This window comes from Paraburkholderia sp. RL17-368-BIF-A, assembly GCF_046054045.1.
GTDB classification, from domain to species: domain Bacteria; phylum Pseudomonadota; class Gammaproteobacteria; order Burkholderiales; family Burkholderiaceae; genus Paraburkholderia; species Paraburkholderia graminis.
On record NZ_JARESN010000003.1, the window covers coordinates 346,027 to 403,697 of the forward strand.

51 protein-coding genes and 1 tRNA gene (2 of these 52 only partly in view) are annotated in these 57,671 nt (G+C 62.1%); 17 read left to right on the top strand and 35 right to left on the bottom strand.

Annotation, left to right across the window (positions count from 1 at the left end; genetic code table 11):
- The 3 genes from P0D87_RS07510 to P0D87_RS07520 all read right to left on the bottom strand — a co-directional run.
- On the bottom strand, positions 1 to 362 hold the 5' portion of the coding sequence (locus tag P0D87_RS07510; protein WP_053858340.1) for an efflux transporter outer membrane subunit. The gene continues 1,141 nt to the left of window position 1, outside the view; only the first 362 of its 1,503 coding nucleotides appear in the window; the start codon lies at positions 360 to 362; its stop codon lies beyond the left edge, outside the window.
- Positions 363 to 529: 167 nt separating this feature from the next.
- On the bottom strand, positions 530 to 3,667 hold the full coding sequence (locus tag P0D87_RS07515) for an efflux RND transporter permease subunit (RefSeq protein ID WP_053858341.1): 3,138 nt from the start codon (positions 3,665 to 3,667) through the stop codon (positions 530 to 532).
- A gap of 14 nt (positions 3,668 to 3,681) precedes the next feature.
- Positions 3,682 to 4,815, bottom strand: coding sequence for an efflux RND transporter periplasmic adaptor subunit (locus P0D87_RS07520; RefSeq protein ID WP_321175730.1), 1,134 nt, complete (start codon positions 4,813 to 4,815; stop codon positions 3,682 to 3,684).
- A 571-nt stretch (positions 4,816 to 5,386) separates the two neighbouring features.
- Between P0D87_RS07520 and P0D87_RS07525 the strand changes: the two genes are divergently transcribed.
- Positions 5,387 to 6,370, top strand: a complete 984-nt coding sequence (locus tag P0D87_RS07525; protein ID WP_006051404.1) for an AraC family transcriptional regulator — start codon at positions 5,387 to 5,389, stop codon at positions 6,368 to 6,370.
- Positions 6,371 to 6,373: 3 nt separating this feature from the next.
- Here the strand turns inward: P0D87_RS07525 and P0D87_RS07530 are convergent, their stop codons facing one another.
- The 4 genes from P0D87_RS07530 to P0D87_RS07545 form a co-directional block, all read right to left on the bottom strand.
- Complete coding sequence (locus tag P0D87_RS07530) at positions 6,374 to 6,994, bottom strand: glutathione S-transferase family protein (RefSeq protein ID WP_053858343.1); 621 nt, start codon at positions 6,992 to 6,994, stop codon at positions 6,374 to 6,376.
- 2 nt (positions 6,995 to 6,996) lie between these two features.
- Complete coding sequence (locus P0D87_RS07535) at positions 6,997 to 8,043, bottom strand: aldo/keto reductase (protein ID WP_053858344.1); 1,047 nt, start codon at positions 8,041 to 8,043, stop codon at positions 6,997 to 6,999.
- Between the two features lie 2 nt (positions 8,044 to 8,045).
- Positions 8,046 to 8,594, bottom strand: coding sequence for a nuclear transport factor 2 family protein (locus tag P0D87_RS07540; RefSeq protein WP_006051401.1), 549 nt, complete (start codon positions 8,592 to 8,594; stop codon positions 8,046 to 8,048).
- A 76-nt stretch (positions 8,595 to 8,670) separates the two neighbouring features.
- Complete coding sequence (locus P0D87_RS07545; protein WP_006051400.1) at positions 8,671 to 9,096, bottom strand: MarR family winged helix-turn-helix transcriptional regulator; 426 nt, start codon at positions 9,094 to 9,096, stop codon at positions 8,671 to 8,673.
- Positions 9,097 to 9,446: 350 nt separating this feature from the next.
- Between P0D87_RS07545 and P0D87_RS07550 the strand changes: the two genes are divergently transcribed.
- Positions 9,447 to 10,238 (top strand): alpha/beta fold hydrolase, encoded by a 792-nt coding sequence (locus P0D87_RS07550; protein ID WP_006051399.1) that lies wholly within the window; start codon positions 9,447 to 9,449, stop codon positions 10,236 to 10,238.
- Positions 10,239 to 10,791: 553 nt separating this feature from the next.
- Here the strand turns inward: P0D87_RS07550 and P0D87_RS07555 are convergent.
- From P0D87_RS07555 to P0D87_RS07565, 3 genes are all read right to left on the bottom strand, one after another.
- Entirely contained in the window at positions 10,792 to 11,523 is a 732-nt protein-coding gene (locus P0D87_RS07555) for a dienelactone hydrolase family protein (RefSeq protein ID WP_321175731.1), read from the bottom strand.
- Between the two features lie 228 nt (positions 11,524 to 11,751).
- Complete coding sequence (locus P0D87_RS07560) at positions 11,752 to 12,717, bottom strand: alpha/beta fold hydrolase (RefSeq protein WP_082366999.1); 966 nt, start codon at positions 12,715 to 12,717, stop codon at positions 11,752 to 11,754.
- An 82-nt stretch (positions 12,718 to 12,799) separates the two neighbouring features.
- A complete protein-coding gene (locus P0D87_RS07565; RefSeq protein WP_053858345.1) occupies positions 12,800 to 13,444 on the bottom strand; it encodes a glutathione S-transferase in 645 nt (214 codons plus the stop codon).
- Positions 13,445 to 13,559: 115 nt separating this feature from the next.
- Here P0D87_RS07565 and P0D87_RS07570 point away from each other — a divergent pair, with 115 nt between their 5' ends.
- Positions 13,560 to 14,123, top strand: coding sequence for a TetR/AcrR family transcriptional regulator (locus P0D87_RS07570; protein WP_006051394.1), 564 nt, complete (start codon positions 13,560 to 13,562; stop codon positions 14,121 to 14,123).
- A 621-nt stretch (positions 14,124 to 14,744) separates the two neighbouring features.
- Here P0D87_RS07570 and P0D87_RS07575 read toward each other — a convergent pair.
- From P0D87_RS07575 to cysS, 8 genes are all read right to left on the bottom strand, one after another.
- On the bottom strand, positions 14,745 to 15,572 hold the full coding sequence (locus P0D87_RS07575; RefSeq protein WP_321175732.1) for an AlpA family phage regulatory protein: 828 nt from the start codon (positions 15,570 to 15,572) through the stop codon (positions 14,745 to 14,747).
- Complete coding sequence (locus P0D87_RS07580) at positions 15,566 to 15,739, bottom strand: integrase arm-type DNA-binding domain-containing protein (RefSeq protein WP_321175733.1); 174 nt, start codon at positions 15,737 to 15,739, stop codon at positions 15,566 to 15,568. Before P0D87_RS07580 ends, P0D87_RS07575 begins: the two co-directional genes overlap by 7 nt.
- Before the next feature lie 313 nt (positions 15,740 to 16,052).
- A tRNA-Ser gene (locus P0D87_RS07585) sits at positions 16,053 to 16,146 on the bottom strand.
- 199 nt (positions 16,147 to 16,345) lie between these two features.
- Complete coding sequence (locus P0D87_RS07590) at positions 16,346 to 17,596, bottom strand: aspartate kinase (RefSeq protein ID WP_006051483.1); 1,251 nt, start codon at positions 17,594 to 17,596, stop codon at positions 16,346 to 16,348.
- Between the two features lie 400 nt (positions 17,597 to 17,996).
- Positions 17,997 to 19,463: a tRNA lysidine(34) synthetase TilS gene (gene tilS, locus P0D87_RS07595; protein ID WP_053858413.1), complete on the bottom strand. Its 1,467-nt coding sequence runs from the start codon at positions 19,461 to 19,463 to the stop codon at positions 17,997 to 17,999.
- A 61-nt stretch (positions 19,464 to 19,524) separates the two neighbouring features.
- The gene (locus tag P0D87_RS07600) at positions 19,525 to 20,496 is read right to left on the bottom strand and encodes an acetyl-CoA carboxylase carboxyltransferase subunit alpha (protein WP_006051481.1); all 972 of its coding nucleotides are present in this window, start codon (positions 20,494 to 20,496) and stop codon (positions 19,525 to 19,527) included.
- A gap of 126 nt (positions 20,497 to 20,622) precedes the next feature.
- Positions 20,623 to 21,735 carry a DNA-3-methyladenine glycosylase family protein gene (locus P0D87_RS07605; protein WP_053858414.1) on the bottom strand — a complete coding sequence of 371 codons (1,113 nt, stop codon included), beginning with the start codon at positions 21,733 to 21,735 and terminating at the stop codon, positions 20,623 to 20,625.
- Between the two features lie 47 nt (positions 21,736 to 21,782).
- A complete protein-coding gene (cysS, locus tag P0D87_RS07610; protein WP_029970742.1) occupies positions 21,783 to 23,180 on the bottom strand; it encodes a cysteine--tRNA ligase in 1,398 nt (465 codons plus the stop codon).
- A 345-nt stretch (positions 23,181 to 23,525) separates the two neighbouring features.
- On the opposite strand from cysS, the gene P0D87_RS07615 reads away from it, so the two are divergent.
- The 4 genes from P0D87_RS07615 (at position 23,526) to P0D87_RS07630 (ending at position 26,526) form a co-directional block, all read left to right on the top strand.
- Positions 23,526 to 24,386: a tetratricopeptide repeat protein gene (locus P0D87_RS07615; protein ID WP_053858415.1), complete on the top strand. Its 861-nt coding sequence runs from the start codon at positions 23,526 to 23,528 to the stop codon at positions 24,384 to 24,386.
- 45 nt (positions 24,387 to 24,431) lie between these two features.
- A complete protein-coding gene (locus P0D87_RS07620) occupies positions 24,432 to 25,016 on the top strand; it encodes a peptidylprolyl isomerase (protein WP_029970740.1) in 585 nt (194 codons plus the stop codon).
- A gap of 171 nt (positions 25,017 to 25,187) precedes the next feature.
- The gene (locus P0D87_RS07625) at positions 25,188 to 25,682 is read left to right on the top strand and encodes a peptidylprolyl isomerase (RefSeq protein WP_006051475.1); all 495 of its coding nucleotides are present in this window, start codon (positions 25,188 to 25,190) and stop codon (positions 25,680 to 25,682) included.
- 46 nt (positions 25,683 to 25,728) lie between these two features.
- Positions 25,729 to 26,526: a UDP-2,3-diacylglucosamine diphosphatase gene (locus P0D87_RS07630; protein ID WP_006051474.1), complete on the top strand. Its 798-nt coding sequence runs from the start codon at positions 25,729 to 25,731 to the stop codon at positions 26,524 to 26,526.
- Positions 26,527 to 26,750: 224 nt separating this feature from the next.
- Here the strand turns inward: P0D87_RS07630 and cysE are convergent, their stop codons facing one another.
- Together cysE and P0D87_RS07640 are read right to left on the bottom strand one after the other, a co-directional pair.
- Positions 26,751 to 27,662 carry a serine O-acetyltransferase gene (cysE, locus tag P0D87_RS07635; protein WP_029970738.1) on the bottom strand — a complete coding sequence of 304 codons (912 nt, stop codon included), beginning with the start codon at positions 27,660 to 27,662 and terminating at the stop codon, positions 26,751 to 26,753.
- Positions 27,663 to 27,913: 251 nt separating this feature from the next.
- Complete coding sequence (locus P0D87_RS07640) at positions 27,914 to 28,789, bottom strand: RNA methyltransferase (protein ID WP_053859063.1); 876 nt, start codon at positions 28,787 to 28,789, stop codon at positions 27,914 to 27,916.
- Positions 28,790 to 29,581: 792 nt separating this feature from the next.
- On the opposite strand from P0D87_RS07640, the gene P0D87_RS07645 reads away from it, so the two are divergent.
- The 6 genes from P0D87_RS07645 to P0D87_RS07670 all read left to right on the top strand — a co-directional run bounded on the left by P0D87_RS07645 (position 29,582) and on the right by P0D87_RS07670 (position 37,989).
- The gene (locus tag P0D87_RS07645; protein ID WP_029970735.1) at positions 29,582 to 30,385 is read left to right on the top strand and encodes an inositol monophosphatase family protein; all 804 of its coding nucleotides are present in this window, start codon (positions 29,582 to 29,584) and stop codon (positions 30,383 to 30,385) included.
- Between the two features lie 327 nt (positions 30,386 to 30,712).
- The gene (gene lplT / locus P0D87_RS07650; protein ID WP_029970734.1) at positions 30,713 to 32,011 is read left to right on the top strand and encodes a lysophospholipid transporter LplT; all 1,299 of its coding nucleotides are present in this window, start codon (positions 30,713 to 30,715) and stop codon (positions 32,009 to 32,011) included.
- Positions 32,012 to 32,115: 104 nt separating this feature from the next.
- Positions 32,116 to 33,123, top strand: coding sequence for a DUF2515 family protein (locus tag P0D87_RS07655; protein ID WP_053858416.1), 1,008 nt, complete (start codon positions 32,116 to 32,118; stop codon positions 33,121 to 33,123).
- Positions 33,124 to 33,125: 2 nt separating this feature from the next.
- Positions 33,126 to 33,749, top strand: a complete 624-nt coding sequence (locus P0D87_RS07660) for a hypothetical protein (protein WP_053858417.1) — start codon at positions 33,126 to 33,128, stop codon at positions 33,747 to 33,749.
- A 138-nt stretch (positions 33,750 to 33,887) separates the two neighbouring features.
- Complete coding sequence (gene mutS / locus P0D87_RS07665; RefSeq protein ID WP_053858418.1) at positions 33,888 to 36,569, top strand: DNA mismatch repair protein MutS; 2,682 nt, start codon at positions 33,888 to 33,890, stop codon at positions 36,567 to 36,569.
- On the top strand, positions 36,556 to 37,989 hold the full coding sequence (locus P0D87_RS07670) for a hypothetical protein (RefSeq protein WP_082367065.1): 1,434 nt from the start codon (positions 36,556 to 36,558) through the stop codon (positions 37,987 to 37,989). Before mutS ends, P0D87_RS07670 begins: the two co-directional genes overlap by 14 nt.
- On the opposite strand, the gene P0D87_RS07675 is transcribed toward P0D87_RS07670, so the two are convergent.
- Positions 37,969 to 38,514 (bottom strand): FKBP-type peptidyl-prolyl cis-trans isomerase, encoded by a 546-nt coding sequence (locus tag P0D87_RS07675; RefSeq protein ID WP_006051465.1) that lies wholly within the window; start codon positions 38,512 to 38,514, stop codon positions 37,969 to 37,971. The two genes, P0D87_RS07670 and P0D87_RS07675, sit on opposite strands and share 21 nt — an antisense overlap.
- 203 nt (positions 38,515 to 38,717) lie before the next feature.
- The gene (locus P0D87_RS31550; protein WP_507028588.1) at positions 38,718 to 38,927 is read right to left on the bottom strand and encodes a hypothetical protein; all 210 of its coding nucleotides are present in this window, start codon (positions 38,925 to 38,927) and stop codon (positions 38,718 to 38,720) included.
- Here P0D87_RS31550 and P0D87_RS07680 point away from each other — a divergent pair.
- Both P0D87_RS07680 and P0D87_RS07685 read left to right on the top strand, forming a co-directional pair.
- Positions 38,907 to 39,797 carry a JmjC domain-containing protein gene (locus tag P0D87_RS07680; protein ID WP_507028589.1) on the top strand — a complete coding sequence of 297 codons (891 nt, stop codon included), beginning with the start codon at positions 38,907 to 38,909 and terminating at the stop codon, positions 39,795 to 39,797. The two genes, P0D87_RS31550 and P0D87_RS07680, sit on opposite strands and share 21 nt — an antisense overlap.
- Before the next feature lie 233 nt (positions 39,798 to 40,030).
- Positions 40,031 to 40,291 carry a hypothetical protein gene (locus P0D87_RS07685; protein ID WP_081652994.1) on the top strand — a complete coding sequence of 87 codons (261 nt, stop codon included), beginning with the start codon at positions 40,031 to 40,033 and terminating at the stop codon, positions 40,289 to 40,291.
- A 170-nt stretch (positions 40,292 to 40,461) separates the two neighbouring features.
- Here P0D87_RS07685 and yoaA read toward each other — a convergent pair whose 3' ends face one another.
- The 3 genes from yoaA to P0D87_RS07700 form a co-directional block, all read right to left on the bottom strand.
- Positions 40,462 to 42,750 carry a DNA repair helicase YoaA gene (gene yoaA, locus P0D87_RS07690; RefSeq protein ID WP_053858421.1) on the bottom strand — a complete coding sequence of 763 codons (2,289 nt, stop codon included), beginning with the start codon at positions 42,748 to 42,750 and terminating at the stop codon, positions 40,462 to 40,464.
- A 64-nt stretch (positions 42,751 to 42,814) separates the two neighbouring features.
- Positions 42,815 to 43,033: a DUF465 domain-containing protein gene (locus P0D87_RS07695; protein WP_006051328.1), complete on the bottom strand. Its 219-nt coding sequence runs from the start codon at positions 43,031 to 43,033 to the stop codon at positions 42,815 to 42,817.
- 247 nt (positions 43,034 to 43,280) lie between these two features.
- A complete protein-coding gene (locus P0D87_RS07700; protein WP_053858422.1) occupies positions 43,281 to 44,141 on the bottom strand; it encodes a hypothetical protein in 861 nt (286 codons plus the stop codon).
- On the opposite strand from P0D87_RS07700, the gene P0D87_RS07705 reads away from it, so the two are divergent.
- Positions 44,119 to 44,388, top strand: coding sequence for a hypothetical protein (locus tag P0D87_RS07705; RefSeq protein ID WP_165919780.1), 270 nt, complete (start codon positions 44,119 to 44,121; stop codon positions 44,386 to 44,388). The genes P0D87_RS07700 and P0D87_RS07705 overlap by 23 nt on opposite strands.
- Positions 44,389 to 44,530: 142 nt before the next feature.
- The gene (locus P0D87_RS07710) at positions 44,531 to 46,882 is read left to right on the top strand and encodes a Tex family protein (protein WP_006051326.1); all 2,352 of its coding nucleotides are present in this window, start codon (positions 44,531 to 44,533) and stop codon (positions 46,880 to 46,882) included.
- A gap of 149 nt (positions 46,883 to 47,031) precedes the next feature.
- Here P0D87_RS07710 and P0D87_RS07715 read toward each other — a convergent pair whose 3' ends face one another.
- The 10 genes from P0D87_RS07715 to der all read right to left on the bottom strand — a co-directional run.
- Positions 47,032 to 48,918 carry a potassium transporter Kup gene (locus tag P0D87_RS07715; protein WP_029967434.1) on the bottom strand — a complete coding sequence of 629 codons (1,887 nt, stop codon included), beginning with the start codon at positions 48,916 to 48,918 and terminating at the stop codon, positions 47,032 to 47,034.
- A gap of 254 nt (positions 48,919 to 49,172) precedes the next feature.
- Positions 49,173 to 49,763 (bottom strand): phosphoribosyltransferase, encoded by a 591-nt coding sequence (locus P0D87_RS07720; RefSeq protein ID WP_006051322.1) that lies wholly within the window; start codon positions 49,761 to 49,763, stop codon positions 49,173 to 49,175.
- Between the two features lie 3 nt (positions 49,764 to 49,766).
- Positions 49,767 to 51,113, bottom strand: coding sequence for an adenylosuccinate synthase (locus tag P0D87_RS07725; RefSeq protein WP_006051321.1), 1,347 nt, complete (start codon positions 51,111 to 51,113; stop codon positions 49,767 to 49,769).
- Between the two features lie 244 nt (positions 51,114 to 51,357).
- Complete coding sequence (locus tag P0D87_RS07730) at positions 51,358 to 52,509, bottom strand: ATP phosphoribosyltransferase regulatory subunit (protein WP_053858424.1); 1,152 nt, start codon at positions 52,507 to 52,509, stop codon at positions 51,358 to 51,360.
- Between the two features lie 230 nt (positions 52,510 to 52,739).
- Positions 52,740 to 52,931, bottom strand: a complete 192-nt coding sequence (locus P0D87_RS07735; protein ID WP_006051319.1) for a DUF2065 domain-containing protein — start codon at positions 52,929 to 52,931, stop codon at positions 52,740 to 52,742.
- A 45-nt stretch (positions 52,932 to 52,976) separates the two neighbouring features.
- On the bottom strand, positions 52,977 to 53,879 hold the full coding sequence (gene hflC, locus P0D87_RS07740) for a protease modulator HflC (RefSeq protein ID WP_006051318.1): 903 nt from the start codon (positions 53,877 to 53,879) through the stop codon (positions 52,977 to 52,979).
- Between the two features lie 12 nt (positions 53,880 to 53,891).
- Positions 53,892 to 55,304: an FtsH protease activity modulator HflK gene (hflK, locus tag P0D87_RS07745; RefSeq protein WP_053858425.1), complete on the bottom strand. Its 1,413-nt coding sequence runs from the start codon at positions 55,302 to 55,304 to the stop codon at positions 53,892 to 53,894.
- Positions 55,305 to 55,353: 49 nt separating this feature from the next.
- Positions 55,354 to 56,526, bottom strand: a complete 1,173-nt coding sequence (hflX, locus tag P0D87_RS07750) for a GTPase HflX (RefSeq protein ID WP_035569768.1) — start codon at positions 56,524 to 56,526, stop codon at positions 55,354 to 55,356.
- 72 nt (positions 56,527 to 56,598) lie between these two features.
- Positions 56,599 to 56,835 (bottom strand): RNA chaperone Hfq, encoded by a 237-nt coding sequence (gene hfq, locus P0D87_RS07755; protein ID WP_006051315.1) that lies wholly within the window; start codon positions 56,833 to 56,835, stop codon positions 56,599 to 56,601.
- 142 nt (positions 56,836 to 56,977) lie between these two features.
- On the bottom strand, positions 56,978 to 57,671 hold the 3' portion of the coding sequence (gene der, locus P0D87_RS07760) for a ribosome biogenesis GTPase Der (RefSeq protein WP_029967444.1). 644 nt of this gene lie beyond the right edge of the window; 694 of the gene's 1,338 nt are visible here — the last part of the coding sequence; its start codon lies beyond the right edge, outside the window; its stop codon occupies positions 56,978 to 56,980.

Sequence of the window (57,671 nt, forward strand, 5' to 3'; positions counted from 1 at the left end):
TGATGCTCGGCGGTTCCCGTCGCGTCGAAATCGAGCGTTGGCAGAAGCTGCGCGCCCGCCCCCGCTGCGACCGCCCGCGCCTGCTGAACGCGGGCAAACGCCGCCGCAAGGTCCAGGTTCTGCGCAAGAGCACGCTGAACGACGGTTACGAGCATTGGATCATCAAATCCGGTCCACCAGGTGTCGAGGTGCGGAGACGGTCTGGCCGCTTGCTGGGTGCTTGTCTCAACCCGGTTATGGAACGGCACAAGCTGCGTAGTGGGCGCCGCATAATCTGGCCCCACCGCACAAGCCCCCAGGCCCGTCGCGATTGCTACGCCCACGCATATAACACGGAGCAGGCTCGTTGAAGGCCGGCGCATGACCGTGTGACGTCCGTCTTCAGCCGCCTGCCGCCGGCACGCCGGTTTCGCTCCGCTGATCTCGGGCAGATATGGGGCGCCGTCATGCGGTTCGTGTCGAAGATTGCCAGCTTCACTATGCGAACCTGAAACACACATTAGTCCGCGAGCAACGGCAGTAGTGAAGATCATGTGCGCTCCTTACGGCCAAATTTGCGGATGAAAACATAAAAGGCAGGAGTGAACAGAAGTCCGAAGCACGTCACACCCAGCATGCCGAACAGCACCGCCGTTCCCAGCGACTGGCGCATTTCAGCGCCTGCTCCTGTGGCGACCGCGAGCGGCGCCACTCCGAGGATGAAGGCAAAAGACGTCATCAGGATAGGACGCAGGCGTGTGCGTGCAGCGTGCACCGCGGCGTCAACCGGTGCGGTCCCCTCGTCCTCCTTCTGACGCGCAAATTCGACTATCAGGATGGCATTCTTCGCAGCCAGTCCGACGAGAACGACGAAGCCGATCTGCGCCAGGATATCGATGGGCATGCCGCGAGCGATCAGGCCAGTGACCGACGCGAGAATACACATCGGTACGATCAGGACGATCGCAAGCGGTAGCTTCCAGCTCTCATACTGCGCGACGAGAACGAGAAAGACGAAGAGCGCAGCTGCTCCGAATACCAGGAGCGTCGGCGTGCCGTGTTGCTGCTGCTGGTAAGCCAGGTCCGTCCATTCGAAGCTGATACCCTGCGGCAGCACCTGATGGGCAAGCTCTTCCATGCGATGGAGTGCTGTACCGGTGGCGATGCCGGGCGCTGCGACGCCCTGAACTTCCGCGGCAGGATACAAGTTGTAGCGAGGCACACGATAGGGAATTGTACGGTTCTCCATTTGCGCCACTGTGCCGATCGGCACCATCTCACCGAACTGGTTTCGCGCTTTTAGACGGGTAATGTCCTGAGGCGTATGCCGGAATTGCCCGTCAGCCTGAACAATGACCTGATAAGTTCTGCCGAGATAGTTGAAGTCGTTCACGTACTGTGAACCCAGATAGACCTGCAGTGCGGAAAACACATCCGTGGGTGTGAGCCCAACCTTTTCGGCCTTTACACGATCAATATTCGCGAAAACCGATGGCGACCCCGCATTGAACAGGGTAAAAACTCCGGTAAAACTGGGATCCCTGTTGGCCGCAGCAACAAGGGCATTCGCCGCATGCACAAGCGCCTCTGACCCAAGTCCCGCGCGGTCCTCCAGCATCATCTTGAACCCGCCCGAATTGCCAAGACCCTGCACAGGAGGCGGCGGAATGGTCAGCACATAAGCGTCCTTGATGACGGAAAGGCGTTTGCGCAGGTCGGCCAGTACCGTGTTCGCGGTCACTCCCGGAATCTCGTGGTTGTACAGCGACGGCAACCCCGAAAAAATCGTTCCCGAGTTCGACGCCACGGTCAACGTTGTTGCGTCAAGCCCAACGAACGGGGCAACGTGTTCAATTCCGCGCGTCGTCAGGATAATGTCAATGGCATTTCGGACCACTTTCTCCGTACGGTCGAGCGCCGCGCCCGGCGGAAGTTGAACCACAGTAATCAGATAACCCTGATCCTGCTCCGGAATAAAGCCGGTTGGCGTACGCGAGAACTCAAGACCCGTAATGCCAATCAGCACGACGTATATTGCGAGAACGACGGTGAGTCCACGAACGATACGACGGGTGACGTTTCCGTACCCGAACGACAGTCTGTCAAAGCCCCTGTTAAAGCGATCAAAGCCCGCATGTAGCAGACGCTGCGCGAGGCCCCCATGCGACGCGATATGCGGCTCATGCGACTTGAAGAGCACCGCGCAGAGGGCGGGACTCAGAGTAAGCGACACAAAGCAGGATATGACAGTCGATGCTGCGATCGTCACCGCAAACTGGCGAAAGAACAGCCCCGAAATCCCGCTAAGGAAGGCGGACGGGATGAAGACCGCACATAGCGTTAACGCAATCGACAGCAGTGCCCCGCCCACCTCGTCCATCGTCCGGTGGGCCGCCTCGACCGGCGACATGCCAGAGCGCATGTTGCGCTCGACGTTCTCGACTACGACGATCGCATCATCAACGACAATGCCGACCGCCAGCACGAGGCCAAACAAAGACAGGTTGTTTAGCGATATTCCGAACGTGGCGAGTACGATGAACGACCCAAGCAGGGAGACCGGAATTGCAACGACGGGGATAATCGTGGCCCTCCAGTTCTGCAGGAAAAGAAAGACGACGCCAACAACCAGCAGGATTGCGACGAATATGGTGACAATCACCTCGTCGACCGATTTGCCGATAAAGATGGTCGGGTCGTAGATGATCTTGTAGTCCATTCCTGCGGGGAACTCATTCTTTAGCCCGCGCATCGCGGACAAAACCTGCTGCTCGACTGCAAGTGAGTTCGCACCGGGCTCCGCGTAGATGAGCAACGTCGAAGCGTTGTCACGGTCCATGAAAGCGGTTGAGCCGTAGTCTGCGGCGCCGACTTCGACCCGGCCAATATCGCGTATCCGCGTCACGCGACCCTGTGCGTCGGACTTGACGACGACGTCGGAAAATTGCTGTGGCGTGGACAGCCGGCCGAGCGCCTCTACGTTTATCTGGTACGCGTCGCTGCCCGCCGTGGGCGGCTGGTTCAGGACACCAGCCGATACCTGCAGGTTCTGTGCGCGTAGTGCTGTGAGCACTTCACTCGCGTTCAGATTGTTGGCTGCGACCTTGTCGGGGTCGATCCAGACACGCATTGCGTACTCACGGGCACCCTGGAACTGCACGTCGCCGACGCCTTGCAGACGCGCTAGCGTGTCCTTCACGTGCAACGTCGCGTAGTTCGAGAGATAAAGTGTGTCGCGCGTTCTGTCAGGTGAGTACAGGTGAACAGCCAGCAATATGCTAGGTGTGGACTTCCTCACCTGAACGCCAAGGCGCCGGACGTCTTCGGGCAGGCGCGGTAGTGCATCCTGAACCCGATTCTGTGTGAGCATCTGCGCGACGTTCAGGTCGGTGCCGATACGAAACGTAACCGTGACCGTCAACCGGCCGTCTCCCGTGGACTGGCTGCTCATGTAGAGCATGTTCTCGACGCCGTTGATCTGCTGCTCAAGCGGCGTGGCCACTGTTCGCGCAATCGTTTCGGCCGACGCACCCGGATACGATGTCGTCACCTGCACAGTCGGTGGAACGATTTCCGGGTACTGGGCGACGGGAAGCACGAACATCGCGCCCAGGCCAATTAGCGTCAGAAAGGCACTGACCACCGTCGCGAAGCGCGGCCTGTCGATAAAGAAATGGGCAATACGCATGGCTTCACTGTCCGCTAGTTCTGTTTAGGCTCATAGCGGATCGCACCATCGCGCGTCGCCACTTTCGTTCCGGGCGCCGCAAAGGGCAAACCGTCGACGATCACGCGATCGTCCCGAGACAGGCCCGAGCGGATCACACGCAATCCCCCGCGTATCTCGCCGACCTCGACATGCTTTGCCACAACCGTTCCGTCGGTGCTAACCGTCATCACGAGGTACTCGGACTGGTCGGGTAAAACGGATGCGTCCGGCACGAGCAGCGTCGGTGCGGGATGCGCCACCGCGAGACGCACGCGCGAGAACTCGCCAGGTATAAAGCGCAGGTCGGCATTGGGCACCGTCGCTCGGGCGTGGATTGTGCCGCTGGAACGGTCCAGCACGTTGTCGATGAAATCAAGCGTGCCTTGCCGTGTGTAGGTCGTCGAATTGCCCGCCGCCAGTTCGACGCGATTTGCAATCGGCCCTTTGGCGTCGCCGCGATACTGCGAAAACGACTGGAAGTCCGCCTCGCTCATATCGAAGTCGAGGTAGACCGGATCGAGCGAGACGAGCGTCGCGAGCAATGTCGTCGGACTCGTTGCACCACGGCTGCCTGCAATAAGGTTACCGGTGGAAACAAGATGCCTGCCAATGCGGCCGGTAAACGGCGCCGTGATGCGGCAGCGATCCAGATCGAAGCGGGCGTCGCGGATCTGCGCCGCAGCATCGTCGAGTGCGGCTTGCGCAGCATTCAGTTCGGACGTGCGCTGCTCGACGTTCTGCGTCGTGCCAGCATCATTGCGCTCAAGCTCCCGTGCGCGCGCCAACTCCTGCTTTGCCAGAACGAGGCGCGCCTCAGCGGTGCGCCGCAAGGCAGTCGCCTGCGCGAGCCGAATCTCATACGGCACGGGATCGATGGTGAACAGCAGATCGCCCTTGTGAACGATGTCGCCGTCCCTGAAGTGAACACCTGTGAGCGTACCGCCTACCTGTGCGCGCAGTTCCACCTGATCGACGGCCGAGAACTGCCCAAGAAATCCAAGTCGGGTGTCGAGGTCGCGTACCAGCGGCCGGCTGATCGTTACCTCATGGGGCGGCACGGGTCGAGCATTGGCGACGCTATCACCGCCATCATGCGAGTAGAGAAACCACGCGCCCCCGCTTGCCATGATCACAGCGGCTGCGGCAGCCCAGGTTCTGGCGCGTCGGCCCACCGTGCCATATCGCGCACGACGAACTGTTCTGCCGTCTTCCAGCCTTGTTTTCGTATCCAACTTCGATCACCTCGAAAAGTGTTGTCGTTCGCCTCGTCGCGAAACGGCGTCTCGACCAATCGGCGCACCAACTGATTGCGCGGACCGGACAACGCGGCTATTTAGATTTTGAACAACTTCTAACTGGCGTTAGATTACATGTGAAATCTAAAACGTCAAGACTTTTCAAGGCGCTAACCAGTAGCTCTACCGGCCCTCAACCGATGCATCTCAGAACCAGCAACGCTTCGCCCGATTGTTCGCGCCTGGCAGCATGTGTATTCATCATCGACGGATTTATGCGAACAACTGGATCCGCTATGCTGTGCACGCTTTTAACTACTGTGCGCGTGGAATCGCTTTCGCGTGCCATGGCAGGTGATTGCGTTTGTTCTTTTTGCGGCATGAAGGAGCGCTCCTCCATACCGGTCCTTCTTTTGTCGCGGCGCACGTTCCCTGAAGTGCGCTTTTTTTTGAGGCGCAAGACATGATCGGCGACGACGCGATGAGGCGATCCATTCATGAGCGCGAATCGCGTGCACACAGGCTGTCCCGGCAAGATGTGCTTTCCGACGTTCTCGATCTGATACGGCTACGAGGCGAATCAATCGAGATATACGAGACGGTCGAGGCGCAACGCAAGCCCTTTGATGCTGGACGCGCCCGCTTTCACTTTATTCAGGACGGCGCCTTCCGGCTCGACGCGATCGCTATCGATACGACCACGTTAGTCGCCGGTGATCTTGTTTTGCTACCTAAGGGATGTGCGCATGTTCTCTCCGCAATCCATGCGCGTGACTCTCTGCCCGGATCACCCTCGCGACCCGATGAATGTCGCAGCTTCGCCGAAAAGCCCTTTCGCGTCCTGACGGGCTCGTTCGTATTCGAATCCGCGTCCGCCGGCTCATTGATCGCGGGTCTCCCGGATGTCATTCATCTCCGGGCCGACGCATCGGGTACACCGGAATGGCAACACGCGATCCTGCGGTTCGTGCGGCTGGAAGCGAGCGAGCCGTCGCCAGGCGCTGCGCTCATGATCTCGCGCCTGATCGATCTGCTGGTGATACGGAGCTTGCGCGAGTGGGTGGCGAAGAGTCCCGCTCATAGCGGATGGCTCCGGGGCCTCGGCGACGCACGACTTGGGCGTGCACTGGCGGCCATGCATGAGGATCCCGCGCATGAATGGAAACTGGGTGCGCTTGCGAAGATTGCGACCATGTCCCGGTCGCACTTTGCGGACCGATTCACGGAGATTGTCGGCGAGCCGCCGCTCAGGTATCTCGCACGGTGGCGCCTGAGCCTTGCCGCCGACCTGCTGCGCAACGGTCGTGTGCGAATCAGCGAGGCAGCGTCTGTCGCCGGTTACCAGTCGGACTCCTCGTTCTCGCGGGCCTTCAAGGCACATTTCGGATATTCGCCCGGTGCCATACGTCATGGTGCAGATCCGGATCAGGGCATGCCGTCACGCTGAGCTTCAGTCGAAAGCGATCATGCCACGCTCTATGCTGGGCCTCGCCATCACGGCAGCGAACCATCGCTGAAGTTGCGGATACCGCGCCCAGTCGATCGACGGCGACTGCGCGGCCACTATGCTGACAGCAGCGATGTCTGCGAGCGTGAATGACTGCCCTGCCATGAACGGTGCGTTTTGCAGAAACCTCTCGCTTGCAAGGAGCATCTCAAGGCTGCGCCGTTCCATCAATCTTTGTCCCTCCTCGCACCCTTTGTTCTTCAGAAAGAAGGCCGCGTGGCTGGGCGCGATCACGTCAGTCACGAAAAAGAAGAATCGCTCGAGTGCAAAGGGCGCCGATGCATCCGTTTCGGGCGGTAACAACCTGCCGCCCGCTCGTCGCGCGAGGTAAAGAAGGATCGCATTGGACTGCGCGAGGACGAGCGGAGGCGCCGCCGACGAGCGAACTCGCAGCACCGGCACTTTTCCACTCGGGTTCAGTGAAAGAAAATCTGGTGTGCGCTGCTCGCCCGCCCGAAGGTCGAGCTTCACGACCTGGTGGGCGATCGCGAGTTCCTGCAGCGCAATCGCCACACGAAGACAGTTACCCGTCTTCGCGCCATACAGGGTAACGTCGGCGGACATTGTCAGGGAGCCGGCGTTTCGGGCATGACGATGCGCTCGTACTGGCCGCCGGCCGCAGCTTGCCGGTACGCAGGCGCGTCAATCATTGACTGCGGAAAGATCGGAGCCAATGCACTGGCATCATCCAGCCGCTCGACGTGATGCTGTGCAAGCGTGAGCTTTGCAGCGCCAAGGTATGCCGATAGCTGTTCGCTCGTCCGAGGTCCAATGATCGGCAGCGAACCCTTTAGCAAGACCCACGCTACTGCCACCTCGGATGGCGTGACCCCAAGCTCGGTCGCAACCGCGAGGGTGGCATCGACGATCGCCGTACGCTGGCCGGAATTTTCCTGCTGGAATACGGCACCGCCCAGTGCTTCAAGGCGCCCTTTCTCGCCCCGACGGTACTTGCCCGAAAGCAGTCCACCACCGAGCGGCGACCACGCCACCATCCCCAGTCCAAGTGCCTGGCCTGCCGGTATCAGTTCGTGCTCGGCTGTGCGCTCGACCAGGCTGTGCTCGAACTGCAAGCCGGCGACTCGCGCCCAGCCACGCAACTCGGCGATCGTTGCCGCCCGCGCAACGCGCCACGCAGGGAAGTCGGACAGTCCGATATAGAGCACCTTGCCGCTGCACACCAGGTCGTCCAGGCCTCGCATGATCTCGTCCGTTGGTGTGATGCCATCGGAAAAGTGCACCCAGTAGAGGTCAATGCGATCGGTCTTGAGACGCTTGAGGCTCGCCTCAACAGACAGGCGCATCGCGAGCCGGCTATTGCCCGTCGCCAAAGCGCCCGCGTTGGGCGCCGCTGCCTGAGTGTACTTGGTCGCAACCACGAAGTTATCGCGACGGCCCGAGAGGAGCTTACCGAGAAACTCCTCGGATTCTCCGAACTGATACACGTCGGCACAATCCAGAAAGTTACCACCCGCGTCCGCATATCGGTCGACGATCTCGCGTGCGGCATCAAGATCTGATCCGTACCCCCACCGGCCGCCGAAATTGGCTGTACCAAGAACCAGCTCAGACACGCGCAGGCCCGTATGTTTACCGAAGACACGATATCGCACGATTACACCCCTTGAAGCTTCGGGAGATACGGCGCCACGGCAGCTGCTGATGTGTCGGCAGGCGTGAGGACACGACTGGTGGTCGAGCCACCGATATAACGCTCATAGATCCTCCACCCCGCCGCCGTCTTGCGCAGCCGGTCACGCATCGGCGAATACAGCCAGATCGCGGGCAGCCCGGCATCGCTGTGCATCACCTGGCCCGCACCGAGTTTCGACGCATCCTCGGGCGAGGCATAGCGGATCAGCAGGTTTTGATATCGCACGACCACGCCGTCTTCGTCCTCATCGACGATATGGTTTGTGGCATGACGCCCCACGCCAGGTATCAGATACGGATAGTCATGCTCGAAGAAGCGCCGGATTTCGGTGTGTCCATTAATCGTTCCGTGAAAGTGGTACGCCACGGCGTCGGGCAGGAATGCCTCGATCATGGCTTCGACGTCCCATGTCTCGAAGAACCAGTTGACGCGATTGACGAAGTCGACGGCGCTCGCCCGGTCTTCGGCGCTGACTGTGCTCACATGCGGGACGGAAGGAAAGGCTGTCATGCAAAGTCCTTGAAAGAAGACGTTGATCGGAATGAGACAGATAATATGTGCAATTACACATATGAACGAAAAATTTTCAGCCTGCAAAGACGACGGTCAACAGACCTGCCCGCAGTGCAGCCGCCTGTTTGCGACTGACGCCGGCTTCGAACTCCGCCTGCGCTGCTCGCCAGCAGGGCTCAGCCTCCGACAGCTTCGCCTTGCCCGCAGCGGACAGCGTGAACGTCAGTGCCGCTTTCGGACCTTCCGCATCGCTCGTCAACCACTTTGCGTCCCTCAGGGGTCTGAGTGCACGTACCAACGTGGTCCGCTCCATCACCATCAGGTCCGCCAGATCGGCAACCGCAATTCCTGGATGCTCTTCAACGAGCGCAAGTATCGAAAATTGCGAGATCGAAATACCTACGCCTGACAAGTGGCTATCGTAAATACGCGACACGTACCTGGCAGCGCGACGTGCAGCCAGACAGTGACAAAGATCGGGACCAGTGAGCGGTTTCATGTCTCTCATTCTCATGTGCTATTACACATTTGTCAATGCTTCGGGATAGCGGCTCACGATTCAGCCAAAGAGGTGCTTTTGTGAGGGGCCGCCTCAGAGATCGGCCGACTTTTCCGTCGCCCACGCTTCGCCGGCGGACACTGCAACAGGCTGGCGCATACAGTCTTATGGGCCACGGAAATCTTCTCTCTTATCTTTCGGACGCAATGTCATTGAAACCGGACGACGTGCAATAGGCGGCGCCCCTGAGCCCGGTTACCGTTCGTGTTGGCGTCGCGCTCGTCCTGATACTTCCTGTCGCTAGACGGGCGCGATATTGGAATCTCATTTGGCGTCTTAACCTTCCTATCATGAAGTCTTACATTCTGCGGCTCTTTGCTGCTCTTGTCGTATCGCTCGGTCTCGTCACTCTCGCATCCGTTGCGGCATGCGGCAGCTCTTCCGCAAGCACCACGGGCACGGTCGTACTCGTACACGGGGCGTGGGCCGACGGGTCTAGCTGGTCATCAGTCACGCGCGTACTGCAGGCGCGTGGCCTGAAAGTAGTGACTGTTCAGCTTCCCCGCACGTCGCTAGCCGACGATGCCGCAACCGTCACCCGTGCCATCGATGCCCAGCAGGGCCCAGTCCTTCTGGTCGGACATTCCTACGGAGGCGCCGTCATTACGCAAGCCGGCAGCATTAACAAGGTTGCAGGTCTCGTTTATGTGTCAGCATTCGCGCCCGCAGACAATCAGTCGATCTCTGATCTGACGAGTCCCTTTCCGAAGCCGGCCTGGCAGGCGGGTCTGGTATCCGACGAAGCTGGATTCCTTACGCTCAACACTGACACTTACCTGAGCAGTTTCGCACCGGACCTTCCGAAAGACACATCCAGTGTGCTCGCCACGGCTCAGGGGCCGCTCAATGCTCGCTGTCTTACCGATAAGGTGTCTGTGGCCGCCTGGAAGTCCAAACCGTCGTGGTGGGTCTATGGCGACCAGGACCAGATCATTCCCGCGGCGCTCCAGCAGGCCGAGGCTAAACAGATCGGCGCGAAGATTACGTCGATTGCTGGCGCGAGCCATGTAGCACTGATGTCTCAACCTGCCGCAGTGGCCGCGGTAGTTCTCGACGCGGCACGAGCCACCGGCGTGCTCTGACCGGTCTCGAAAGCATCAGCGCGGCGGGGACTAACGCCCGCCGCGCCCGCCCTCTTGCGCAATAGCTCACGCAGTGACAGAGATATCATTTTTCTGACAACCTTAAAATGATCACACGCAAAATATTCGTGGTAGCTGCGATGCTTCTGTCGCCATTGCTATTTTCCGCTTGCATGGCAACCACATCCGGCCAATCAGCTGCGCAACGGATCTCACCCGTCAGCGCTTCGCCTAATGAAACTGGCGTGAGCAGGAGCGACGTAGATGGCCAGCAGGATCAACATGCCGGCGACGCGGAAAAGCATAACCTCGAGATTCTTCGCTTTGTCCGCGGTTTCTAGCCGACAAGGAATGACGGTCACAGCGAGCGTAATGCGTTGCGATCTGGTGACGGGGTGATGTACCCCCAAGCAGAGATTTTAGGAAGGGGCAGCGACGTCTTCGTCCTGCCAATCTCCACGGCGTGCAGCATAGCGAGACCGTATTCAGCGATGGACCGCGTGTTGCGCCTTTCGCCGCTGCGTCGCATCGCGCCATGAAATACCGCAGTGGGTTATGACGTACGTCTCACTACGACTGGCTCCTTCCAAAGGGTGCGGCCAAAAAACGTCAGTGTGCGGTCCCACGCGAGTTGCGCCCAGACCGGATCGTATTGCGTGCCTGGTATGCGCCCATCGCCCACGGCAGTTTCATTGGCGAACGCATGATGTGCAAGATAGCGATGGAATTCCGCCGAGACCTCACTGCGGGCGAACTTCTCCTCAAGCACATCCACACTCGCGGCAGGAAAGAATGCGTCCTGTGTGGCGCAGTGCGCCTGGATGGGCGCTTTGATGCCAGAAGCGTCCAGGCGATCCAGCGGCGGGAATCCGTACCATATAACGCCAGCCGCAAATTCAGGGACAGCGCTGAGGGCAAGAAGCGTCAATGCGCCGCCCATGCAAAACCCGGTCACACCGATATTTCTCGTGTACGTACTCAGGTATTGAACCGCGCCGCGAACGTCCTGAGAGATCGCGTCAGCAAAGTCCAGACTATCCATGTAGTGGTGAGCCTCTTCTTCCTCGACGGTAGACTTTCCTCTGTAGAGGTCGGGCACCAGCGCGATGTAGCCCGCGTGAGACAGACGGTCCGCCACACCCCGGATCTGAGCGTTAAGCCCCCACCACTCCTGGATCACAACGATTGCCGGCGCGCCTTCCAGCTTCGCCGGATTCGCAAGATAGCCCTGAATGGCTTGACCGTCCGGACGGCAAAAGCTGACCATGGTTCCCACGTTGCGCATCGGGTTTCCTCCAATAATTAATCGACAGTTCAAGTTAAGCGCGGCTGCCTGCTTGTTGCGTACTCAACCGGCTTTCAGAGTCGCAAAGGGCATACATGTAGCGCCTATGACCACGGAGCCCCGCGCCTGAGAGATGAAAAACTCGTCTCTTGTCGCTGCGAGGTTTCTCCGTGGCTAGCAGCTATGAGACGATGAACATAAGCGAGCACCGGCTGCTGCATGAAGGTTCTAGTCTTCGCGATCGAGAAAGGCCGTGACATCGGCCACGAAGCGCTTGGGATACTGGTACTGCGCCCCATGACTCGAGTCAGGGTACAGAATCAGCTGAGCGTTCGGCAGCTTCTCCTCCAGGGTGAACGAATTCACCGGATAATGAACGATGTCGTGATTGCCGCCCACGATGAGCACAGGCTGCTTGATGTTTTTCAGGTATGCATCCGCATCAGCGTGAGGCGCGCCCCATGCCGCGAACGCCGCTACCTGCGCCGGTGCGACCTTATCATTCACGTCCGGGTCACGATCGCGCGAACGAGCATGAAGGCGATTGAGGAATTCACGTCCCGCAGCGCGACTCGCGTCTGATTGCGTGAAGAACACATCGAGCAGCAGTTGATCGTTGTTTCCGCCGTCCTTCTTGATCATTTCCTGAAACTCTGGCGTAAGCGTGGCCATTCCAGCCCCGCCGCGAGGTCCGCTCCCAACCAACACCAGATGTCGAACAACTTCAGGGCGCTCAACGGCAACTTCCTGTGCTACGAGACTTCCCAGAGAAAATCCGAGAAGATCAGCCCTTTTGACGTTGAGTGCGTGAAGCAAGTCAATAGCATGCCGCGCCATCCCCTCGACGGTGCTGGGAACTTCTCCTTCTGAACTGGCGATGCCGGCGTTGTCGAACAGAATTACCTCTCGATTTTTAGCAAAACCGTCAATGACCGCAGGGTCCCAGTTGTCCATGTTGCCCACAAAGTGCTGGAAAAAGACCAGCGGCACATTGCCGGGTTTTCCGAAACGGCGATAGGCGAGCTTCGTACCGTTTACATCGATAAACCTCGTCGGCGCTGTCTGATGCGTGTAGACGGCGCGCAGATTCTGCCCTTCCCCTGCCGCATTGGATGGCGTAGTTGCGAAAGCGGCAGCTGTAGCAAGTACTAGCACCCCCGCCTTGACCGTCGCGATTTTTATCGGTTTTCTCACTTCAGTATTCCTGAATTCAACACATTAAAAAATATTCTTACTGCGCTCCGAGAACTGGCGTGGTGTTGGGGACGAACGCTGCTTACGCCGGATTCTTGACGGAAGAGCGCTCGTCAACCGTCTGCCGCCAATTGAGCAGCGCGGTGCATTCCTCGGGGACCCGAATGTTTGCAAAACCAGCGAACACGAGTCCCGCCCAAACTGTGATATCCGCCATTGAGAAGGATTCGCCCGCAACGTACGGTTGCGCCGTGAGCACCTTGTCAAAGTAGCGCATCCCGGCAACAGCCTTGTCGCGTGAGCGTTCACCCCATTCTCGGCGGCCCTCCCAATCGGGGCTCTTGTACGCCTGAAGCGCCGGTCCAAGACCCGGCGTCGCATGGTGAAAGTAGATCCCTACCGCATCGATCAGTTCTGACTCAGCCCGCTTCTGCATCATATGAACCAGCGCTTTCTCTTTTGGCGACTTGCCCGTCAGCACCGGATTGCCGTCAAGATTGTCAAGATACTCAGTGATGGCCGTGCACTCCGAGATGTACGTTCCGTCATCCAACTGCAGAACGGGCACAGTCCCGGTGGGGTTGATGGCGAGGAAGGCGGCTTGCTTGTGTTCCGCAGCGGGAAGATCAACTTTGATGAACTCAACCTTGGAAGCAAGATTTTTCTCCGCCAGCACGATCCGGATGCGAAGCGGGTTGGGAAAACCTGGAATGTCGAAAATTTTCATGGTCGGTCTCAAAAGGGTCGTTACCTATCGATAGGTAAGTGAAGCGCACTTTAGCGAGGCGTCCTCCCCGTGTCAACACTTACTTATCGATAGGTATCGTGTTAGAGTCTCCCACATGACAACTGACACCAAACAGCGCATTCTCGGCTCTGCCCGACGCATGGTTCAGGCGCGTGGATACAACGCGCTGAGTTTCCGCGAAATCGCCAAAGAGGTCGGCATCAAGAGCGCAGGCGTGCACCACCACTTTCCGACAAAGGGTGATCTAGGCGCGGCGTTGGCGCGCCAGTACACGGAGGAAGCGGTCACTTTGCTGCATGACCTTCTCGAACGGTTCGATAACGAGCAGCTGACGCTGGAGCGCTATGCGAGCATCTTTCGTTCGGCACTCGTGCAAGACAATCGAATGTGTCTTTGCGGCATCATGGCGGCAGAGCATCATGACCTTCCCGCCGAAGTCCGGGTAGAAGTCGATCACTTCACCGAGGTAAACGTCGACTGGCTTTTTAAGGTTCTGTCTCTCAGGGAGGACGGAAGAGATGCCGAGTCTATTAAGCGCCACGCGCTAGCAATTTTCGCGGCTATTGAAGGCGCGCAACTGGTCGCTCGTGGACGCGGCGACGTGTCGGTCTTCGACGCTACGGTCCAGGCATATCGAAGTACCGGCCTTTTTGCGTAAACAGCGCACGCGCTGTGACTTCGCGATGCCGATCGGGTGCGGGAAAGTGAACATACGCTGTTCGTAGATTGCCCTCATCATGGCGGACGGCGCCAGCGGGCTTTTGGCTACGTATCCGAGGTTCTGACCGTATTGTCGGTGGCGTTCGTTCCGGGTGAGGACCGCTGCGAATCGTGAGTTTCCGCCGGCCAAACGAGATGAACAGTGCGCCTATCGCGAGTGGCTCGAAAATCACTTCGATGACTAGCGCGGAAATGCACGATGTTCGCTCGCGGCGAAAGCTGCACTGACTGGGAACGTGTGCGCCGAAAAGCGGATCAGGATACGGAAGCGGCCATGGAAAACCACGCCATCGGCGAAGCCATTGGGCGCAAGCGTGACTGGCCGGTGGGTCGGTGAGCCGAAGGCCCCCATATCAGGCAATCTCCCGGGCTCCGTGTCGGGACAATATGACTGCTACGGGAAGCACTTCTGCCGAGGGCGGAGGGCGAATTAAAAAGGAAAACGAAGCATTCACTCCCGCAGTACGACCGAGCAACTCAAGGTCCCGCAAGTCCGTGTTCTGTCGCGCTCCGATGGCTTCTGATGTCACGCAAACCGCCGCGACAGAATGGAACCAAGCTAGGTTGCTCCGCACCCACTGGCCTCAACGCGGTCGACAATCCATGCATCAACATCGGTCTCTAGCCATGCAACCCTACCACCACCGATTTCCACTGGCCGTGGAAACTTACCTTCGGCCAGATACCGATAGACAGTACTTGTGCCCTGGCCAACACGCAGACGCACTTCGCGAAGGCGAATCAAACGTTGCTTTGCCGGATTCTCCTTCGGGGGCGTAATTGACACGACGCTCGCAGACATCCCCGCGCAGTACTGCGACCAGTGGTCCATCATCTTTCGGCGCCTCTCGAGCATGTCACCTCGCTGATACGCACGGCGGGCCTTGTTGCTCGTCTTGTGGGCAATCGCCTTGTCGGCTAGCACTTCGGGATACTCACCATACTCCTCCGCCCAGTCCTGAAATGTCGAACGGAACCCGTGCACCGTGATGTCTGTATATCCCATGCCATCGAGCAGTTCTAACATTGCCATATTCGAAAGCGGAGCGCCCTTTTTGTCGCCCGGAAAGAGGTAGCCATACCTGGCCGTCCGCATAGCTCTCTTCACGAGATCGCAGGCCGTATCACACAAGGGCACGCGGTGAGGAAGGCCCATCTTCATCCGCTCGCTGGGGATCGTCCAAATCTTGTGGCGTAAGTCGAACTCTTCGGGCCGCGCTCGCCGGATCTCATTCGTTCTACAGACGGTCAGGATCACCAGCTGCAACATCACGGCTGAGCGAGAACCTTCATTTGCCTTCACCTTAAGCTTTGGTATGAATTCAGGGATGTCGGCCCACGGCAACGCCGGAAAATGCTTCAGGGCGCGCCTGCGCTTTGCTAGCACCTTATCCAGGTGACCACGCCAGCGTGCAGGGTTGTCGCCGTCACGATGCGCCGCGCCTCTTTACGCGCCTCGATCGGGTCAATCTTGTCCTTCACGAGTGCCCTGCATCGGGCCGCCTCGGTACGCGCTTCTGCCAACGAAACAGTCGTCATCGGCCCAAGCCCCATCTCGCGCGAACGCCCGAATAGTTGAACTGATAGATCCAGGAGCGCGAACCCGAGCCAGAAATCTGGAAATAAAGGCCGCCACCATCGGCGTAGTAACCGCGATCAACGAGCTTCGCTATGCGAAGCTGGCGAGAGCCAATGAGGTTGCCTGGATTGAGATTCCGCCATTTCCCACCCCTACTTTCACCCCAACTTGATGGGTCGATTCTGTCGGTACGAGCCGGAAGCAGCAAAGAAAAAACCCCGGAAGGCGCTTGTGGCGGCCTTCCGGGGTCTGGTCCGGGACATGGTGAAATGTCCCGGAAGGTGCTCCTGGCGGAGACGGAGGGATTCGAACCCTCGATCCAGGTTTTGGCCCAGATGCTCCCTTAGCAGGGGAGTGCCTTCGACCTCTCGGCCACGTCTCCCAAACTTTCGCTCGCGCAGGGAGTCAGCGCGACGAAGCCAAGATAATAGCGGGCCGGACCGCCAAGGTCAATGTCCGACGAACACTTTTTGTGCCAATGTCGTCATTGACGAAGGATTTTTTTCGCCAGGCCACGCATATGTACAACAACGAACGAGGCGCTCCTGCACGCCCCGCTGCTTCTACCAAATCACACCCAGTTACGCCTGATCCAGTTCGAACGCCTTATGCAGCGCGCGCACTGCGAGCTCCATATACTTCTCGTCGATCAGCACCGAAATCTTGATTTCGGACGTCGAGATCATCTGGATGTTGATGCCCTCTTCCGACAGCGTGCGGAACATCGTGCTCGCGATGCCCACATGCGAACGCATGCCCACGCCGACCACCGAAACCTTCGACACCTTCGGATCGCCCAGCACCTGCTCGGCCTGCACGTGCCCCTTCACCTGGTTCGTGAGGATGTCCATCGCGCGCTGATAATCGCCGCGGCCCACCGTGAACGTGAACGCCGTTTTTCCTTCGACGCTCTGGTTCTGGATGATCATGTCGACGTCGATATTCGCGTCCGCCACCGGGCCGAGAATCTGATACGCGATGCCCGGCTTGTCGGGCACACCCATCACCGCGATGCGAGCTTCGTCGCGCTGGAACGCGATGCCCGAGATGACTGCTTTTTCCATGGTCTCGTCTTCTTCAAAAGTAATCAGGGTGCCCGACTTCATTTCAGCGTCGAGCGGGATGAGCGGATCGGTCAGGCTCGACAGCACGCGCGTCTTCACCTGATATTTGCCGGCGAATTCCACCGAGCGGATCTGCAACACCTTCGAACCCAGGCTTGCCATTTCCAGCATTTCTTCGAACGTCACGCGATCGAGCCGGCGAGCCTCTTCGACCACGCGCGGGTCGGTCGTGTAAACACCGTCGACGTCCGTGTAAATCAGGCACTCGTCGGCCTTCAACGCAGCCGCGACCGCGACCGCCGACGTGTCCGAGCCGCCGCGGCCAAGCGTCGTGATGTTGCCGTCCGGGTCGATACCCTGGAAGCCCGTGATCACGACCACCTTGCCCGCGTCGAGATCGCGCAGCACGCGCTCGCCGTCGATGTCGCTAATGCGCGCTTTCGTGAACGCGCTATCCGTTTTGACCGGCACTTGCCAGCCCGCGTAGCTCACCGCGTCGACGCCGGCTTCCTGCAGCGCGATGGCGAGCAGTCCCGAGCTGACCTGCTCGCCGGTCGCGGCGATCATGTCGAGTTCGCGCGGGCTCGGCTGGCTCGTGATCTCTTTCGCGAGGCCGAGCAAGCGGTTGGTTTCGCCGGACATTGCCGACGGCACGACGACCATCTTGTGGCCGGCCTTTTGCCATTTCGCGACGCGCTTGGCGACGTTCTTGATGCGCTCGACCGAGCCCATCGAAGTGCCGCCGTATTTATGTACGATGAGTGCCATTGTCGTTCTGAACTGAAGGAGAAACCGCGCTGGCGCGCTCGCGACGACCGCACAAAAGCACAGGGGCGCAACGTCTTGTGAACGGCGGCGAAGTGTATGGCGGCGTAGATGCAGCGCGCGTGCAGCACGCGCGGATTTGCCCGTGATTGATCGCTAATGGCTTACCGGAAAACTCGGATCACGATCGGAAAACCGACAAAAGCGAGGGCAAAAGCGGGTCGGGCAAACAAGTTAACGTACCCGATCAGAGGCAAAAAGACAAGCCGCGAAGGCCGTGGCGACGCGTGCCGCGGCGCTTGCGCGGCGTTCCGTAATGCATATTCGCGCTTTAGCTCGCGCTCAGAATCGCGCCCTATTTGGACGACAACCCGTTCGATGAAGCCAGTGCCCGACCGGCCGGTCAGGCGATCAGCAAGTCCTCGCGCCAGACGATTCGCACGCGCGCTACGTCGGGCGCTACGTCAGCGTGCAACGCCGCGTGGTTCACGCCGAGCAAAGGGACGAACAGCAGTTCATCGCCGAGAAACAGCAGCGGCACGTCGCGCTTCCACGCGGGAATGCCGCGCTCCTGGAACAGGTTCTTCAGCGTTCGACTACGCGCGCCCGGCGCGTCGCTCGCGCGCATGCGTTCGCCGCCGCTGCGCGAACGCGCGCGCAGTGGTGCGTGTTGCAGCAGGCTGATCGGAATGGTGTCGTTGAGCGCGGTGTTAATGGCATTGGTGGCATCCGCCGCGTTCACCGCTAAAGCATCAACCGCTTCAAACACAAAAGTCCCGCGCCATTGCGGCAAGCGCCACGTCGCTTGTCCCTGCCACACCAACTCGCTGACCTCGCGCGCCGCAAGCGAAGTTTCGTCGGCGGGATCGCTGCTGTCGCCCGCTTCCCAATACACCAGCCCGCGATAGCTGCGCAGCGCATGACCCGCATGATCGACGCGCAGACGATGCCCGTCGCCGCCCTCGCCCACTTCGCGCAGTTGCCGCAGCGCATCGCCAAGACGCGCGCTCGACGCCGCGATGAAGCCCTGTGAGCGCATCCAGTAACGCATGAGATTGAGCGCGCGGTCGTCATCGAGTGCGATGAGCGCGTCGTGCGAGAGCGCGTGCCCATCGTCGCGCGAGACGGCGTCGAGGTCGATGCGCGCAAGCTCATCGAGCAAGCGCTGCGCCGACGCTGCATGCGACGCCGTGCGCGCGAGCGCGTCGCGGAAACCGGGGAAGTGAACGGCCAACGCGGGCGTGACCTGGTGGCGCAGCGCGTTGCGCGCATAGCGCGTGTCCGCATTCGATTCGTCGTCGATCCAGCGCAGTTCGCGCCCGCTCGCATAGCGTTCGATCTGTGCGCGCAGCAGATGAAGCAACGGCCGCACGCGCGCCGCCGCTGCGCCCGCTGGCGAGAACTCCGGCGCCATCGCCGCGAGGCCCGCGAGGCCCGCGCCGCGCAACAGTTGCAGCAGTACCGTTTCCGCCTGATCGTCCGCGTGTTGCGCGAGCCACAGCCAGCCAATGCGGTGCGCCGCGCACAGTGCGTCCAGCGCGCGATAACGCGCATCGCGCGCCGCGGCCTCCACGCTCACGCCCGCATCGCGCGAAACGTCGACGTAACGCACGACGAACTCGACCTCGCGTTCGCGCGCGAACGCCTCGCAATGCGCGAGCCACGCATCGGCGTTCGGACTCAATCCATGATGCACATGAAACGCGATGCAACGCGACGAGCCGGCGACACGCACGGCCGCGTCCAGCAGCACACTCGAATCGACGCCGCCGCTAAACGCAACGGCAACGCGCGCGGGCAGCGCGGCAAACGCAACGCGGACCGCCTCGAGAACGAGGCGGTCCGCAGGCGATTCGGCAGTGGGAGTCATGTCGCTAGCGCGGTTGCATTAGTCATGCGTCGCGCCGATGGACGAAAGGAAACGCGCGGGCTCAAACGCCCGGCGTCGTTTCCTTGAACTTGCCGTACGACATCAAACGTTCGAAACGGCGTTCGCGCAAGTCGTTGATGCTCATGCCCTGGAACTGACGCAGCGAATCGGCGAGCGCACGGCGCAGCATCGCCGCCATGCCCTTCGGATCGCGATGCGCGCCGCCGAGCGGCTCGTTGACGATCTTGTCGATCAGACCCAGCGCCTTCAGACGATGCGCGGTGAGACCGAGCGCCTCGGCGGCTTCCGGCGCCTTGGCCGCGCTTTTCCACAGAATCGACGCGCAGCCTTCCGGTGAAATCACCGAATAGGTCGAGAATTGCAGCATCAACACGCTGTCGCCGACCGCGATGGCCAACGCGCCGCCCGAACCGCCCTCGCCGATGATGGTCGCGATCAGCGGCGTCTTCAGTTCGGCCATGACATACAGATTGCGGCCGATTGCTTCCGACTGCCCGCGTTCTTCCGCGCCGATGCCGGGATAGGCGCCCGGAGTATCGATGAACGTGAAGATCGGCAGGCTGAATTTTTCGGCGAGACGCATCAGACGCTCGGCCTTCCGATAGCCTTCCGGACGCGGCATGCCGAAGTTGCGCAGCGCGCGCTCTTTCGTGTCGCGGCCCTTCTGATGGCCGATCACCATGCAGGCCTGGCCATTGAAACGCGCGAGGCCGCCGACGATCGACAGGTCGTCCGCATAGTGGCGGTCGCCGTGCAGCTCGTGGAAATCGGTGAAGAGCTCGTTCACGTAGTCAAACGTGTACGGGCGCTGCGGATGTCGGGCGATTTGCGAAACCTGCCACGGCGTGAGGTTCGCGTACAGATCTTTCGTGAGCTGCTGGCTTTTCTTGGACAGCCGCTCGATCTCTTCCGAAATATCGACGGCCGAATCGTCCTGCACGAAGCGCAATTCTTCGATCTTCGCTTCGAGTTCAGCGATCGGCTGTTCGAAATCCAGAAAGGTGGTCTTCATTGGTTTTAATCCTTGGACTTACCGGCAGCGCGTATTCTAACCGCGCTCGCCGATGTCAAAACCACTTCGCAACTATCAAAATCTAACAATTGATAGTTTCGCCAAGCGGCATTGCTTCTTCTGCTTTCAGTAGTCGACCGGCAACGGGTCCAGACTACGCCACATATACCAGGTGGCGACGGTGCGCCACGGCTCCCAGTTCGCCGCGACCTCGCGCGCTTCGCTGCGCGTGACCGGTTCGCCGCTAAAGTAATTCACGCTGATGGCGCGGATCAGACCGAGATCGTCGAGCGGCAGCACATCGGGACGTGACAGGTTGAAGATCAGGAACATCTCCGCAGTCCAGCGGCCGATGCCGCGAATCTGCGTGAGTTCGGCGATCACCGCCTCGTCTTCCATGGACCGCCACTTGCCGACGTGCAAAGCACCCGACACGAAATGCTGCGCGAGGTCGAGCACATACTCCGCCTTGCGCCTCGACAAGCCGCAAGCCGTGAGTTTTTCCTGACCCAGCTTGATGAACTGCTGCGGCACGAGCTTCGGACAAGCCGCCGCGACTTTGGCCCAGACGGCCTGCGCGGACGCCACCGAAATCTGCTGACCGACCACCGAGCGCGCGAGCGTGACGAACGGATCGCCGCGGCTCAACAGATGCACCGGACCGAACTTCGGAATCAGCTTCTTCAGAATGCGGTCGCGTTTGACGAGGTCGGCGCATGCCTTGTCCCAGTAGTCAGGACGCGTGACTTCGGGCGCAAGCCCGGCGATCTGCACCGGCACCGCGACCTCGCTTGCGCTCGCCGCTTCGCCGCCCGCCGAAGACGACGCGCGCGTCTTGCGCACGATCTCGCCTTCCTGGTTCTCTCGCGTTTTCGCGACGCGCGCGAGCTCCTGCACGTCGCCCGCAAGTTCGGCCGGCAACGCGCCGTTCGCGCTACTCGGCTTCGCACGCGATGCCTTCACGGACGACGCCTTCGTGCGTCGCGTGGCGGACGAAAGCGACGACGCCGCGGACGAACCCACATGCGCAGGCGCGGACGCGCCGTTCAACGCGCGCTTGACCGCCGTCTTCTTCGAGGCGCCGCCAGCGGTTTTTGCCGCCGCTCCCGCGCCTTTCGACGTTGCTGCCTTCACCGCGCCGCTTGCCGTGCGCGCCGACGTTCGAGTCGACTTGGGCGCGGCTGCCGCGTTTGTTTGAGACGTGGCTCGTTTAGCCGGCGTCTTCGTGGCCGTTGCCATCCTGCCTCCTGCCTGGCGAGTCGTTCAGAGGGAAGTACGAGGTGCGCTCACACGCGCCGCCACTCGGTTAGCCCGCCGGGTTTGTCTTCAAGTGCAACGCCGGCCTCGAGCAATTCCGCCCGGATCCGGTCTGCTGCTGCATAGTCCTTCGCCTGCTTGGCGGCCACGCGCTCGGCGATCTTCGCTTCGATCGCGGCGGGTTCCAGCGCGCCTTCTACCGCGGCGCCCGCTGCCTGCTGCAGGTATGCACGCGGCTCGCGCCCGAGCAGCCCGAGCACCGCGCCGAGCGAGCGCAGTTGACGGGCCAGCGCGGGGTCGCGCGTGCGGTTCACTTCAGTTGCCAGCTCGAACAACACCGACACCGCAACCGGCGTGTTGAAGTCGTCGTTCATGGCTGCCTGGAAACGCTGCGCATGCGCTTCGTTCCAGTCGAGCGCGGCGCCGTCCGGCGTCACGTCTTTCAGCGCCGTGTAAAGGCGGCCGAGGGCGTTGCGGGCGTCGTCGATATGCACGTCGCTGTAGTTCAGCGGCGAACGATAGTGCGCGCGTGCGATGAAAAAACGCACGACCTCGGCATCGTACTGCGCCAATACCTCGCGAATCGTAAAGAAATTATTCAACGACTTCGACATCTTCTCATTGTCGATCTGTACGTAGCCGTTGTGCATCCAGTAATTCACGAACGTTTGACCGGTCGCAGCTTCGCTTTGCGCGATTTCGTTTTCGTGGTGCGGAAACTGCAGGTCCTGTCCGCCGCCATGAATGTCGAAACGTTCGCCGAGCAGCGCGCACCCCATAGCCGAGCATTCGATATGCCAACCAGGACGGCCGCGGCCATACTTCGAGTCCCAGCCCGTGTCGGCGGGTTCGCCCTCTTTCGACTGCTTCCACAACACGAAGTCGAGCGGATCTTCTTTCGCGTCGTTCGCGGCGACGCGCTCGCCCGCGCGCAGATCCTCGAGCGACTTGCCGGAGAGCTTGCCGTAGCCCGCGAACTTGCGCACCGCGTAGTTCACGTCGCCGTCGCTCGCCTGATACGCGTAGCCGTTCGCCTCGAGCGTCTCGATCATGCCGAGCATCTGCGGAATGAAGTCGGTGGCGCGCGGCTCGATGTCGGGACGCGCGATGCCGAGCGCGTCCGCATCTTCATGCAACGCATTGATGAAGCGATCGGTCAGCGACTTGATCGTCTCGCCGTTTTCGACGGCGCGGCGAATGATCTTGTCGTCGATGTCCGTGATGTTGCGCACGTACGTGACCTGGTAGCCGAGCGTGCGCAGCCACCGCTGCACGATGTCGAACACGACCATGACACGCGCATGACCGACGTGACAATAGTCGTACACGGTCATCCCGCAGACGTACATCCGCACGACGCCTGCTTGCAGGGGCACGAAAGTTTGCTTGTCACGCGCGAGCGTGTTGTAGATGCGCAGTGATTCCATAGAGAACGGTGCGTGGGCCGAAAGAAATCCGCAATGTGTTTCGTGCGTGCCGCCCCCGAACACGACGGCGGGGACGAATTGTTGCCGACTGTTGCCTATTGCCTGTTACCTGTTCGGACGGGCTCTGATCAGACTTCTTGATGACCAGACTATTGCCCGACGTGAAACACGCACAGCGGCGACTGTTGAAACACGCACAGCAGCAAACCGGTGCACCTGGTGCGGCGGTCAGACTGCTATCAAGGCGGAGACGACCACGAGTGGCGAAAAGACAGCCGGCGGTTCGACGGAACGCGCAGACCTTTTGTTAGAATGGCTCGGAGTATAACACCCAGACCCGAGCCTATGAAACCTTCCAGCGGCCGCGCGCGCAGCGCTGCGACCCTCGCCGCGACGGCGTTTGGCGGCCTTGCCGGCACACTTGTTCGCGCCTCTGTTCGCGCCCCTCTCCGCGCCTCTGTTGGCACTTCGGTGCGTGGCTCGATGCACGGCGCTGGCGGCAAGTTCGCGCGCGCCGTCACGCTGCGCGTCGCCGTGGCCGTCGCGCTCGGCATGCTGCCGGGCGCCGCCGCCTTCGCGCAGAAAACGCCTACCATGCCGCAAGGGCCTGCCGTGCGCGACAACACGCCGGAGATCGACGCGTCCATCGCGCAAAAGGACTGGCAAGCCTCGCTGACGCAACTCGATGCGCGCATCGCGTCGAATCCGCGTGACGCGCAGGCGAAGTTCAAGCGCGCCACCGTGCTCGCGCATCTGAACCGCGACGACGAAGCGATCACCGCGTTCACCGAACTCACGCAGTTGTATCCGGAGTTGCCCGAGCCGTACAACAACCTCGCCGCGCTCTACGCCAAGCACGGCCGCTACGCGGAAGCACGCGCGGCGCTCGAAACCGCGACCAAGGTCAACCCCGGTTACGGTCTCGCTTACGAGAACCTGGGCGACCTCTATCTGCGCATGGCCAACGAAGCGTATCGCCGCGCGCAAAGCCTCGGCAAGGCGAACGCCACGACCACGCAGCGCATCGCCGACATCCAGAAAATCGTATCGCCGCCGAAGACCGCGAAAGCGCCGAAACGGGCCGCGGCCGCGCCGCAGGAATACACGCCCGGCTCCACCGCGAACATGACGCAAACGCCGAGCTTCCAGTACGGCGGGCCCAACGGCTCGCTCGCCATGCCGCCTTACATGGCACCCTCGCAATAAGGCCGCCGCCGCGGTCATACGTTTTTTCCAACCCTGAGGATTTTCATGAAATGGTTGATGTTGGCGCTCGGCAGCGCCGCCCTGATCGCGAACGCACCCGCGTTCGCCCAGTCCGGTTCGCAAGCCGCGCATCCGTCCGTCCTCCTCAAGACGTCGGAAGGCGATATTCGCGTCGAGTTGTATCCTGAGAAAGCGCCCAAAACGGTCGCCAACTTTCTCGACTATGTGAAGTCCGGCCAGTACAGCGGCACGATTTTTCATCGCGTGATTCGCGGCTTCATGATCCAGGGCGGCGGCTACACGCAGAGCTTCGCGGAGAAGCCCACGCGCGCGCCGATTCCGCTCGAAAGCCGTAACGGTCTGAAGAACACGATGGGCACGCTCGCGATGGCGCGCACCAGCGACCCGAACTCCGCGACCGCGCAATTCTTCATCAACACGGTGGACAACGCGGGCCTCGACTATCCGAATCCGGACGGCAACGGCTATGCGGTGTTCGGCAAGGTCACGAGCGGCATGGACGTCGTGAAGAAGATCGAAGCCGCGCCGACCACCACGCGCGGTCCGATGGGCGACGTGCCGCAAAAGCCGATCGTGATCGAATCGGCTGCCGTGGTCGGCGGCAAGTAACGGAACAACCCAGAGCAACACGGAACAACACTGAACATCACGCACGCGTAGAAGCGTCGAACTCACGCCCCGCGCGGCCCGCCGTCAAACGCATCGACGCGCACAGATTGCACAGCGCACGACGGCTCGCCGCGTCTTTTCCACCCACCCCGTTCATCAAAGGATTCCATCATGGTTGAACTGCATACGAACCACGGCGTCATCAAACTGGAACTGGACGCCGAGAAAGCGCCGAAGTCGGTTGAGAACTTCCTCAACTACGTGAAGGCCGGCCACTACGACAACACGGTGTTTCACCGCGTGATCGACGGCTTCATGATTCAGGGCGGCGGCTTCGAACCCGGCATGAAGCAGAAGCCGACGGCCGAGCCGATCAACAACGAAGCGAACAACGGTCTGAAGAACGTGAACGGCTCGATCGCGATGGCTCGCACGAACGACCCGCATTCGGCGACCGCGCAATTCTTCATCAACGTGAACGACAACGACTTCCTGAACCACTCGTCGCCGACGCCGCAAGGCTGGGGCTATGCGGTGTTCGGCAAGGTGGTCGAAGGCATGGACATCGTCGAGAAGATCAAGAAGGTCAAGACGGGCTCGAAGGGCTTTCATCAGGACGTGCCGGTCGACGACGTCGTGATCGAAAAAGCCGTGGTCGTCGACTGATTGCGGACGCGCCTTAACTAGAAAAACTGCGATACAGGCACCTTCAATGCTGCAAGAAAAGCCGCTGCGAAGCGTCGCCGCGGGCGTGCCTGGCGAGGGCAAACGCCCGCACGCCGCACGCCCGTTTTTGTTCCTCTCCGACATTCATTTGAGCGAGGCGATCCCGCGCACGGTCGCCGCGTTCGAACACTTCATTCGCGTCAACGCCGACCAGGCCGACTCGGTTTTTATTCTCGGCGATCTGTTCGAGTACTGGATCGGCGACGACATGCTCGCCGAGCCGTTCGTCGCGCGGATGGCCGCGCTGTTGCACACGCTGACCGAGCGCGGCATTGCGCTCTACATCATGCACGGCAATCGCGACTTTCTGCTCGGCAAGCGTTTCATGAAAGCGGCCGGCGCGATCTGGCTGCCCGACCCGTTCGTGATCACCGCATTCGGCACGCGCATTGCGGTCGCGCATGGCGACCGTCTGTGCACCGCGGATCGCGGTTATCAACTGTTTCGCGGATTCGCGCGCAACCGTCTTGCGCAGATGCTGTTTCTCGCGTCGCCCTTTTCGTGGCGTCAGGCGCTCGCGGAAAACATGCGGGCGAAGAGCGAGGGCGGCCGCATGCGTCCCGTTTCACTCAAATACGACGTGACGCCCAAAGGCGTCGCCGCATTGTTCAAGTGGTCGAAAGCGGCGACGATGATTCACGGGCACACGCACCGCCCCGCGCGTCATCGCGAGCCGGGCGGCATACGCTGGGTGCTGCCCGACTGGGATCTCGATCATGGCGAGCGACGCGGCGGTTATTTGCGCGTCGATTCGGAAGGGATTCGGGCGTTACCGCTCGATTGAGAGTGGTGGTGAGAGGTGGTGCGTTGCGCGGCGTGATGAGGTGGTGTTTCACCCGCGGCGTGACGAGGCGATGCGCCGCCACGGCGGCATGAAAAGGTCGTGTCTTACGCGTAGCAGCGAGACCATGCTGCGCCCCGCCTCCGGCCGCATGATGATGTGCTGCGCCGCCGACGGTGGCATGAAGAGGCGGTGCCGCGCTCACGGCCCCGCGTATCTTCAAGCCTTCAACGCGCGGCCACCGTCCCCTCCACCTTGCCCGCGATCGCCGCGGACAAACGGCGTAAATCGAGCAGCGCGGCATCGGCGCCTTGCAGGCCTTCCAGGCTCGTGCCCAGATGCTCGAGCGCCACGACGATTTCATCGATGCGCTTCGCTTGCGTCGCGGCATGATCGATCAGCCCGTGGATGGCGAGCGACACAGGATCGTCTGCATTCGGCGTGATGCCGTACGCGCAGAAATCGCTGCGCCTGGCGGCTAGCTTGCCGCGTTCATCCTCACGCGTCACGCCATTCGACGCAGCGGCGCCGTTCGCCGTGGCATCCGACGCTACACTCGCGCGGCCATTGGCCGGCATGCCAACAGCGGCAGCCTTCGCCACGGCAGATACAGCAGCAGCCGCCGCCGGCACGATGATTCGCGCCGGATTGCCGACCGCGGTCCCGCCGGCGGGCACAGGCTTCGTCACCACCGCATTCGATCCGATCTTCGCGTCCGCGCCAATCGTGAACCCGCCGAGCACCTTTGCGCCCGCGCCCACGATCACGCCGCGCTCCAGCGTCGGATGCCGTTTCGCGCCGCGTGTGAGCGACGTGCCGCCGAGCGTGACGCCCTGATAGATCGTGCAATCGTCGCCGATCTGCGCGGTCTCGCCGATCACCACGCCCATGCCGTGATCGATGAAGACTCGCCGTCCAACGGTCGCGCCCGGATGAATCTCGATGCCCGTCATGAAGCGCGCCATCTGCGAAACGAAGCGCGCGAGCCAGCGGCGCCGCGCGCGCCAGCACGCATGCGCGAACCGGTGCAGCACCAGCGCGTGCAAGCCCGGATAACATGTGAGCACTTCCCAGGCACTGCGGGCGGCGGGATCGCGCTCGCGGATCGTGGCAATGTCTTCGCGAAGTCTCGTGAACATGGCAGGGACTATGTTATGTGGGGGAAGCCGCGCGCGAAACGTCATGCGCGCGTGCACGGCTGCCGCATAGCAGATCGGCAGCTTTGCTTAGAAGGTTTCGAGGATTGTAGGACGGTTCGCGCAAACCTGCCGCAAGTCCATGTAGCGCAAAAGGTCGTCGTGCTAGTCGGTGGCCGCCAGCACGGCCGCTGATTGCTTGCTCATTGGCCGCTTATTGCTCGCTCATTGGCCCTTCGTTCCCGCGCCGCGCGCTAGCGTGCGCTGTCGTCCTTGCGGCCGGTTTTCAGCAGGATGTGCTTCGCAATCCCGCGCACGATATTGACCTCCTCGCGCTCGAGACCCGAACGCGCGAAGAGCCGCCGCAAGCGCGACATCAGCTTCTTCGGATTCGCGGGATCGAGAAACTCGAGTGCGACGAGCGCGCTTTCGAGATGCGCAAACATGCTTTCGATTTCATCGCTCGCGGCACGCGGACCTGCAGGCTCGGCCGATGCAGCGGCGCCGGTCGATGCAGCCGATGCAGCCGACCCAGTCGACGCTTGCGGCGCGCGGCTCGCCGATGCGTTGACCTCCGCACCGCTCGTCAGATAGATCATGCGCAACTCATACGCGAGGACCTGTACGGCCTGAGCGAGATTCAGGGAACTGTAGGCGGGATTCGCGGGAATATGCGCAAGCGCGCTGCATCGTTCGACGTCTTCATTCGACAAGCCCGTGCGCTCGTTGCCGAACACGAGCGCGATCTCGCCGTGCAACGCCTCGTCGCGTGCGAGGCTTGCGGCTGCGCGAGGCGTCCATTGCGGCGGGCCGTACTCGCGCTGCCGCGCGGTCAATGCGATCGACCAGTGCACGCCGGAGAGCGCATCGGCAAGCGTCGGCACGACGTGCGCGGAGGCGAGCACGTCGTCGGCGCCGCTTGCCATCGCTATCGCCTCCGGATCGCTCTGCACGTGCGGCACGCGCGGCGAAACCAGCACGAGCCGCGAAAAACCCATGGTTTTCAGCGCGCGCGCCGCGGCCCCGACGTTGCCCGGATGGCTCGGCTCGACGAGCACGAAACGCGTCGACGTGAAGCCGCCGCGCAAGTCCGCCACGGCGGGATCGGAAGAATGGTGGGTGTGGTCCACGATGAAAGCCTGCGAGTCGGAGAACGCGTATGGTAGCGCCAACGCGCGAAGCCGCCGAACGGCGTGTGTGTGGGCGGGGGGGATTCAGGCTGCAAATGCGTCGTCAAGCGCGGCTGGAAGGCTGCGCGCCGGCGCGTGGGCAAGCGCGGTTGCAAGCAGTTCGAACGCGTCGCCGAGTGCGTGTGCAAGCGCGGCTGCGCGCCCGTGAGCGAGCGCCGCCGCAAGCAGTTGGAGCGCGTCTCCGAGCAAGTGCACGAGCGGCTGGGAGCGCTGTGCAAGCGCGGTTGCAAGCCGCTCAAGCGCGTCTCCAAGCGCGGGTTCGAGCGCGGCTGGAAGACCGTGCGCGAGCAGCTCACGCGCGCGCGAAACCGCGGCTCAAGCCCGTGCGCAAGCGGGTTGCAAGAGGCTCGAGCGCGTCTCCGACCGCCTCTTCAACATCACATTCAAATCCGCATGCAAGCGCCCACGCACGCCCACCAGCGCCCTCCCCAACCCGAACCCTGCCGCGCCTGGCAGACTCGGGTAAAATACCGGAATTCGCGTCCGGCCTGCGCCACGCCGATCTGCATACCGCACCAGTTCAAAGCAGTGCACGCAGTCAGGCAGAGCTATCAGCCAAACCCCGGCGCCTCGTTCTTATTCAATTCGTCTCCGTTGGCGGAATGCGCGCCGGTCCTGTACCGGGCGAGCGTTCCGTGCTGTTTCCGCGCCTCATCGAGGGCGCCCATTAGCGCGCGCGTCGCGCTTATTTACCGGCAAGCAGCCGTGCTGCCCCGGCACAAGGATCCGTCCATGCATCCCATGCTCAACATCGCTGTGAAGGCCGCGCGCCGCGCAGCCCAGATCATCAACCGCGCGTCGCTCGATCTCGATCTGATCCAGGTCAGCAAGAAACAGCACAATGATTTCGTGACGGAGATCGACAAAGCGTCCGAAGCCGCGATCATCGACACGCTGAAGACCGCTTATCCCGATCACGCTATCCTCGCCGAAGAATCCGGCAAGTCGGACAACGAGTCCGAGTACCAGTGGATCATCGATCCGCTCGACGGCACCACCAATTTCATTCACGGCTTTCCGTACTACTGCGTGTCGATTGCGCTGGCCCACAAGGGCATCGTGACGCAGGCCGTCGTGTACGACCCGACCCGCAATGACCTCTTCACCGCCTCGCGCGGCCGCGGCGCGTTCCTGAACGACCGCCGCATTCGCGTCGGAAGGCGCGATCGTCTCGCCGACGGCCTAATCGGCACCGGCTTCCCGTTCCGCGAAACCGACGGTCTCGAAGCATATGGCCGCCAGTTCGCTGAAATGACGCAAGCCTGCGCGGGCCTGCGCCGTCCCGGCGCGGCCGCGCTCGATCTGGCGAACGTGGCCGCGGGCCGCATGGACGGCTTCTTCGAGCAAGGCCTGAACCCGTGGGACGTCGCCGCGGGCAGCCTGCTGATCACCGAAGCCGGCGGCCTGGTGGGCAACTACACCGGCGACTCGGACTTCCTGCACGTCGGCGAAGTCGTCGCCGGCAATCCGAAGATTTACGCACAGATGGTGCCGATCCTCTCGCGTTACAGCCGTACGCGTCAGCAAGCGGCTTGAGTTGCGCGGCACGCGCTTCCGCGTCGTAGCGTCTGAGGCTCCAGTCCAGAACAACGCAACGAGTAAGCGCGGCACTGCACGCCTGCAATCACAACAAACACTCGACACAAGCGGCTTCGGCCGCTTTTTCATTAGCGCGCCTGCATCGTGCGAGCGTTCGTGCTACAAAGCGGGAAGCCGCGCCGGCCCTACGCTTTTCGCCGGCTGCATTCCGCGTCCCACGCTGCGCCCGCCTGCGCGTTGTGTGCGCAGCGATCCGCGCTCGCATCCGTGCGTCGTTCCTGCGTCCTTCGCGCCTCGTCTCGCGCGCCGCTTCCCATCCGCTTCATGAAAAAAGGCTTCTACACGATCATCGCGGCGCAGTTCATTTCGTCGCTTGCCGACAATGCCCTGCTGATCGCCGCCATCGCATTGTTATCCGTGATCCGCTCGGCTGCGTGGGTCACGCCCTTGCTGCAGATCTTCTTCACTGTCTCGTACGTGCTGCTCGCGCCATTCGTGGGCGCGTTCGCGGACGCCATGCAAAAGCGCCACGTGATGTTCATCTCCAATGCGCTCAAGGCGAGCGGCTGCATGATGATGATTGCAGGCGTGCATCCGATGATCGCCTACGGCGTGGTCGGCTTCGGCGCGGCCGCGTATTCGCCGGCGAAATACGGCATTCTCACCGAGTTGCTGCCCGCCGAAAAACTCGTCAAGGCCAACGCATGGCTCGAATCGGCGACAGTGCTCTCGACGATCGTCGGCACCATGGTGGGCGGCGCGCTCATCAGCACATTCGCCGATAAATTCGTCGCGCGCGCGCATCTGCCGCTGATCGGCTCATCGGCGGATCTGGCGATGTTCGCGGTCATGCTCACGTACGCGATCGCCGCCGCCATCAACATCTTCATTCCCGACACCGGCGCGCGCTATCCGAATCGCCTGACCGAGCCGACGAAGCTCGTCGGCGACTTCTATCATTGCTTTAACGTGCTGTGGGCCGACAAGCTCGCGCAGATCGCGCTGTGGGTCACGACGCTGATGTGGGGCGGCGCCGTCACGCTGCAATTGCTGGTGCTGAAATGGGCCAACGTGAACCTCGGCCTGTCGCTCTCGAAGGCCGCGGTCATGCAAGGCGTGACCGGCCTCGGCATCGCTGTCGGCGCTGCGGCGGCGGCCGCGCTGATTCCGCTGCGCCGCTCGCTGACCGTGCTGCCGGTCGGCATCGTCACCGGCGCGGTCGCCATTGCGATGGCCTTCTACAACAAGAACCTTTTCCCCGCGGGCGCGGGCATCCACATCGGCTCATATGTCGTGCCGATCTACATCCTGCTCGCGTATCCGCTGATGATCCTGCTCGGCGCATTGTCCGGCTTTTTCATCGTGCCGATGAACGCGATTCTTCAGCATCGCGGCGCCACCCTGCTGTCGGCCGGACACTCGATCGCGGTGCAGAACTTCAACCAGAATCTCGCCGTATTGCTGATGCTTGGCGCGTACGCGCTGCTGCTCACGGCGAAGATGCCGGCGCAATGGATCATCGTCGTGTTCGGCGTTTTTATTACGTTCATGATGTGGCTCGCGAAGCGGCGGAGTGCGGCGAACGAACGGTCTGCGAATATGCATGCGCTGCTGGAGGAATGAGGGTGGCGTGACGTCGAATACCCGCATATCGAGATAGCCTCTGCTCTTGCCGTGGGAAACTGGGGTCAGCAAATCCCCAAGACCCGACAGCGAGAAAGAGCTCGATGGCGAAGTGCGAAAACCACCGTTGTCCGGTCTGTTACCCGAACTGGAGAGACGAGGAAGCGGCCGCAAAAAAGCAGTCGGAAGATGACCAGCAAGACTGCATCAACTGTTGGCGCTTCTACCAGAAAAAAGCGGAGGCCCTCGTTGCCATCGACGATCCCATCGCTCGCAATCGACGCATCAACGCCGCGTATGCGCAGTTGTGGCTAGACGATCACCGGTTCCAGTGGGCGGGGCTCGCGGCGTTTGCATCCAAACAGGTCGGGTGCGGCTTGCTCAACGCTGCGGAACTGATCGGCAAGTCAAATCGGGAGCGTAACGCTTACCAACAATGGGAAAGACAAAGCTCTCCGCTTGAACGGATCGCACCGTACGGATCGCCGCGCATGCCGATCCCGGATCAGGTGAACGGTACGGGCGCAGAAAAGGTATATCAGATGCTCGCAAAGGGAAACACGGCGCTATTTCTCGACGTCTGGCCTCTGCACATGTTTTACAGGAAGTTCGGGCTGCAGCGATTTCAGAAATGCCTGACCGAGCGCTCGGGTCTCCGCGGGTCGGTTATCTGGCCGATCGCAGACCGTGTTCTCTTCGCGGAAAGCAAACCCGAGGTGTTACTCGCGTTCCGGGCAATCGATGCAGGCAACCTCGCGGAGGGCGTCAGGCTGCTTGCCCGTCACGAACCGATCAATATCCTGCAACCGGCCATGTACACCGATCCGGCGTTCGTGGTGCTGATGCGCGCCAACCAGTTCGCGTGGGCGTGGCACATTCCGACCGGTTCCGCGCGCGAGATCCAGTTGGCATTTGCGAACCAATGCACACTGGCAGCAACCAGCGCGAAGAACGAACGTTTCAGCAACCAGGCTCTCGCCAACATCGCAGATCCCGATCAGCGCATGGCGTTCGTTATCCGCGCAGCCCAGCGGTTCGACGAATTGTTACGCGACCCGATCGAAAAGCACTCGGTCGAAAACTCGCTGTATCTCATTGCGCACCCGAGGTGATCATGGTGCGCGGAACAATCAGGTGGTTCGGGTACGCGGCGTGCGCGCTGTTCGGCTCCGCTGTCGTTTGGGGCATATACGCGATGACAAGACCCGTCGACGAAGTCGTGCTGACGCTTGGTGAGTCTTATGAACACGTGCGGCAGCACTCGCGATCGACGCTCCCGGCTGCAACCGACGAGAAGTCCATCAACCTTTACGTGACGCGCCCCGCAATCTTCCGCTTCAGCGATTCGCAGTTCGGCTTCGTTACGCCGCCTGCCAGGTTCCTGAGTCTTTATGCGGATCAGCTTGGCAATGTGTCGCTTGTTACCCTATCGCCACAAATCGAAACACTGCCGCTTGACGCGTCGATCGCTATTCTCACGGACCTGCAAAAGCAGTTCCAGCGGGCGGGCTGGAAACCGTTCCAGTCTCGCGACAACCGCCCTATCGAAGACACTCAGGCAGCCCGAAATGCGATCCGGGCATGCACCGCCCCCACAACGCGCTGGCAAGCCGGTAACAAATATCAGGTTTCAGTCAATATCCGGTGCTTCGGCAGCAGAGGCCATCCAAACGACGAGCGCTATGTGATCACCTTGGACTTGAGTCCACCAGTGTTTGAAGATTCGCCTGCTCGTTGAACGAACGCTCTGCCAACAGCCACGCCATTCCCTAGCCGCACCCGTCGCAACCCGCATCGGCCATTCGGCCAGGGTCCGCTCGCGGCGTCGGCGGGTTAAACTCACGCCCTGAACAGCTAAAGCAGAAAGATACCGAGGATGGGCACTCAAACCGCAGCGGCCAGCGACGTCGCACAACATACCCCGATGATGCAGCAATACCTGCGCATCAAGGCGGAGCATCCGGGCACGCTCGTGTTCTACCGGATGGGCGACTTCTACGAACTCTTTTTCGACGACGCCGAAAAAGCCGCGCGTCTGCTCGACCTCACGCTCACGCAACGCGGCGCGTCGGCGGGCAATCCGATCAAGATGGCGGGCGTCCCGCATCACGCGGTCGAACAGTATCTGGCGAAGCTCGTGAAGCTCGGCGAATCGGTCGCGATTTGCGAGCAGATCGGCGACCCGGCCACGTCCAAAGGTCCTGTCGAACGCAAGGTCGTGCGCGTCGTCACGCCGGGCACGCTCACGGACGCCGCGCTGCTGTCCGACAAGAGCGACGTCTTCCTGCTGGCCATGTGCGTCGCGCACAATCGCCGCGGCGTCGCGACGAGCGTCGGGCTCGCGTGGCTGAATCTCGCGAGCGGCGCGTTGCGGCTCGCCGAAGTCGCGCCCGACCAGGTGGCCGCCGCGCTGGAACGCATCGACCCGGCGGAGATTCTGGTCGCCGACACGACGGCCGATTCCACGAGCTGGACGCCGCCCACGGGCGCACGCGCGCTCACGCGTGTCCCGTCATGGCACTTCGACGTCGCCTCGGGCACGCAGCGCTTGTGCGATCAACTGGAAGTCGCGGGCCTCGACGGCTTCGGCGCGCATTCGCTCACCTGCGCGTGCGGCGCGGCCGGCGCGTTGCTGCTGTACGCGGCGGCCACGCAAGGCCAGCAACTGCGGCACGTGCGCAGTCTGAAGGTCGAGTACGAATCGGAATATATCGGCCTCGACCCCGCAACGCGGCGCAACCTGGAAATCACGCAGACTTTGCGCGGCACCGAATCGCCCACGCTGTGTTCGCTGCTCGACACCTGCTGCACGACGATGGGCAGCCGTTTGCTGCGTCACTGGCTGCATCATCCGCCGCGTGAATCGGCGGTTGCACGCGCGCGTCAGCAGGCTATCGGCGCGTTGCTCGACGCGCCCGCGGGCGCGGGCACGGACGTCGACTCGCTGCGCGGCGTACTGCGGCACATCTCGGACATCGAGCGGATCACCGGCCGTCTCGCACTGCTGTCGGCGCGCCCGCGCGATCTGTCGAGCTTGCGCGACACCTTCATCGCGCTGCCTGAACTGCGTGCGAGGCTCGCGGCCGTTTCGTCGAACGCGGAATCGCTTGCGCGCATCGACGCATCGCTCGAGCCGCCGCAAGCGTGCGTCGAGTTGCTCACGCGCGCCATCGCACAAGAGCCGGCCGCGATGGTCCGCGACGGCGGCGTGATCGCGCGCGGCTACGACGCCGAACTCGACGAACTCCGAGATATTTCGGAGAACTGCGGACAGTTCCTAATCGATCTGGAAACGCGTGAACGCACACGCACGGGCATCGGCAATCTGCGCGTGGAATACAACAAGGTGCACGGCTTCTATATCGAGGTCACGCGCGGCCAGACCGACAAGGTGCCGGACGATTATCGCCGCCGTCAGACGTTGAAGAACGCCGAGCGCTACATCACGCCGGAACTGAAGACGTTCGAGGACAAGGCGCTGTCCGCGCAGGAACGCGCGCTTGCCCGCGAGCGTTCGCTCTACGACTCGCTGCTGCAGGCGCTGTTGCCGTTCATTCCGGACTGCCAGCGCGTCGCGTCGGCGCTCGCCGAACTCGATTTGCTCGCCGCTTTTGCCGAACGCGCTCGCGCGCTCGACTGGGTCGCGCCGAGCTTCTCGCTCGATGCAGGCATCGAGATCGAACAGGGACGGCATCCGGTTGTCGAGGCGCAGGTCGAGCAATTCATCGCCAACGACTGCACGCTCACGCCGGAGCGCAAGCTGCTGCTGATCACCGGCCCGAACATGGGCGGTAAATCGACCTTCATGCGCCAGACGGCGCTGATCGCGCTGCTTGCGTACGTCGGCAGCTACGTGCCTGCACGGCGTGCGGCATTCGGGCCGATCGACCGGATTTTCACGCGCATCGGCGCGGCGGACGATCTCGCCGGCGGCCGTTCGACCTTCATGGTCGAGATGACCGAAGCGGCCGCGATTCTTAACGACGCGACGCCGCAAAGCCTCGTGCTGATGGATGAAATCGGCCGCGGCACATCGACCTTCGACGGCCTCGCGCTCGCGTGGGCCATCGCGCGGCATCTGCTTGCGCATAACGGTTGCCATACGCTGTTCGCGACGCATTACTTCGAACTCACGCAGTTGCCGGCGGAATTCCCACAAGCGGCGAACGTGCATCTGTCGGCGGTGGAACACGGACATGGCATCGTGTTCCTGCACGCCGTCAACGAAGGTCCGGCGAACCAGAGCTACGGTTTGCAGGTCGCGCAACTGGCCGGCGTGCCGAACGCGGTGATTCGCGCGGCGCGCAAGCATCTTGCGTATCTCGAGCAGCAGTCCGCGGGGCAACCGGCGCCGCAGCTCGATCTGTTCGCGGCGCCGTCGCCGATGCTGCTCGAAGATGCGGACGACGAGCCGCAAACTGCTGACGCGTCGCCGGCTATGCAGACGCTTGTCGAGCGTTTGCGCGGCATCGATCCGAACGATCTGCGGCCACGCGAAGCGCTCGATCTGCTGTATGAACTACACGAGTTGGCCGCTGCGCCGGATGCGGATCATTGAGGCACGCGGTCTGGCCGAGCGTCCGCGCGAATTCCGCGCGGGGTCGGCTATAGCTATGGCGCCGAGGGTAGCGAGCAGAGTTGGGCTGCGCATTGCAGGTCTGGTATCCACACTCGCCTTCGCACTTCTCCTTCCCACACCGCGGGCTTATGCAGCCGCGCCGAACTACAGCTTCGCGGTCATCGCGAACACGATGCAAAGTCCCGCCGACGAAGCCCCGACCCAGCGGCTCATCGACGCAATCGGCCGCGAGCGCGACGTCTCTTTTATCGTCTACGACGGCAATCTGAAAGGCCCGAAAGAAGCCTGCCGCGATGCGCTGTATGAACGGCGCCACGCGGTGCTGGAAACGTCGCGGCCCGCGCTGTTTTTTATTCCAGGCCAGCACGATTGGGTCGATTGCGCGAGCGCCGAGGCAGGCGGCTTCGATCCGGTCGAACGGCTCGACCAGTTGCGCCAGACGCTTCTCGGCGATGCCAACTCGATGGGCCAGAACCCGCTTGCACTGACGCGAGAGAGCGAGGTATCGCGCTTTCGCCCGTATCGCGAGAATGTGCGTTGGCAGGTGGGCGACACGGTGTTCGTCGGGCTCAATGCGCCGAGCCCCAACAATCACTATCTGACCGCCGGCGGGCGCAACGGAGAATTCGAAGACCGCGTGATCGCCAACGCATTCTGGCTCGAACATGCCGGCGAATTTGCGAAGCGCCGTGACGCACGCGCGATCGTCGTGTTCATTCAGGGCGACCCCGACGCCGAGCGCTATGAACGGCCAGAGCGTTTCGCATGGCTGCGCTTCGGACGCAATCCGCGCCGCGACGGCTTCCTCGAGTTCAAGCGCAGCCTCGTGAAGCTCGCGCAGATCTTCCACGGGCCGGTGCTCGTCGTCCATTCCGACGACGAACACGCGAGCGCCGGCTTCGCGATCGACCAGCCGCTACGCAATGACAAAGGGAATCTGGTGACGAACCTCACGCGTATCGCGCTCGCGCCGCATGATCGTCTTAACCAGTGGATTCAGATTGATGCGGACTTCGGCAGAAAACCGCCGTTCCGCGTGACGGTGCGCGAGGTGCCGCGGCATATGCCGATGCCCACGACGCAGCCTGTGTTGCCGAGGGACGAGCCCGCCGCTTCGATGCCGGCGGTGCCGTCGCTCGGGCCGGCGTCCGACTTGCCGCCGCTTCTTCCTACGCCCGGCCAGTCACAACCGGACTCGCAGCAACTCGATCAGTTGCCGCGCATTCCGGCCGACCAGGGCGGCGGCGGATACGGACCCGCGACGTCGACTCCGCCAGGGCAGCGGGGTGCGCCGGGAGCGTCCGGCGCTTCAGGCACTTCAGGCACTTCAAGCGCTTCAGGTGCGGCCGGCTCAGGCGCTACCGGCTCGCAGCCGCACTCAGTGCAGCGTGGGCCCTGACTTGCCGCTCTCGTCGTCCGCGTCGTCGTCTTCGTCGAGCACTTCCAGGCCATCCGCGCCATGCGCATGCTCGTGCTGGATTTCGTCTTCGGTCGCGGGACGCACGTCTTTCACGGTCAACGCAAAGCGCAGCGCCATGCCGGCGAGCGGATGGTTGCCGTCGAGCACGACCTTGTCTTCAGCGACGTCGGTCACCACGTAGACGAGCGAATCGAGGTCGTCATCGCCTTCTTCCGGCGTGCCTTCGAACTGCATGCCGACTTCGAGCGGTTCCGGAAAGCGATTGCGCGGTTCGATCTTCACGAGTTCCGGGTCGTACTCGCCGAATGCGTCTTGCGGCTCCAGCTGGATCTGGGTCTCGAAGCCGGCCTCGTGGCCGTCGAGCTCTTCCTCGATCTTGGGGAACGTGCCATCATAGCCGCCGTGCAGATAGACCATCGGCTCGTCGCTTTCTTCAATCAGATTGCCCTGCGCATCCGACAGCTTGTAAGCGACCGACACGACGGTGTTCTTTGCGATTTTCATTCGATTCTCCAGAATACAACTCACATTATACGATGCCCAAGCGGCCCACTGACCACCCGGCCGAAGCAGCTTCGGCACGCAATTCTTCATCGGCTGCAAAGCCGGCTTCCGCGATTTTCCCGCCCTCGCCCGACACGCCCACGCCGCTGCTCGGCAACCTCACGCCGTCGCAATTCATGCGCCGCTACTGGCAGAAAAAGCCGTTATTGATCCGCCAGGCAATTCCCCACGTCGAAGCGCCGCTTTCGCGCGACGAGTTGTTCGAACTCGCGGACGAAGACGACGTCGAGGCGCGCCTCATCACGCACTTTCGCAATAAATGGCAACTCGAGCATGGCCCGTTCGCGCCCGACGAACTGCCGTCGCTGAAGCGGCGCGCGTGGACGCTGCTCGTGCAGGGCGCCGATCTGCACGACGACCGCGCGCGCGCCCTGCTCGACCGCTTCCGCTTCGTTCCCGACGCGCGCCTTGACGATCTGATGATCTCGTATGCGACCGACGGCGGCGGCGTGGGCCCGCACTTCGATTCCTACGATGTGTTTCTTTTGCAAGTAAAAGGCAAGCGGCGCTGGCGCATCAGCGCGCAGAAAGATCTGACGCTGCAGCCGGACTTGCCGTTGAAAGTTTTACAGAACTTTGAGGCAGAACAAGAGTGGGTGCTGGAGCCCGGCGACATGCTGTATCTGCCGCCGCATATCGCACACGACGGCGTCGCCGAGGGCGAATGCATGACCTGCTCGATCGGGTTTCGCGCGCCGTCGGCGGGCGAGCTGACGGCGCAGTTCCTTTACCATCTGGCCGAGCGCGGCGAAGAGAACGGCCGGACCGGCGCGCTTTACCGCGATCCCCAGCAACCCGCCGTGGACCGGCCGGCGGAACTGCCGGCGGCGCTCGTCGAACGCGTTGGCGCAATCCTTGCTGAGGTCAGATGGAATGAGCAGGACATTGCGTCGTTCCTTGGCACGTATCTCAGCGAACCCAAGCCGAGTGTCGTCTTTGATCCGCCGCAAAGGCCGCTCAACGAAGTGCGTTTTATCAGTGAAGCATTGAAGTCCGGGGTGCGACTGGACCGCAAGACGAGTTTGTTGTACAACCGCCGCTTTTTCTTCATAAACGGAGAGAAATTTCCGTTTGACGGCTCGAAAAAGTGGCTCTTTGATCTCGCAGATCACCGATGTCTGAGTGCGAAACGCTTTGTAACACTCTCACACGATTCGTCGGTGACAGCACGGCTACACGAGTGGTATCGTGCGGGCTGGATACGGATGGGCGAGCTTGCCTAGCCTCGCGTGTCTGTTATACACAGTACAGTGAAATTTTGTATGAGAAAGACAACGTATTGACCCCGGATTTATGGATTGTCAGTACGAAAGTGCATATAATTTCCGCCCAAGCCGTAGGGAAGATTCCTGCTCGTCAAAAGAGCGTCTCCACCAGCGGCCGAAGTCGGTGTTGGAGCACATTACCGGTATTATTTTGCGCTGTTGCTTACCTTTAACCATAAAAGGACGTGATCATGAAGAAATCCCTCCTCGTAGCATCCCTGTTGGCAGCTGTGGCACTGGCTGCATGCAACAAGAGCAACGATCAGGCCGCTGCACCGGCTAGCGACGCAGCTGCCGCTTCGGCACCGGCTGCCGCTGCTTCGGATTCGGCTGCTGCTGCATCGGGTGCGGCTGCTGCTGCGAGCGACGCTGCTGCTTCGGCTTCGACCGCTGCTTCGGACGCAGGCGCTGCTGCTTCGGCTGCTGCTCCGGCTTCGGGCGCAAGCCAGTAAGCTGTCGCGTAGGGTTCGCCTTCGGGCGAAAGCCGCATCGGGAAATCATCGCGATTTCCCGAGCGGTAAAGCGAAACGCCACGGACTCACATCCGTGGCGTTTTGTTATTTCAGCGCCGTTATTCCAGCGTCGTTTTTCGCGGCGTGGAAATACGGCTATGCCATTTCGCCTATTGCGCGGCTTTGTCGTTCTCTCCAAAGAATTCGCGGACGACCTCGATTTCACGCGTACGCTTAAACGGCGGCAGGCTTTGCCAGATCCGGCGCCCATAAGGTTTATCGACGAGACGCGTATCGCAGATCATCAGCACGCCGCGATCGGTTTCCGCGCGAATCAGCCGCCCTGCGCCCTGCTTGAGCGTAATGACAGCCTGCGGCAACTGATGAACCGCGAACGGGCTCAGACCTTTCTTCGTGAGCGCATCGAGCCGCGCTGACAGAACCGGATCGTCGGGCGGCGCAAACGGCAGCTTGTCGATCACGACGAGCGATAGCGCGTCGCCCCGCACGTCGACGCCTTCCCAGAAGCTCTGACTGCCGACAAGAATCGCGTTGCCGTACGCGCGAAAACGATCGAGCAATTCCGTGCGGCTCGCATCGCCCTGAACCAGCAGCGGATAGTTCCAGCCGCGCGCCTCGATCACATCGCGCAATTTCGCGGAGATGCGGTCCACGGCGCGCAACGTCGTGCACAACATGAAGACGCCGCCGCCCGAGGCCTCGATCGCCGGCAAGGCTGCGTCGAACACCGCGTCTGTGAACATCGGCGACGACGGCTGCGGCAAATTACGCGGCACATACAACAGCCCTTGCGACGGATAGTCGAACGGGCTCGGCAAGGTCATCGAACGCTTGGCGTTCAGGCCCATTTGCGCGGCGTAGTGCGTGAAGTCGCCGCGCACCGACAACGTAGCCGACGTAAAGATCCACGCGCGCGGCACGCCGGCGCGCTGCTTCGCGAAAATCGGCGCGACCGAGAGCGGCGTCTCATGCAACTGCACCGTGTGCGCAAAGACTTCGATCCAGCGCACTTTTTCGTTCGGATCGGCGCGCTCGTTTTTGGCTTCGGCGGAACCGCTTCGCTCCGTGTCCGCAGTCTGACGTTCGAGCTCGGTAGGCGGAGTCGTCCAGCCAGCCAGCACGCCCTGCAACTCGCGCGCGCGGCGCAAACAGGCGCCGATCGACTCCGCGCGCTCGGCCTGTCCGGCGAGCGCAGACTCGAGTGCATCGAGCTCCGCTTCGAGCGCTTCGAGCGCGGCGAACAGCGGGTGATCGTCGGGCAACTGACCGATCGACAAGCGCACCGAATCTTCCTTGAACGCAAGCCGCACGTCGCGCGCGGCACGCTCCAACGTCGAACCGAGCTTGACCCAGTCGACGGCGTCGCGGGCATGCCCCAAGCCCTCGGCCACCGAATCGCGCGCGAGTTCGAGAAACTGCGCGGTGGAAAGCGTCTCGCCGAAAAACAGCGTGGCCGTTTCGGGAAGCTGATGCGCCTCGTCGAAGATGACCGTATTGGCCGTGGGCAGCAGCTCGGCCATGCCGGTGTCGCGCAGCATGATGTCGGCGAAAAAGAGGTGGTGATTCACCACCACGATGTCGGCCTGCTGCGCCTCGCGGCGCGCCTGCATCACGAAGCAGTCCTTGTAATGCGGACACTCCTGGCCGAGACAGTTGTCCCGCGTCGACGTCACCATCGACCACACCGCCGCCGTTTCCGGCACGCTCGCGAGTTCGGCTTTGTCGCCGGTTCGCGTGATCTTCGCGAAGCGGACGATGTCCTGCAGATACGAGGTTTCCTGGCGCGACGGCAAGCGGCCGTTATCGGCCGTGCGCTGCAGATAGTAGTGACACAGATAGTTCGCGCGGCCCTTGAGCATGGCCACCGACACGGGCACCGCCAGTGCGTCGCGCACGGTCGGAATGTCGCGCTGAAAGAGCTGGTCCTGCAGGTGCTTGGTGCCCGTGGAGACGATCACCTTGCCGCCCCACAGCATGGCCGGCACCAGATACGCATAGGTCTTGCCCGTGCCCGTGCCGGCCTCGACGATCAGCGTGTTCTCGGCGCCGTCGAGCGCCTTTGCTTCGTCGGCTTCGACGGTCTCGCTTGCGGCATCCGCGCCGGCAGTTTGCAGACGCCGCGCCGGACGTTTTTGCGCCTCGAACATCGCGGGCTCGGGCATCGCGCGGCCCGACGCTTCCATGGCGGCAGCGACGGCGCGCGACATTTCGATTTGCGACGCCCGCGAGCGATAGCCGTCGATCTGCCGCGCCAGCAAACCGTTGTCGGCGAAGATGTCGTTCAGTTCCGCGGCGCGGCGAGGATCGAGCGATGCGCTCAGCGCCGGCGCGGCGGGACGCGGCGCGGGCGTGCCGGTCTCAGAGGCGCTGTCGGCGGCACTCGCGCGTGATGAAGTTTCAAGCGAAGTTTCAAGCGAAGTTTCAAGCGGTGAATTCAAGGCAAGCGTTTCCTGCAAAGTCCGGCTCGCGCGGCGCGCGCCCGGCGCCTGCCAGGCCGCGAACTCAGGCGCGTGCGTCCGGTTCGAGCTGCAATTGCAGCAAGATGATGGTGTCCTTGACTTTGAGTTTGCGCTTTTTCAGGCGCTGCAACTCGAAGTCGTCGATGCCGGGCTCATCCGATATTCGGTCGATCAAACGGTCGAGCCCACTATGCTCCGATTGCAGTTGCAGAATCCGGTCGCGAAGTGTGTCCGCGTTGATGACGTGATGTTGATCGCGCATGCTCGCCTCCGCTCGACTGTGACACGGGCTGCATGTTCGCGATGTTCAGCCCGTTGCCTGAGGTTGCTGTCCGGCTCAAAACGCGTTACGGCGACTGTCTGCACTACGGCGCGCGCTGGCTACTGCGTGCACTACTGCGATATTACAACCGCATGGCACCCACCGTGCGGATGGGTGCGATCCAGCACCATGCAAGCGCCATTCAACGCCATACGCATGTCACACGCACTGCGCACGGCGCGGCTCGCTACTGTTGCTGCTGTTGCTGTTTCTGCTGCTCTTCGAGTTGCTTCTGCTGCCTCAACTGTTCCTGGCGTTTCTGCTCGGCTTTTTCGGCGGCCTGCTTCTGGCGCGCTTCGACATCGGCCCGGTGCTGCGCGGCCTCGGCCTGTTTCTTTTCGAAGCTCTGCTGCTTCTCGACGCGCTCCTGCGCTTTCTGCGCGCCCTGCTTGCGAGCCTCGTCCAGCTTGCGCTGGAAGTCGCCCTGCTTCTGGTCGTAAGCCCGCTGATTGGCAGCCGCCTGCGACGGGCTGATGCCGCGCTTCGCCTGGTCGATTGCGTGCTGACGCTGCTTTTCCTCGTAGGCCTCGGCGTTGGCGCTGCGCTGCGGCGCCTCGGCACTGCGCTGCGCCTGGTCGAGCGCGTGCTGGCGCTGCTTGTCTTCGTAAGCCTGGGCGTTGCGCGCGTCTTCGGCGGCACGCTGCGGCGCGCTCGCCTCGTCTTGTGCGCGCTTGATCGCCGCCTGCTCGTCGCGCTTGCGCGCGCGCTCGGCGCGCTGCTCGCCGTCGAGTGCCAACTGCTCCTTGCGGATCTGCGCCTGAACCGTGCGCATCTGATCGCGCGCCTTGTTCAGACAGTGATTGACAAAGAACGTGCTGTAGCAGTCATGCTCGGCGACGCCATAGCGATAGTTGTTTTCCTCGGTGCGTTGATCCAGCGTTTTCTGCCGCGCGTCGAATTCGCTGTCCAGCGTTGCGGTGCTGCTTGCACCGTCGGCAGCGGCATTCGCATCACCGCCGGCACTGCTACCCTGCACAGCCGATGCGGCCGCAGGCGTCACCGATTGCGCCGCAGCAGGCTCTGACATGGCCAGCGCCGCAGCCATCATGCACGCCGACGCTGCGCAAGACGCCATCGACGTTCTGCTGGAAACCCACGCGAAAAGGTCGGCACGACGCGACCCGGCTACACGCGAAGCGAACGGCCAGCGCGCGGCGAACAGCGGCAAATGTGGCGAGCGGGAAACCGGGCGCGAGCCCTGGCGGTTGAACAAAAAGGAGATTGGCAACGTGATTGGCAACGTCAGAGAGGGTCAACGGAACATGCCCGAAATTCTATCACCCCCGCGCGGTTGAGCCCTTTGGCATTTGTGGCAAAATGCCCCGCTCTAGCAAACTGGTCGCAGCGCGCACGCACTGCGTGCCCGGCGCCTCGTGTGTGTGCGAGGCGCCGCCGGCGCACGGCCCCTGACCGAGTCCGCAGGAAACCCAAGAGCTTATGACGGAAACCGTAGCACTCAAGATCGTACAGCGCATCGCCGCCGAACTGTCCGTCCAGCCGCGCCAGGTCGCGGCCGCGGTGCAACTTCTCGACGAAGGAGCGACCGTTCCGTTTATCGCGCGCTACCGCAAGGAAGTGACCGACAATCTCGACGACACGCAGTTGCGTAACCTCGAGGAACGCTTGCTGTATCTGCGCGAACTGGAAGACCGGCGCGCGGCGATCATCGCGAGCATCGACGAACAGGGCAAGCTCACCGACGAGCTGCGCACCGCGATCGAGGGCGCCGACAGCAAGCAGGTGCTCGAAGACCTGTATCTCCCGTATAAGCCGAAGCGCCGCACGCGCGCGCAGATCGCTCGCGAAGCCGGCCTGCAGCCGCTCGCCGATGCGCTGCTCGGCAATCCGCTGCTCGACCCGCAAACCGAAGCCGCCGCGTATGTCGACGCCGAGAAAGGCGTCGCCGACGTGAAGGCCGCGCTCGACGGCGCACGCGACATCCTCTCCGAGCAATTCGGCGAAACGGCCGACCTGCTCGGCAAGCTGCGCGACTACATGTTCAATCAGGGCGTGGTGTCGTCGAAGGTGGTCGAAGGCAAAGAGAGCGCTGAAGAAGAAAAATTCCGCGATTACTACGACTACGCGGAAACCATCCGCACGGTGCCGTCGCATCGCGCGCTCGCGCTGTTCCGCGGCCGCAATGCCGGCGTGCTGATGATCAAGCTCGGCCTCGGCGAAGAACTGGACGCGCAGGTGCCGCATCCGGGCGAGACGCTGATCGCACGTCATTTCGGCATTGCCAATCAAAACCGTCCGGCCGATAAATGGCTGTCGGACGTGTGCCGCTGGTGCTGGCGCGTGAAGGTGCAGCCGCACATCGAAAACGAACTGCTGACCAATCTGCGCGAGGAAGCCGAACACGAGGCGATCCGCGTGTTCGCGCGCAATCTGAAGGACCTGCTGCTGGCCGCGCCGGCGGGCCCGAAGGCCGTGATCGGTCTCGATCCTGGTATGCGCACCGGCGTGAAAGTCGCGGTGGTCGATCGGACGGGCAAGGTGCTCGCCACCGACGTGATCTACCCGCACGAGCCGCGCCGCGACTGGGACGGCTCGATTGCGAAACTGGCGCGCATCTGCGCGCAGACGCAGGCCGAGCTGATCAGTATCGGCAACGGCACGGCGTCGCGTGAAACGGACAAGCTCGCGAGCGAACTGATCGCGCGTCATCCCGAACTCAAGCTGCAAAAGATCGTCGTGTCGGAAGCGGGCGCGTCGGTCTACTCGGCGTCCGAACTCGCGGCAAAGGAATTCCCGGACATGGACGTGTCGCTGCGCGGCGCGGTGTCCATCGCGCGGCGTCTGCAAGACCCGCTCGCCGAACTCGTGAAGATCGAGCCGAAGGCAATCGGCGTCGGCCAATATCAGCACGACGTGAACCAGCGCGAACTCGCGCGCTCGCTCGACGCCGTGGTCGAAGACTGCGTGAACGCGGTCGGCGTGGATGCGAATACGGCGTCGGTCGCGTTGCTCGCGCGCGTGTCGGGGCTCAACGCCACGCTGGCTCGCAACATCGTCGACTATCGCGACGCGAACGGTCCGTTCCCTTCGCGCGAGCACTTGCGCAAGGTGCCGCGTCTCGGCGACAAAACCTTCGAACAGGCGGCCGGTTTTCTGCGCATCAACAACGGCGAAAATCCGCTCGACCGCTCGTCGGTGCACCCGGAAGCGTATCCGGTCGTCGAACGGATTCTCGCGAAGATCAACAAGCATGCCGGCGAAGTGCTCGGCAATCGCGACGCGCTGCGCGGCCTGTCGCCCGCCGAATTCGTCGACGATCGTTTCGGTCTGCCGACCGTGCGCGACATTCTGCTCGAACTCGAAAAGCCGGGCCGCGATCCGCGGCCTGAGTTCAAGACGGCGACGTTCCGCGAAGGCGTCGAGAAAGTCAGCGACCTGACGCCTGGCATGGTGCTCGAAGGCGTGGTGACGAACGTCGCGGCGTTTGGCGCGTTCATCGACGTCGGCGTGCACCAGGACGGTCTCGTGCACGTGTCCGCCATGTCGACGAAGTTCATCAAGGACCCGCACGAAGTCGTCAAGGCCGGCCAGATCGTCAAGGTCAAGGTGCTCGAAGTCGATGTGAAGCGCCAGCGTATCGCGCTGACCATGCGTCTGGACGACGAGTTCGGCGCGGCCGCAACGCGCAGTGGCGGCGGTGCGCAGCAGGATCGCGGCGGCTCCGGCCGTGCGGGCGGCGGCAATGGACGCGGCGCGCCGCAGCAGCGCTCGCGTGAACCGGAACCGGGTGGCGCAATGGCCGCGGCATTCGCGAAGCTCAAGCAGAAGTAAGGCGCCTGTGCGTTCGGTGTGCGAAGTGCTTATGCTGCGCCGCTGAATGCACGCCGTCTCTCACGGGGCTGCCAACAAAAAACCCACGCATTGCGTGGGTTTTTTTCGTTAGAGCTAATGCCGGCTACTGCGGGCTACTGCGCCGTCCGTCAAATCTCGATCTTCGTTCCCAGCTCCACCACGCGATTCGCGGGAATACTAAAGAAGTCCGTCGGCTTCGCGGCGTTCTGATGCATCCACGCGAACACACGTTCGCGCCACACCGACATGCCGGGCAATTGCGTGGGCACGACCGTTTCGCGAGCGAGGAAGAACGACGTGTCCATCAACTCGAACGTCATGTCGTGCGTGCGGCCGATTTCCATGAGCACGGCCTTCACGTCCGGCGTTTCATTAAAGCCGTACGCGGCCTTGACGAGATACAAACCGCCGTCGATGTTCCTCACCGTCACACGCTCCGCGTCGTTCACATACGGAATGTCGCGCGTGATGAAGGTCAGGAAGATGGTGCGCTCATGCAGCACCTTGTTGTGCTTCAGATTGTGCAGCAGGCTGACGGGCACGAGCGTATCGCTGCCGGTCAGGTAGATCGCCGTACCCGACACGCGGTGCGGCGGATGCGCGAGCAGCCCTTGCAGGAACGGCATCAGCGGAATACCGTCGGCGGCCGTGCGTTCCTTGACGATCATTCGGCCCTTGAACCACGTCATCAGCAGGAAGAACAGCAAGGCGCCAATGCCGAGCGGCAGCCAGCCGCCCTCTTCCACCTTCAGCAGATTCGCGCCGAAAAATCCTAGGTCGATCGTGATGAAGACGGCGATGATCAGTCCAACCAGGAACTTGTTCCAGTTCCACACCTTCACCATCACGACGCATGCGAGGATCGTGGTGATGACCATTGTCGCCGTCACCGCGATGCCGTACGCGGCCGCGAGGTTATCGGAACTCTTGAACGCGATCACGATGCACAGAATGATGAAGAGCAGCATCCAGTTCACGACCGGCACATAAATCTGGCCGATAGCAAGCTCGGACGTATGCAGGATCTTCATGCGCGGCACGTAGCCGAGCTGAATCGCCTGGCTCGTCAACGAATACGCGCCCGAGATCACCGCCTGCGACGCGATCACCGTCGCCACCGTCGACAGCACGACGAGCGGCAGCAACGCCCACTGCGGCGCGAGCAGGAAGAACGGATTCTCGATCGCCTTCGCGTCGTGCATCAGCAGCGCGCCCTGGCCGAAATAGTTCAGCACCAGCGAAGGCATCACCAGCACGTACCAGCCCATGCGGATCGGCTTCGCGCCGAAGTGGCCCATATCCGCGTAGAGCGCCTCGGCGCCCGTCAGCACGAGCACGACCGAACCCAGCACGACATACGCTTGCAACACGTGCGCGGCCATGAAGGAGTACGCGTAATACGGGTTCAGCGCGCGGATCACAGTCGGCGATTGCACGATATGCCAGAGCCCGAGCACGGCGAGCACGACGAACCACACGACCATGATCGGACCGAACAGACGGCCGACGGTGGCGGTGCCGTGCCGCTGAATCCAGAACAGCAGGATCAGAATCACGATGGTGAGCGGCAACACCAGATGAGACAGATGAGGCGCCGCGATCTCGAGACCTTCGACGGCGGAAATCACCGAAATGGCGGGCGTAATCACCGCGTCGCCGTAAAACATGCAGGCGCCGAAAATGCCGAGCATCATCAGCAGGCCGGCCATTTTCGATTTCTCATCCAGCGAACGCAGCGCCAGCGCCATGAGCGCGAGCACGCCGCCCTCGCCGTTGTTGTCCGCGCGCATCACGAACAGCACGTACTTGATGCCGACGACGATCACGATGGCCCAGAACAGCAGCGAGATCACGCCCAGGATGGATTGATCGGTCAGCGGAATGCCATGCGACGGGCTGAACGCCTCTTTGAGCGCGTACAGCGGGCTCGTGCCGATATCGCCGAACACCACGCCGATCGCGGCGAGCGCGAGCGAAGGTAGTGGCTGTTTGTGCACGTGATTGTTATCTGTCATAAACGCGAGGAAATCCGTTTCCTGGGCGGAAAAAAGCGACCGCTATTCTAAACCGCCTGCCTGAGACCGCCCAGCTTATTGTGGATACACCACGTGGATGGTCCGCGCAGTGTAGCACTGCGATATGTGCGCGTCTGCTGCGTAACGTCTCGTGCGGCGAATGTCACTGCGCGCGGGCGAAGCGCCGCGTGCCGTTGCCCGCGCATAAAAAAACGGAGCCCTATGGGGCTCCGCTACGATGCGCTTTCGAGGCATCAATTTTCCGAGGACTCCTGCGCTTGCGCCATGCCGCGCTTGATCCACGCGCCGAGGTTATGCGGGCGAACCGTATCCCACTCCTCGAACGGTTGATGAATCCACGGATTGGTCGGCAAGTACTGCACATGATAGTCGGGCTTCACTTTCGAGCAGCCCTTGTACCAGAGCACCGCCGAACGCACCGCCGTGATGGCCGGATAGCGTTCCTTCAGATGCTGCTGAACGCGTGCGAGCGTCACGCCGGAATCGACGAGGTCGTCGACGAGCAGCACGTTGCCGTGCAGTTCACCGCGCGTCATCGTGATGTATTGCGCGATGTCGAGTTCGCCCTGCTCCGTGCCGGCCGCTTCGCGATATGAACTGGTTGCGAGAATAGCCAGCGGCAAATCGTAGATGCGCGAAAGCTGGTCGCCCACGCGCAAACCGCCGCGCGCGAGGCACAGAATCTTGTCGAACTTCCAGCCCGATTCATGCACGGCGAGCGCCAGCAATTCGATCAGCCGGTGATACTCGTCCCAGCCGACCCACAGGTTTTTATCGTCGTTGCGCGGATCTTTCATCGCAATCATGGGGACACCTTGCACCATCGCTTAAGCCTTGAACGGATGACGAAGCAGAATGGTCTCGTCGCGATCCGGACCGGTCGACACCATGTCGATCGGAATGCCCGCCACTTCCTGCACGCGCGACAGATACGCACGCGCGTTCGCCGGCAGCTTGTCCCATTCCTTGATACCGACGGTGCTTTCCTTCCAGCCCGCGAAGGTTTCGTACACCGGCACGCAACGCGCGACTTCCGACGAGCCACGCGGCAGCAGATCGACGTTCTTGCCGTCGACGGTATAGCCGACGCACAGCTTCACTTCGTCGAGACCGTCGAGCACGTCGAGCTTCGTCATGCACAAGCCCGACACGCCGTTGATCTGGATCGAGCGGCGCAGCGCGGCGACGTCGAGCCAGCCGGTGCGGCGCGGACGGCCGGTGACCGAGCCGAATTCCTTGCCGACGGTGGCGAGTTCCAGGCCGATCGCTTCCTGGCGCGCGGCGTTGTCCGCGTCGTACAGTTCGCTCGGGAACGGGCCCGAGCCGACGCGCGTGCAGTACGCCTTGGTGATGCCGAGAATGTAGTTCAGCTTTTGCGGACCGACGCCCGCGCCTGCCGTTGCCGCGCCCGCGACGCAGTTGCTCGACGTGACGAACGGATAGGTGCCGTGGTCGATGTCGAGCAGCGTGCCTTGCGCGCCTTCGAACAGCAGGTTGCTGCCGGCGGCGTTCGCGTCATACAGACGGCGCGACACGTCCGTCACCATCGGCTTCAGACGGTCGGCGTAGCTCAGCATCGTGTCGAGCGTTTGCTGGAAGTCGACAGCGGCGACGCCCAGGTACTGCGTCAGCACGAAGTTGTGATAGTCGAGGTTTTCACGCAGACGTTCGGCGAAAGTCTCCGGCTCGAACAGGTCCTGCACGCGCAAGCCGCGGCGCGCCACCTTGTCTTCGTAAGCCGGGCCGATGCCGCGGCCGGTGGTGCCGATCTTGCTCGCGCCACGGCGCGCTTCGCGGCCCTGGTCGATGGCAATGTGGTACGGCAGGATGAGCGTGGTGGCTTCGGAAATGAACAGGCGGTTCTGCACGTCGACGCCTGCGGCCTCGAGTTCGCCGATTTCCTTGAACAGCGCTTCCGGCGACAACACGACGCCATTGCCGATGTAGCACGCGACGCCGGCATGCATGATGCCCGACGGGATCAGACGCAAGATGGTTTTCTTGCCGCCGATGATAAGCGTGTGGCCGGCATTGTGACCGCCCTGGAAGCGAACGACGCCTTGAGCGTGGTCCGTCAGCCAGTCGACGATTTTGCCCTTGCCTTCATCACCCCACTGGGTTCCCACGACGACGACGTTACGCCCGGGGTTCACATTCACTGCGCTGGCAGACATGTTGTTTCGTAAGCTGGTTAAAAACGTATTTTACCTATGTTCGCGGACGCTTCCGGAATTTTTCCGTTTCCGCTCAACGGCATGCACGTTATGGTGGGTATCGTGAAAGGAGCGCGGCCGGTGGTGGCCGATGTTGGCCGAGGGTAGCCAATAGCCGCGCGATGACCGGCGACGCATGCGGAACAACTGCTCCGCGCCTCGATGTGTCCGCGAAAAAACCGCGAGCGACGCTATTAAAACGCGCTCACGAGCGCGGTTCGACGGTCCACGCGCCGTTGCGCTCGACCAACACGCGGTCGAACGCGAATTCGTCGAGATCGTGCTCGTGACCGGGCAGCGCCTGGATCACGACTTCACCGGCGTCGCGCAACGCGGCCACGCTCACGCGAAGCGCGTCGTCGTGTTGCCAGGGCGCGAGAATCGCGCTGCTGCGCGCCTCAACGGGCGAAATGCGCGCGACTTCGCGAAGATCGAGCGAGAAGCCTGTCGCCGCGCGCGCCCGGCCATACGCCTGGCCGACGTGGTCGTAACGGCCGCCGCGCGCGACCGCGTTCGGCACGCCGTCGACATACGCCGAGAACATCACGCCGCTGTGATACGCGTAGCCGCGCAGATCGGCGAGGTCGATCATCACTTCGGCGCCTTCGACCTGGCTTGCGAGGAATGCGAGGTCGTCGAGCGCGCGTGCGATGGCTGGCGCATTCGGCAAACGCGCGCGCGCTTCTTCGAGCACCGACGCGTCGCCGTAGAGTGAAGGCAGCGCGCGCAACGCATCGCGCGTGACGGCCGAAAGATTCGCGGTCAATTCGACGAGCCGCGGCACGTCCTTGCCCGCCAGCGCGTCGTAAAGCGATTGGCCGAGTTCGGCGGCGGCCGGCTCCGCTTCGATCAACGCCGCGAGCACGCCCGCGTGACACAGATCGAGGCGCACTTTGCCCAGGCCCGCGAGATGCAGTGCATCGAGCATCAGTTGCTGGATTTCCAGGTCGGCCTCGAGGCCCGCATGACCGTAAATTTCAGCGCCGATCTGAATCTGCTCGCGCGTCGCGTGCAGACCGCGCGGCCGCGTATGCGCGACATTCCCGGCGTAGCAAAGACGCGTGACGCCCTGACGGTTCAGCAGATGCGCGTCGATACGCGCGACCTGCGGCGTGATGTCGGCGCGCAGGCCGAGCGTGCGTCCGGACAACTGATCGACCAGCTTGAAGGTGCGCAGGTTCAGATCGTGCCCGCCGCCCGTCAATAGCGACTCGATGTATTCGAGCAGCGGCGGCATGACCATCTCGTAGCCGTACGAGCGAAAGCGGTCCAGCAGACGACGCCGCAATTCTTCGATCTTGCGGGCCTCCGACGGCAGCACGTCGGCAATGTTCTCGGGAAGTAACCAGGTCGACATCGATACAGTCCTACGACGTTGAACACGGCGGCACAATGCGCCGGTAGTAAGTGTGAGTGGCGGGCTCGGACTCGGGCTCGATTGCGGCGGCTTCGGCAGACGGCGGCGGAAGCGTACGGCTCATGCAGTCGCTACGCAGGAAGAGCGCCTGTCGAAACACGCGGCGGTCGATGCGAAAACATCGCGGGCTTGTTCACGCTGAGGCATCGCGTGTCGCCCCACGCTCCGCGTCAAGTCACGAAAAACAGCAGAATCAGCCCCAGCAGCATGACGATCAGGCCGCCGATACGAATCTGATGCGTGGGCCGTTCCGCTATTCTACGGAACGTGTCGCGCCACGCGCTCGGAAAAACGAATGGGAACATCCCCTCGATAACCAGCATCAACGCGATCGCGAGCAGTAACGAGCCGACTATATCCATGCGAAAGAAGGGGCCGCGATGCGAATGCCGCGGCGTTCCGGGTTATTAGTGTTTGCGCGAGGCCGCGGAAGCGTCCGGGGCTGCGCCGCCGGTCGGACTACGCATGAAGCGGAAGAACTCGCTGCTCGGGTCGACCACGATCACGTCGCCTGGCTTGAAGGTGTTCCGGTACGCCTGCATGCTTTGATAGAACTGATAGAACTCCGGGTCGCTGCCGTACGCCTGCGCGGCGATCTCGGCGGCTTTCGCATCGCCCTCGCCCTTGATGGTTTGCGCCTGGCCGTAGCCGTTAGCCAGAATGGCCTGCTGCTGCGCGACGGCGTCGGCCTTGATCTTGTCGGCTTCGGCGGCGCCTTTCGCGCGTTCGTCGGCCGCGATCTGCTGGCGCTCGGCGATCATCCGCTTGTAGACCGAGTCGGCCATGGCGGCCGGAAAATCGACCCGCGTCAACTGCACGTCCACCACCGACACACCGAGCGACGCCGCCGTCTTGTCCATCGCACCGCGCGCTTCGTCGGCGAGTGTCTGCTGTTTGGCGAGCGCATCGGACAGTGTGTACTTGCCGAATGCGTCGCCGAGCGCGCCGCGCGCGACGAGCGCGAGACGCTCGGGCAGGCTTTGCACGTCGCCCTTCGTTTCGGCAAGCAGCTTCAGCGGATCGGTCACGCGATATTTGACGACCGGGTTCGCGAGCAAATCGTTCTTGTCGGCGGTCACGTAGCGGTCTTCGTCCGGCGCATCGAGCGACTGGATGCGGCTATCGACGAGCGTCACCGTTTGCAACGGCGGCGGCAGCTTCACGTGCAGTCCGGGCCCGAGCAACGCCGGCGCCGCGTCGCCGCGCGACGACAACACCGCCATATGACGCTGGTCGACGACGACCACCATCGACGAAGCGGCGAACAGCACGATGACAACCGCGATGACGAGCGCAATGATCTTGTTCATGTTCTGCGCTCCTTATTGAACGTCGTCTTCGCGCATACGGCTGCGGAAGGACTCGCGTGAACGCAGCGCGTCGCTGCTCGCCGCCGCGCGGCTTGCAGGCGTGGCGGCGGCTGCGGATGCGGACCCGGAAGCAGCCGTCGATGCGGCGGCAGCCGATGCGGCATTCGCCTGCGCCGCCACGGCACCCGACGAATTCGCCGGCTGCGACGCACCCGCCGCTGCGGCGCCCGATGCAGCCGCGGCTGCCGCGGCATCTGCCACACGCTGACGGTTCTGCTCGACGAGCTTGTCGAGCGGCAGATACAGCACGTTGTTGCCGCTCTTGTTGTCCACAAAGACCTTGGTCGTATTCGAATAGATCTGCTGCATGGTTTCCAGATACATGCGCTGACGAATCACAGCGGGCGCCTTCGAGTACTGCGCATAGACTTCCTTGAAGCGGTCCGCGTCGCCTTGCGCTTGCGCCACTGTCTTGTCGCTGTACTTCTTCGCGTCGTCGATCTGGCGCGCCACGTCCGCTTGTGCGCGCGGAAGAAGCTCGGCTGCATAGGCTTGCGCGTCGCGCTTCGCACGCTCGTTTTCCTGACGCACGCGCGCGGCGTCGTCGAACGCGGCCTGTACCTGGTCAGGCGCCTGCACCGCCTGGATTGTCACGCCGGTAACAGCGAGACCGGATTGGTATTGATCGAGCGATTTCTGGATTGCCGCGATCAATTGCTGGCGAATTGCTTCGCGATCCTGACCAAGAATGTCTTGTGTGCTGCGCGCGCCGACGATACCGCGCACCGCGGCCTGCGCGGCCTGCATCACGCTCTGGTCGGGATCGACGCTGCGGAAAAGGTAATCGGTCGGCTTGCGGATCTGGTACTGCACGGCGAAGCGAACGTCGACGATGTCCGCGTCGTGCGTCAGCATTGACGCGTCCTTCACGTTCGCAAGACGCACGACGTTGTTGCGGCCGATCTCCACCTGCCGAATCTGGCCGACATTGACGAGTTCGTGCGTTTCGAACGGATACGGCAAACGCCAGTGCACACCGTGCGCGGCCGTGTAGCGATATTTGCCGAACTGCATCACCACGCCGGCCTGGCCGTCCTGCACCACGAACACGCCGCTGCCGAGATAAATGGCGATCAGCACGCCGATCACGATGCCGACGCCGATGCGCGCGCCACGACCGTTGTCCGGACGGCCGCCGCCGGCACCGCCGCCCTTGCGGCCGAACATCCGGCTCAAACGACGGTTGAAATCCCGCCACATCTCGTCGAGATCGGGCGGACCTTCACCTTCCTTGGCCTGCGGCCGCTTGGGCTCGACGGGCCGCTGGCGCTCGCCATTGCCATCGCCACGGCCCCAGCGCGGATCGTTCAGTGAAAGCATGGCGCGCATGCGCAGCCAGATACTCCGCTCGTTGTAATCGTTCACCTGTGTTCGTTCACCAGAGTAGACAGCGGGTCAGTGCAATTGGAACGGGTCAGTGCCCGAGTTCTGGAACCTTGCGGTGCTCGCGTGGTGCTGCCGACCGGTCTTCTTCCGACGAGTCCAGCAGCGTGTCGGGAAGAGGTTCGGCAGTAGCGATCTCAGCGATGGCAGCGCGCAATGTGTCCAGCCCTTGCCCCGTGCGCGCGCTCAAAAAGACGCGCGAAATATTACCATACTCGTCTCGCTCGACCGCCTCGCCGCGGGCCGCCAATTCGGGCACCGCGTCGATCTTGTTGAACACGAGCACCTGCCGGATGGTGTCCGCACCGATTGCGTGCAACACCTCGTTCACCTGATCGATCTGATCGAGACGCACGGCGCTGGAAGCATCCACGACATGCAGCAGCAGATCCGCGTGGATCGTTTCTTCGAGCGTGGCGCGAAACGCCGCGACGAGTTGGTGAGGCAGTTCGCGGATGAAGCCGACCGTGTCGGACACCACCACCTGCCCCGCTTCGTCGCCGAGATAAACACGGCGCGAAGTCGTGTCGAGCGTGGCGAAAAGCTGATCGGCCGCGTACGCCTGCGCCTTCGTCAGCGCATTGAAGAGCGTGGACTTGCCCGCGTTCGTATAGCCGACGAGCGACACCGACATGGTCTGATTGCGCGAGCGCTGACGCCGCTGCGTGCCGTGCTGTCGGCGCAATTTTTCGAGCCGCGACTTGAGCGCCTTGATGCGCTCGCCGATCAGCCGGCGGTCGGTCTCGAGCTGCGTCTCACCAGGCCCGCGCAAGCCGATACCGCCTTTTTGCCGCTCGAGGTGGGTCCATGCGCGGATCAGCCGCGTGGACAGATACTGCAATTGCGCGAGTTCCACCTGCAGCTTGCCTTCGTGGCTGCGGGCGCGCTGCGCAAAAATATCGAGGATGAGACTCGTGCGATCGATCACGCGCCGATTAAGCGCTTGCTCCAGATTGCGCTGCTGGGCAGGCGCAAGAGCGTGATTGAAGATGACGAGTTCGATGTCGTTGGCCTCACACGCAAGGCGCAGTTCTTCGGCCTTGCCGCTGCCGACGAACATCTTCGCGTCGGGACTCGCCCGGCGCCCGGTGAGGGTGACTAGAGGATTCGCGCCCGCGCTTTGCGCGAGCAGGCTGAGTTCTTCGAGACTGGCTTCGAAATCGATCTTACCGAAGTCGATGCCGACAAGCGCTGCATTGATCAAATTGGAGGGTATCAAAATGAGGCGGCCGGAAGTAATCGCCAACGGGCGACGCTATGCCGGCCGCGACGGGGGTTAGGACTGTTCGGAATCCGGATGGAAATTCACCGGACGGGCTGGCACGACAGTCGAGATTGCGTGCTTGTAGACCATCTGGGTGACCGTATTCCTGAGCAACACGACGTACTGGTCGAACGATTCGATGTTCCCTTGAAGCTTGATGCCGTTGACCAGGTAGATCGACACCGGCACATGCTCTTTACGCAGTGCGTTCAAAAACGGGTCTTGTAACAATTGCCCTTTGTTGCTCATAGCAAACTCCGTATTTTTTTGCAGGTTGACTGAATTGACGACAGAAGAAAAGGTATCTGCCGTCAACCGCTACACTATAGCCGATTTTCGTTTTCGCGCGGGGCCCCTGCCGAAGCGGCCAAACCCAACGCACACGCGGGTTTCAGCCTTTGTCCGCGTAAGGGTTCGTCGACGATCTGAACTCTATTCGCAATGGAGTCCCGGTCAGCTTGAAAGTTTCCCGGAAGCGGTTTTCAAGGTAGCGTTTGTACGTTTCGGTGATCGCGTCGAGCGCGTTGCCGTGAATCACGATGATCGGCGGATTCTGTCCGCCCTGGTGCGCGTAACGCAATTTCGGCCGCACCGGACCGCGTCGGCGCGGCTGCTGAAACTCGACCGCCTCGATCAGCGCGCGCGTCAGCTTCGGTGTGGGCAGCTTCGACATTGCCGCGGCGTAGGCGTCGTCAACCGAGCGCATGAGCGGACCGATTCCCGTTTTTTCCGCAGCGGAAATGAAATGGAATTTGGCGAAGTCGAGGAATTTTAGTTTGCGTTCCAGATCGGCTTTCGTGCGTTCGCGCACATGCGAATCGAGCCCGTCCCATTTGTTCACGCCGACCACCAGCGCGCGGCCCTGCTCGACCACGAAGCCGGCAATGTGCGCGTCCTGTTCCGAAATATCCTGGCGCGCGTCGAGCAGCAGAATGACGACGTTGGCGTCCGAAATTGACTGCAGCGTTTTGACCACCGAAAACTTTTCGATCGCTTCGAATACCTTGCCGCGGCGGCGCAAACCTGCCGTGTCGATCAGCGTGTACGGCTTGCCCTGACGCTCGAAGTCGACGTAGATCGAATCG

Excerpts from the sequence above, each read along its gene's own strand:
- P0D87_RS07515 (WP_053858341.1), bottom strand. The coding sequence starts at position 3,667 with ATGCGTATTGCCCATTTCTTTATCGACAGGCCGCGCTTCGCGACGGTG.
- P0D87_RS07520 (WP_321175730.1), bottom strand. The coding sequence starts at position 4,815 with ATGGCAAGCGGGGGCGCGTGGTTTCTCTACTCGCATGATGGCGGTGAT.
- P0D87_RS07525 (WP_006051404.1), top strand. The coding sequence starts at position 5,387 with ATGATCGGCGACGACGCGATGAGGCGATCCATTCATGAGCGCGAATCG.
- P0D87_RS07530 (WP_053858343.1), bottom strand. The coding sequence starts at position 6,994 with ATGTCCGCCGACGTTACCCTGTATGGCGCGAAGACGGGTAACTGTCTT.
- P0D87_RS07540 (WP_006051401.1), bottom strand. The coding sequence starts at position 8,594 with ATGACAGCCTTTCCTTCCGTCCCGCATGTGAGCACAGTCAGCGCCGAA.
- P0D87_RS07545 (WP_006051400.1), bottom strand. The coding sequence starts at position 9,096 with ATGAAACCGCTCACTGGTCCCGATCTTTGTCACTGTCTGGCTGCACGT.
- P0D87_RS07550 (WP_006051399.1), top strand. The coding sequence starts at position 9,447 with ATGAAGTCTTACATTCTGCGGCTCTTTGCTGCTCTTGTCGTATCGCTC.
- P0D87_RS07555 (WP_321175731.1), bottom strand. The coding sequence starts at position 11,523 with ATGCGCAACGTGGGAACCATGGTCAGCTTTTGCCGTCCGGACGGTCAA.
- P0D87_RS07565 (WP_053858345.1), bottom strand. The coding sequence starts at position 13,444 with ATGAAAATTTTCGACATTCCAGGTTTTCCCAACCCGCTTCGCATCCGG.
- P0D87_RS07570 (WP_006051394.1), top strand. The coding sequence starts at position 13,560 with ATGACAACTGACACCAAACAGCGCATTCTCGGCTCTGCCCGACGCATG.
- P0D87_RS07580 (WP_321175733.1), bottom strand. The coding sequence starts at position 15,739 with ATGGGGCTTGGGCCGATGACGACTGTTTCGTTGGCAGAAGCGCGTACC.
- P0D87_RS07590 (WP_006051483.1), bottom strand. The coding sequence starts at position 17,596 with ATGGCACTCATCGTACATAAATACGGCGGCACTTCGATGGGCTCGGTC.
- tilS (WP_053858413.1), bottom strand. The coding sequence starts at position 19,463 with ATGACTCCCACTGCCGAATCGCCTGCGGACCGCCTCGTTCTCGAGGCG.
- P0D87_RS07600 (WP_006051481.1), bottom strand. The coding sequence starts at position 20,496 with ATGAAGACCACCTTTCTGGATTTCGAACAGCCGATCGCTGAACTCGAA.
- P0D87_RS07605 (WP_053858414.1), bottom strand. The coding sequence starts at position 21,735 with ATGGCAACGGCCACGAAGACGCCGGCTAAACGAGCCACGTCTCAAACA.
- cysS (WP_029970742.1), bottom strand. The coding sequence starts at position 23,180 with ATGGAATCACTGCGCATCTACAACACGCTCGCGCGTGACAAGCAAACT.
- P0D87_RS07615 (WP_053858415.1), top strand. The coding sequence starts at position 23,526 with ATGAAACCTTCCAGCGGCCGCGCGCGCAGCGCTGCGACCCTCGCCGCG.
- P0D87_RS07620 (WP_029970740.1), top strand. The coding sequence starts at position 24,432 with ATGAAATGGTTGATGTTGGCGCTCGGCAGCGCCGCCCTGATCGCGAAC.
- P0D87_RS07625 (WP_006051475.1), top strand. The coding sequence starts at position 25,188 with ATGGTTGAACTGCATACGAACCACGGCGTCATCAAACTGGAACTGGAC.
- P0D87_RS07630 (WP_006051474.1), top strand. The coding sequence starts at position 25,729 with ATGCTGCAAGAAAAGCCGCTGCGAAGCGTCGCCGCGGGCGTGCCTGGC.
- cysE (WP_029970738.1), bottom strand. The coding sequence starts at position 27,662 with ATGTTCACGAGACTTCGCGAAGACATTGCCACGATCCGCGAGCGCGAT.
- P0D87_RS07645 (WP_029970735.1), top strand. The coding sequence starts at position 29,582 with ATGCATCCCATGCTCAACATCGCTGTGAAGGCCGCGCGCCGCGCAGCC.
- lplT (WP_029970734.1), top strand. The coding sequence starts at position 30,713 with ATGAAAAAAGGCTTCTACACGATCATCGCGGCGCAGTTCATTTCGTCG.
- P0D87_RS07655 (WP_053858416.1), top strand. The coding sequence starts at position 32,116 with ATGGCGAAGTGCGAAAACCACCGTTGTCCGGTCTGTTACCCGAACTGG.
- P0D87_RS07660 (WP_053858417.1), top strand. The coding sequence starts at position 33,126 with ATGGTGCGCGGAACAATCAGGTGGTTCGGGTACGCGGCGTGCGCGCTG.
- mutS (WP_053858418.1), top strand. The coding sequence starts at position 33,888 with ATGGGCACTCAAACCGCAGCGGCCAGCGACGTCGCACAACATACCCCG.
- P0D87_RS07670 (WP_082367065.1), top strand. The coding sequence starts at position 36,556 with ATGCGGATCATTGAGGCACGCGGTCTGGCCGAGCGTCCGCGCGAATTC.
- P0D87_RS07675 (WP_006051465.1), bottom strand. The coding sequence starts at position 38,514 with ATGAAAATCGCAAAGAACACCGTCGTGTCGGTCGCTTACAAGCTGTCG.
- P0D87_RS07685 (WP_081652994.1), top strand. The coding sequence starts at position 40,031 with ATGAAGAAATCCCTCCTCGTAGCATCCCTGTTGGCAGCTGTGGCACTG.
- P0D87_RS07695 (WP_006051328.1), bottom strand. The coding sequence starts at position 43,033 with ATGCGCGATCAACATCACGTCATCAACGCGGACACACTTCGCGACCGG.
- P0D87_RS07705 (WP_165919780.1), top strand. The coding sequence starts at position 44,119 with ATGGCCAGCGCCGCAGCCATCATGCACGCCGACGCTGCGCAAGACGCC.
- P0D87_RS07700 (WP_053858422.1), bottom strand. The coding sequence starts at position 44,141 with ATGATGGCTGCGGCGCTGGCCATGTCAGAGCCTGCTGCGGCGCAATCG.
- P0D87_RS07710 (WP_006051326.1), top strand. The coding sequence starts at position 44,531 with ATGACGGAAACCGTAGCACTCAAGATCGTACAGCGCATCGCCGCCGAA.
- P0D87_RS07715 (WP_029967434.1), bottom strand. The coding sequence starts at position 48,918 with ATGACAGATAACAATCACGTGCACAAACAGCCACTACCTTCGCTCGCG.
- P0D87_RS07720 (WP_006051322.1), bottom strand. The coding sequence starts at position 49,763 with ATGGTGCAAGGTGTCCCCATGATTGCGATGAAAGATCCGCGCAACGAC.
- P0D87_RS07725 (WP_006051321.1), bottom strand. The coding sequence starts at position 51,113 with ATGTCTGCCAGCGCAGTGAATGTGAACCCCGGGCGTAACGTCGTCGTC.
- P0D87_RS07730 (WP_053858424.1), bottom strand. The coding sequence starts at position 52,509 with ATGTCGACCTGGTTACTTCCCGAGAACATTGCCGACGTGCTGCCGTCG.
- P0D87_RS07735 (WP_006051319.1), bottom strand. The coding sequence starts at position 52,931 with ATGGATATAGTCGGCTCGTTACTGCTCGCGATCGCGTTGATGCTGGTT.
- hflC (WP_006051318.1), bottom strand. The coding sequence starts at position 53,879 with ATGAACAAGATCATTGCGCTCGTCATCGCGGTTGTCATCGTGCTGTTC.
- hfq (WP_006051315.1), bottom strand. The coding sequence starts at position 56,835 with ATGAGCAACAAAGGGCAATTGTTACAAGACCCGTTTTTGAACGCACTG.